Annotated in this window: 40 protein-coding genes and 1 other RNA gene; 18 read left to right on the plus strand and 23 right to left on the minus strand. The window is 62.8% G+C overall.

Features of this window, described 5'->3' with window-relative positions; all coding sequences use genetic code 11:
• Positions 1 to 295 precede the first annotated feature (295 nt).
• The 5 genes from OXI69_06655 to OXI69_06675 all read right to left on the minus strand — a co-directional run bounded on the left by OXI69_06655 (position 296) and on the right by OXI69_06675 (position 8,447).
• On the minus strand, positions 296 to 2,053 hold the full coding sequence (locus tag OXI69_06655) for a CRTAC1 family protein (protein MDE2665813.1): 1,758 nt from the start codon (positions 2,051 to 2,053) through the stop codon (positions 296 to 298).
• Between the two features lie 537 nt (positions 2,054 to 2,590).
• Positions 2,591 to 3,949, minus strand: coding sequence for an aminotransferase class III-fold pyridoxal phosphate-dependent enzyme (locus tag OXI69_06660; protein ID MDE2665814.1), 1,359 nt, complete (start codon positions 3,947 to 3,949; stop codon positions 2,591 to 2,593).
• 135 nt (positions 3,950 to 4,084) lie between these two features.
• Positions 4,085 to 5,368, minus strand: coding sequence for an ammonium transporter (locus OXI69_06665; GenBank protein ID MDE2665815.1), 1,284 nt, complete (start codon positions 5,366 to 5,368; stop codon positions 4,085 to 4,087).
• A 487-nt stretch (positions 5,369 to 5,855) separates the two neighbouring features.
• Positions 5,856 to 7,274: an aldehyde dehydrogenase family protein gene (locus OXI69_06670; protein ID MDE2665816.1), complete on the minus strand. Its 1,419-nt coding sequence runs from the start codon at positions 7,272 to 7,274 to the stop codon at positions 5,856 to 5,858.
• Positions 7,275 to 7,340: 66 nt separating this feature from the next.
• Positions 7,341 to 8,447: a hypothetical protein gene (locus OXI69_06675; GenBank protein MDE2665817.1), complete on the minus strand. Its 1,107-nt coding sequence runs from the start codon at positions 8,445 to 8,447 to the stop codon at positions 7,341 to 7,343.
• A 718-nt stretch (positions 8,448 to 9,165) separates the two neighbouring features.
• Between OXI69_06675 and OXI69_06680 the strand changes: the two genes are divergently transcribed.
• Positions 9,166 to 10,044 carry an SMP-30/gluconolactonase/LRE family protein gene (locus tag OXI69_06680; protein ID MDE2665818.1) on the plus strand — a complete coding sequence of 293 codons (879 nt, stop codon included), beginning with the start codon at positions 9,166 to 9,168 and terminating at the stop codon, positions 10,042 to 10,044.
• A 355-nt stretch (positions 10,045 to 10,399) separates the two neighbouring features.
• The gene (locus tag OXI69_06685; protein MDE2665819.1) at positions 10,400 to 10,834 is read left to right on the plus strand and encodes a prepilin-type N-terminal cleavage/methylation domain-containing protein; all 435 of its coding nucleotides are present in this window, start codon (positions 10,400 to 10,402) and stop codon (positions 10,832 to 10,834) included.
• A 67-nt stretch (positions 10,835 to 10,901) separates the two neighbouring features.
• Here OXI69_06685 and rnpB read toward each other — a convergent pair.
• Both rnpB and OXI69_06695 read right to left on the minus strand, forming a co-directional pair.
• Positions 10,902 to 11,273: RNase P RNA component class A (gene rnpB, locus OXI69_06690), an RNA gene on the minus strand.
• Positions 11,274 to 11,795: 522 nt separating this feature from the next.
• Positions 11,796 to 12,833, minus strand: a complete 1,038-nt coding sequence (locus OXI69_06695; protein ID MDE2665820.1) for a radical SAM protein — start codon at positions 12,831 to 12,833, stop codon at positions 11,796 to 11,798.
• A gap of 757 nt (positions 12,834 to 13,590) precedes the next feature.
• Here OXI69_06695 and thiD point away from each other — a divergent pair.
• Entirely contained in the window at positions 13,591 to 14,424 is an 834-nt protein-coding gene (gene thiD, locus OXI69_06700; protein MDE2665821.1) for a bifunctional hydroxymethylpyrimidine kinase/phosphomethylpyrimidine kinase, read from the plus strand.
• Between the two features lie 171 nt (positions 14,425 to 14,595).
• Here the strand turns inward: thiD and OXI69_06705 are convergent, their stop codons facing one another.
• Positions 14,596 to 15,213, minus strand: a complete 618-nt coding sequence (locus tag OXI69_06705; GenBank protein MDE2665822.1) for a nucleoside monophosphate kinase — start codon at positions 15,211 to 15,213, stop codon at positions 14,596 to 14,598.
• 336 nt (positions 15,214 to 15,549) lie between these two features.
• Between OXI69_06705 and OXI69_06710 the strand changes: the two genes are divergently transcribed.
• The 6 genes from OXI69_06710 to OXI69_06735 all read left to right on the plus strand — a co-directional run bounded on the left by OXI69_06710 (position 15,550) and on the right by OXI69_06735 (position 24,843).
• Positions 15,550 to 16,848 (plus strand): glycosyltransferase family 4 protein, encoded by a 1,299-nt coding sequence (locus OXI69_06710; protein MDE2665823.1) that lies wholly within the window; start codon positions 15,550 to 15,552, stop codon positions 16,846 to 16,848.
• 88 nt (positions 16,849 to 16,936) lie between these two features.
• On the plus strand, positions 16,937 to 17,647 hold the full coding sequence (locus tag OXI69_06715) for an ABC transporter ATP-binding protein (GenBank protein MDE2665824.1): 711 nt from the start codon (positions 16,937 to 16,939) through the stop codon (positions 17,645 to 17,647).
• Positions 17,648 to 17,808: 161 nt separating this feature from the next.
• Positions 17,809 to 21,300, plus strand: coding sequence for an ABC transporter permease (locus OXI69_06720; GenBank protein ID MDE2665825.1), 3,492 nt, complete (start codon positions 17,809 to 17,811; stop codon positions 21,298 to 21,300).
• 120 nt (positions 21,301 to 21,420) lie between these two features.
• Positions 21,421 to 22,194: a 3-oxoacyl-ACP reductase FabG gene (locus OXI69_06725; GenBank protein ID MDE2665826.1), complete on the plus strand. Its 774-nt coding sequence runs from the start codon at positions 21,421 to 21,423 to the stop codon at positions 22,192 to 22,194.
• A gap of 130 nt (positions 22,195 to 22,324) precedes the next feature.
• Positions 22,325 to 23,596: an aminotransferase class V-fold PLP-dependent enzyme gene (locus tag OXI69_06730; protein MDE2665827.1), complete on the plus strand. Its 1,272-nt coding sequence runs from the start codon at positions 22,325 to 22,327 to the stop codon at positions 23,594 to 23,596.
• Between the two features lie 449 nt (positions 23,597 to 24,045).
• Positions 24,046 to 24,843, plus strand: coding sequence for a cyclase family protein (locus OXI69_06735; protein ID MDE2665828.1), 798 nt, complete (start codon positions 24,046 to 24,048; stop codon positions 24,841 to 24,843).
• Between the two features lie 21 nt (positions 24,844 to 24,864).
• Here OXI69_06735 and OXI69_06740 read toward each other — a convergent pair whose 3' ends face one another.
• Complete coding sequence (locus OXI69_06740; GenBank protein ID MDE2665829.1) at positions 24,865 to 25,452, minus strand: class I SAM-dependent methyltransferase; 588 nt, start codon at positions 25,450 to 25,452, stop codon at positions 24,865 to 24,867.
• Between the two features lie 201 nt (positions 25,453 to 25,653).
• On the opposite strand from OXI69_06740, the gene OXI69_06745 reads away from it, so the two are divergent.
• Complete coding sequence (locus OXI69_06745; GenBank protein ID MDE2665830.1) at positions 25,654 to 25,959, plus strand: Arm DNA-binding domain-containing protein; 306 nt, start codon at positions 25,654 to 25,656, stop codon at positions 25,957 to 25,959.
• Positions 25,960 to 26,358: 399 nt separating this feature from the next.
• Complete coding sequence (locus tag OXI69_06750) at positions 26,359 to 27,801, plus strand: NAD(P)/FAD-dependent oxidoreductase (GenBank protein MDE2665831.1); 1,443 nt, start codon at positions 26,359 to 26,361, stop codon at positions 27,799 to 27,801.
• A gap of 595 nt (positions 27,802 to 28,396) precedes the next feature.
• Here the strand turns inward: OXI69_06750 and OXI69_06755 are convergent.
• The 4 genes from OXI69_06755 to OXI69_06770 all read right to left on the minus strand — a co-directional run bounded on the left by OXI69_06755 (position 28,397) and on the right by OXI69_06770 (position 32,731).
• On the minus strand, positions 28,397 to 29,191 hold the full coding sequence (locus tag OXI69_06755; GenBank protein ID MDE2665832.1) for a DUF151 domain-containing protein: 795 nt from the start codon (positions 29,189 to 29,191) through the stop codon (positions 28,397 to 28,399).
• A 120-nt stretch (positions 29,192 to 29,311) separates the two neighbouring features.
• Entirely contained in the window at positions 29,312 to 30,097 is a 786-nt protein-coding gene (locus tag OXI69_06760; protein ID MDE2665833.1) for a 3-oxoacyl-ACP reductase FabG, read from the minus strand.
• A gap of 264 nt (positions 30,098 to 30,361) precedes the next feature.
• On the minus strand, positions 30,362 to 31,894 hold the full coding sequence (locus OXI69_06765; protein ID MDE2665834.1) for a sodium/solute symporter: 1,533 nt from the start codon (positions 31,892 to 31,894) through the stop codon (positions 30,362 to 30,364).
• A 45-nt stretch (positions 31,895 to 31,939) separates the two neighbouring features.
• Positions 31,940 to 32,731 (minus strand): aldolase/citrate lyase family protein, encoded by a 792-nt coding sequence (locus OXI69_06770; protein ID MDE2665835.1) that lies wholly within the window; start codon positions 32,729 to 32,731, stop codon positions 31,940 to 31,942.
• Positions 32,732 to 32,980: 249 nt separating this feature from the next.
• Between OXI69_06770 and OXI69_06775 the strand changes: the two genes are divergently transcribed.
• Complete coding sequence (locus tag OXI69_06775; protein MDE2665836.1) at positions 32,981 to 33,763, plus strand: SDR family oxidoreductase; 783 nt, start codon at positions 32,981 to 32,983, stop codon at positions 33,761 to 33,763.
• Between the two features lie 29 nt (positions 33,764 to 33,792).
• On the plus strand, positions 33,793 to 35,109 hold the full coding sequence (locus OXI69_06780; GenBank protein ID MDE2665837.1) for an aspartate aminotransferase family protein: 1,317 nt from the start codon (positions 33,793 to 33,795) through the stop codon (positions 35,107 to 35,109).
• A 395-nt stretch (positions 35,110 to 35,504) separates the two neighbouring features.
• Here OXI69_06780 and solA read toward each other — a convergent pair whose 3' ends face one another.
• The 7 genes from solA to OXI69_06815 form a co-directional block, all read right to left on the minus strand.
• The gene (gene solA / locus OXI69_06785; GenBank protein ID MDE2665838.1) at positions 35,505 to 36,647 is read right to left on the minus strand and encodes an N-methyl-L-tryptophan oxidase; all 1,143 of its coding nucleotides are present in this window, start codon (positions 36,645 to 36,647) and stop codon (positions 35,505 to 35,507) included.
• Between the two features lie 221 nt (positions 36,648 to 36,868).
• Positions 36,869 to 37,849 (minus strand): ornithine cyclodeaminase family protein, encoded by a 981-nt coding sequence (locus tag OXI69_06790; GenBank protein MDE2665839.1) that lies wholly within the window; start codon positions 37,847 to 37,849, stop codon positions 36,869 to 36,871.
• Positions 37,825 to 38,994, minus strand: a complete 1,170-nt coding sequence (locus OXI69_06795) for a pyridoxal phosphate-dependent aminotransferase (GenBank protein MDE2665840.1) — start codon at positions 38,992 to 38,994, stop codon at positions 37,825 to 37,827. Before OXI69_06795 ends, OXI69_06790 begins: the two co-directional genes overlap by 25 nt.
• Before the next feature lie 328 nt (positions 38,995 to 39,322).
• Positions 39,323 to 41,068, minus strand: a complete 1,746-nt coding sequence (locus OXI69_06800; protein MDE2665841.1) for a hypothetical protein — start codon at positions 41,066 to 41,068, stop codon at positions 39,323 to 39,325.
• Positions 41,069 to 41,190: 122 nt separating this feature from the next.
• Positions 41,191 to 43,002, minus strand: coding sequence for a hypothetical protein (locus tag OXI69_06805; protein ID MDE2665842.1), 1,812 nt, complete (start codon positions 43,000 to 43,002; stop codon positions 41,191 to 41,193).
• A gap of 10 nt (positions 43,003 to 43,012) precedes the next feature.
• Positions 43,013 to 43,918 carry an ABC transporter ATP-binding protein gene (locus tag OXI69_06810; protein MDE2665843.1) on the minus strand — a complete coding sequence of 302 codons (906 nt, stop codon included), beginning with the start codon at positions 43,916 to 43,918 and terminating at the stop codon, positions 43,013 to 43,015.
• Positions 43,915 to 44,340: a GntR family transcriptional regulator gene (locus OXI69_06815; GenBank protein ID MDE2665844.1), complete on the minus strand. Its 426-nt coding sequence runs from the start codon at positions 44,338 to 44,340 to the stop codon at positions 43,915 to 43,917. The genes OXI69_06810 and OXI69_06815 overlap by 4 nt, the downstream gene beginning before the upstream one ends.
• A 351-nt stretch (positions 44,341 to 44,691) precedes the next feature.
• On the opposite strand from OXI69_06815, the gene OXI69_06820 reads away from it, so the two are divergent.
• Both OXI69_06820 and OXI69_06825 read left to right on the plus strand, forming a co-directional pair.
• Positions 44,692 to 45,921, plus strand: coding sequence for an ankyrin repeat domain-containing protein (locus OXI69_06820; protein MDE2665845.1), 1,230 nt, complete (start codon positions 44,692 to 44,694; stop codon positions 45,919 to 45,921).
• Positions 45,922 to 45,956: 35 nt separating this feature from the next.
• Positions 45,957 to 47,885 (plus strand): ankyrin repeat domain-containing protein, encoded by a 1,929-nt coding sequence (locus tag OXI69_06825; GenBank protein MDE2665846.1) that lies wholly within the window; start codon positions 45,957 to 45,959, stop codon positions 47,883 to 47,885.
• A 317-nt stretch (positions 47,886 to 48,202) separates the two neighbouring features.
• Here the strand turns inward: OXI69_06825 and OXI69_06830 are convergent, their stop codons facing one another.
• The 3 genes from OXI69_06830 to menC all read right to left on the minus strand — a co-directional run bounded on the left by OXI69_06830 (position 48,203) and on the right by menC (position 51,450).
• On the minus strand, positions 48,203 to 49,006 hold the full coding sequence (locus tag OXI69_06830) for an aldolase/citrate lyase family protein (protein MDE2665847.1): 804 nt from the start codon (positions 49,004 to 49,006) through the stop codon (positions 48,203 to 48,205).
• 354 nt (positions 49,007 to 49,360) lie between these two features.
• On the minus strand, positions 49,361 to 50,305 hold the full coding sequence (locus OXI69_06835; protein ID MDE2665848.1) for a phytanoyl-CoA dioxygenase family protein: 945 nt from the start codon (positions 50,303 to 50,305) through the stop codon (positions 49,361 to 49,363).
• 38 nt (positions 50,306 to 50,343) lie between these two features.
• Complete coding sequence (menC, locus tag OXI69_06840) at positions 50,344 to 51,450, minus strand: o-succinylbenzoate synthase (GenBank protein ID MDE2665849.1); 1,107 nt, start codon at positions 51,448 to 51,450, stop codon at positions 50,344 to 50,346.
• Positions 51,451 to 51,721: 271 nt separating this feature from the next.
• On the opposite strand from menC, the gene OXI69_06845 reads away from it, so the two are divergent.
• The 3 genes from OXI69_06845 to OXI69_06855 all read left to right on the plus strand — a co-directional run bounded on the left by OXI69_06845 (position 51,722) and on the right by OXI69_06855 (position 57,072).
• Positions 51,722 to 54,517, plus strand: coding sequence for a VCBS repeat-containing protein (locus OXI69_06845; GenBank protein MDE2665850.1), 2,796 nt, complete (start codon positions 51,722 to 51,724; stop codon positions 54,515 to 54,517).
• Between the two features lie 30 nt (positions 54,518 to 54,547).
• Positions 54,548 to 55,615: a hypothetical protein gene (locus OXI69_06850; GenBank protein ID MDE2665851.1), complete on the plus strand. Its 1,068-nt coding sequence runs from the start codon at positions 54,548 to 54,550 to the stop codon at positions 55,613 to 55,615.
• Positions 55,616 to 55,890: 275 nt separating this feature from the next.
• Entirely contained in the window at positions 55,891 to 57,072 is a 1,182-nt protein-coding gene (locus tag OXI69_06855; protein MDE2665852.1) for a M20/M25/M40 family metallo-hydrolase, read from the plus strand.
• Positions 57,073 to 57,322 lie beyond the last annotated feature (250 nt).

The following is a 57,322-nucleotide window of genomic DNA, read 5'->3' on the forward strand; positions in this document are numbered from 1 at the left end:
GGGAGTGAAGCCGGGAGTGCTCCTTCGGTCGGGCTCCGCCCTCCCTGCGGAGCACGCCCGCTCGTTGCCCATCGACCCCCTTGGAGATATGCTTAGCCCTACATAAAGAAGACTGGCCGTGTAAACCATGTATGCGGTTTATTGTGTAAACCATGAATGGATTGCACAAGGCCAGCACAAGGCTTCCAGTAGATCTCTATCACTCCCCCCTGGAAGGGGAGTCGCAGAAGCCGAGCCGCAGGCGAAGGCTGATGCGGTGGGGGGCGGCGCCGCGCCACCTGGCTGCGGCCCCGAGCTACCGTCCGGTAGAGTCCATCTCCTCCACGACAGCGTGGTAGCGATTGGTTCTCAGGCCAGCCAGGTGCTGCCGCCGGCCGCTGGGCCATTGGATGGTGGCTTCCACTCGATCGGGGCCGGCTTCCCCCAACCCGAAGATCAGGCGCTTGTCATGGGAGGCCAGGAAGCTCCCCCCTCCGGTCAGCCATCGGACGCTCTTGCGTTCCCCCCAGTCGATCTCCACCCGGGCGCCGATGGCGTCCCGGTTGCTTCGGGTTCCCTCCAGCCGGAAACCGATCCAGGTCGAGTCCTGGCCCCGGTTGTTGCGTAGCAGCAGCGGGCGCCGGTTGAGCCGGACCAGCAGCGCGTCGGAATCGCCGTCGTCGTCGAAGTCCCCGGTGGCCAGGCCGCGAGCCGCATGCCCGGTCCTGAAGACCGGACCCGCCCGCTCCGCCAGATCCTGGAGCTTCCCCCGGCCGTCATTGCCCAGCAGCAGGGGAAGCTGCAGGTAGGTGATGTCCCTGCGGGCCAGCTCGATCGTCCGGGTGACATGACCGTTGACGATGAACAGGTCCTGGTGACTGTCGTTGTCGTAGTCGATGAAGCGAACCCCCCATCCCACGTAGGGCACGGTGAACCGGGTGAGCCCCGAACTCCGTGAGAGCTCGCGGTAGGGAAATCTTCCGCCGTTGCGATAGAGGGCGTGAAACTCGTCGTGAAAATTGGTGACCACGAAATCGGGGTTCCCGTCCCCGTCGAAGTCTCCGGCGTCGATGCCCATGCCCGACCGGGCCACCCCTTCTGAGTTGAAGGCCATGTCGGCCTCGAATCCCACTTCCCGGAAAGTTCCGTTCTGCTTGTTGAGCAGCAGCAGGTTGGGGGTGGCGTCTCCCGCGACCAACAGGTCCTGCCACCCGTCGCCGTCGGCATCGATGCTCACCACTCCGAAGGCCCGGCTCTTGTGCCGGTCAATCCCCGAGGCCTCGCTGACGTCGTCAAAGGCGCCGTCGCCCCGGTTGCGGAACAGCCTGGACCGGCTGGGAGTGTAGGACTTCTGATCGCAATAGGCGGGGATTCCCTTGTGATCACAGGTGATGGGATTGGCGAACGACAGCTCGGCGTAGTTGCACACGAACAGGTCCAGCAGGCCGTCACGGTCATAGTCGATCCAGGCCGCACTGGCTCCCCAGCGTTCCGGATTTCCGACACCCGCACTTTCCGTTGCATTCTCGAAGGTGCCGTCGCCGTTGTTGCGAAACAGCGTCGAGGATGGAAACCCGGTGACGTAGAGATCCTGATCGCCGTCATTGTCGTAGTCGGCGGCCGCCGCGCCCATGCCGTAGAAGCCGACCTGTCCCACCCCCGCGCCTTCCGCCACCTCCTCGAACCTGCCCTCTCCCAGATTGCGATAGAGCGCATTGCGCACCGGGGCCGGGCTCTTGCCCCTCGGCGTCTCGCCTCCGTTGACCAGGTAGATGTCCAGCAGTCCGTCGCCGTCGAAATCCAGGAAGGCCGCTCCTCCGCAGGAGGTTTCAATCAGGAAGCGGTCCGGGGATTCGCCGTTGAAGTGCTTCCAGGCAATGCCGGCAAAACCGGTCACATCGGTGAAGACGGGGGTCTCGGCTGGTACACCGCCCGGCCCGGCCCGGCCCGGCGGAATCAGGGAAAGGGCTCCCAGGATCCCAAGCAGCAGCCCCATCCAGGGCAGACGGGACCGGGTAACGATGCGACTATGGCAAGACAGGGTCAAGGGAGTTTGCCCCCAGGTGGGTCCCATGTAGCAAAGCCGGAGGGCACGCTTTCACATAGGCCGGGCCCCCGCTCTGGCAGACGGTTTATTCAGAAGAAAAACAGCCAACCGCCAATTAAGACGAACCACGAATGAACACGAATAATCACGAATACAGATGGACTGCCTTCAACGACAAGCGATACTAAAATGCTTCTCCAATTTTGTTACTTTGGTATCCCTTGAGCACAAACGTCACAATTTGTGTTTTGTGCCTTTTGTGGCCATTCCCGATAAACGTCCCGCTGCCGGGTTTTGCAAATGGCTCAACTCATCAATCAGTCTATTGGTGCTCATTCGTGTCCATTCGTGGTTCGTCGTTCCCCTTCGTGGATTGCTCTTTTTGTCCGTCGTGGATAGCTCTTCAATCGCTTCACGCAAGAAGCGTTTGGCAGGAAGGACGCGCAACGACATGGCCTTGGCGCCATGACCGGAGGCTGGGCGTCGCAAGGGCACCAGAATTTAACAGGAAATTATACCAGCAAGGGAGGGAGCCCAATCCGAGGGCCGGTCGGGCCGGAGCTTTCAAGACGCAGGCAGGGGGGCCGGGCTCACGGGGACCGTCTGTTGTTCCCGTTCCTGCCTGACCTCGGCCTCCAGCCAGGAAAGGACGCGACTCAACTTCTCCATGCCCTCCCGAATCTGGCCGGCGGTGACAATCAGAGGCGGGGCGATCATCAGCAGATTGGCCCGAGCCAGCAGGTGCAACCCCTCCGCCCAGGCACGACGGCGAATGCGGATGGGCAGCTGGGCATCCACAACCGGCGGAGCCAGCGGCTGCTTCGTAGCCCGGTCGGTCACCAGCTCGAGGCAGGCCAGCAGCCCCTTGCCCCGGACGTCGCCGATAATGGAGTGCTTTCGCTTGAGGGCCTGCAATCCCTCCATCAGCACTCGACCCATCCCTTGGGCATTGTCCACGCAGCCTTCCTCTCGATAGGCTACCAGACAGGCTCGGGCGGCAGCGGTGGCCAGCGGGCTGCCCGCATAGGTGCTGCCGATGGGAAGCATCCGACTCTCGAAATGGCGGCTGATGTGGGGACGAACCACCACCGCCCCCATGGGGACATAGCCGGAGGTGATCCCCTTGGCCATGACCATGATGTCGGGAACCACCGAGTCGTGGTTGACGCCGAACCAGGCACCGGTGCGTCCGAAGCCGGTGATGACCTCGTCGGCGATCAGCAGGATCCCGTGGCGGTCGCAGAGATCCCGCAGACCGGCCAGGTAGCCCTCCGGAAGGGGAAATCCGCCGGCGGCCCCGGTGAACGGCTCCACGATCACCGCGGCCACGGTAGCGGGGTTTTCCAGCTCGATCTGGCTCTCCAGGGCCTTGAGACAGTGAATGCCGCAGTCGGGGTTGCTGAGCCCGAAATCACAGCGGTAGCAGTAGGGGTCGAAAAAGCGTACGGACCCTGGCGGCCCGGGCTCCACCGCCATGCGCCGGGGATCCCCGGCCGTGCCCAGGGTCGCGAAGGTCGTCCCGTGGTAGCTGCGGTACTTGGCAAAGATCTTGGGCCGGCCGGTCACCATGCGGGCCATGATGAAGGCCAGTTCGTTGGCCTCGCTGCCGCTATTGACGAACATGCACTTGTCGAGGTCGCCCGGAACCAGAGCGGTCAGTTCGTCCGACAGCAGCGACCTTTCGGCGGTCAGGAGCTGGGGGGAGATGCAGCAGGCCTGTTCGGCCTGCCTCTTGATGGCCTCGGTGACCCGGCGGTTACCGTGGCCCAGGTTGCAGTTGAACAACTGGGAGAGGAAGTCGAGGTAGCGCCGGCCCTGCCGGTCCCGGAAGTAGACTCCTTCGGCCCCGGCAAACTCCAGCACCGGATCCTCGCACTCCTGGACTGTCCAGGGAATAAAGATATGCTGGCGGTCGGCTGGCATTTTTTGATTCGGCGGCACTCCATCCGGGAACCGGCCGGGTCGCCGGCGGAGCCCCACTCCGCCGGCGACCGCAGCCGATGCCGCCCTTTCAGGTCACTGCAGCTCCACTCCTTAGCCGGCCGGAGCCCGGAGCCATCAGACCTCCAGGTTGTACCCCTGCTCCTCGTGGAGAGAGATATCCAATCCCTCGGTCTCCACCTCTTCGGAGGCTCGCAGGCCGATGATCCCATCCACCACCTTCAGGAGGATGAAGGAGATCACGCCGCTGTAGACCAGGGTAACCACCACGCCGATGACCTGGACTCCGAACTGGGAACCGATGGTCATGCCTTCGGCGAGACCCTGCCCGCCCAGACTTTCGGCGACAAAGACTCCGGTCAAGAGGGCTCCCACGATTCCGCCGACGCCGTGGACACCAAAGACGTCCAGGGAATCATCGTATCCCAGCTTGTACTTGAGGATGGTGGAGGCCCAGAAACAGCAGGCCCCGGCCGCGATCCCGATGACGATGGCTCCGAGAGGCCCCACGCTGCCGGAGGCGGGCGTGATCGCCACCAGGCCGGCCACGGCGGCGGTGACGATTCCCAGCACGCTGGGTTTGCCGTTCCTGACCCACTCGATCAACATCCAGGTGAGGGCAGCGGCTCCGGTGCACACCTGGGTGACCAGCATGGCCATGCCGGCGGCGCCGTCGGCGGCCAATGCGCTGCCGGCATTGAAGCCGAACCAGCCCACCCACAGCATGGAGGCCCCCACCACCGTCAGGGTCATGCTGTGCGGCGGCATGGGAGCCGTGGGATAACCGCGCCTCTTGCCGATCAGGATGGCTGCAACCAGTGCCGCGATGCCGGCATTGATATGGACCACGGTGCCCCCGGCGAAATCGAGAATGCCCAGCTCGCCGAAGAAGGAACCGTCACCGGCCCAGGTCATGTGGCAGATAGGGGCATAGACCAGCAGGGACCAGGCCGCCATGAAGACCACCATGGCCGAAAACTTCATGCGTTCGGCAAATGCCCCCACCATCAGGGCAGGCGTGATGATGGCAAAAGTCATCTGAAAGGTGAGAAACACCGTTTCCGGAATGGTGCCGCTCAGGCTGTCGGCGGTAATGCCACTGGCAAAGGCCTTGGAAAAACCTCCAACGAAGGAATGGATGTTGGTCACTCCCGCCTGCATGCCGGTGGTGTCGAAAGCCAGGCTGTAGCCGAACAAGACCCAGAGTATGGTGATCAGGGCTGTAAGCGCAAAGCACTGCATCAGCACGGAGAGGACGTTCTTGGCCCGGACCAGGCCGCCGTAGAACAAGGCAAGTCCGGGAATATTCATGAAAAGCACCAAAGCCGTCGCGGTCAGCAGCCAGGCGGTGTCTCCGGAGTCGAGTTGCGGGTGGGCGTCGGCAAGCGCCAAGGAAGGCATTCCGAAAACCAGCGCCAGCACCGACGCCAACGTAAACCGAAGCCGCCGCAGGCCTGGCCTGCAGCCAACCGATGATCTTTGAATAGGTAGCATGGTAGGTCTAACTCCTCAGTGGATTAGTTTGAAACCAAATTCTCGGCCCATGGGGCTTCGAATTCGAAAACTAAAGGGATGGATGGGGAGGCCGCTGTGAGGCGGTGAGTTCTTGCGAGTGGCCAGCGTTTGTATACTACAGAAACGCTCCTGCTTCAAACGAATTGTTGGCCAAAAACCCGGATTTGGCGGGGCAAACCCTTCTCTACCCGATTCTGCGGTTGGGCTACCTCATTGGGGACCTGATTTCAACCGGAAGCCCCTAAGGCAGGCGGGAAACCGGCTTGAAAGGGGAAGTTTGAAGGAGGAAGTTTGAAGGGGGAAGTTTGAAGGGGGCGGCGCAGGCGGGAAACCGGAGGAGGGCTACGACCAGTCTTGCCGGTTCGGACTTTCCCTAACCCATCTGGAAGGCGCGGGCCCGAAACAGGAAATCGACGATGTTGCCTTCATGGGGTTGATGCCAGTTGAGGCGAATGGTGGGAACCGGGCCCAGATTGAGACGGTCGATGTTGCGGGCATCCACCAGAGCCCGCCGAAAGGACTCGTCTCGGGTGATCCCGCTGGCCACCAGGGTGGGACCGATGGAGTCGATCATCTTGGCCTGTGGACAGCGCACCACCGAGACGAAGGGGTACATGTACTCCTTGCCGGCCAAGCCGGCTTCGGGCGACTGGCAGTGCACCACCGTGGGCCGAAGGTAGTCGCACCGCTGCCGGCGGACCAGGCGGTCCCCCTCCCTGAACCTGCGGGTCACTTCCTCGACCCCCTCCTGCTGCAGCCCGGCATCGATGTCGTTTGAGATGGCTTCCGCCTGCCCGGGTACCGTGAAGGCGGCCAGCGCGGCCCTGTCATCCTGGGGCGGCAGCGGTTCGATCGGCCCCAGCCGGCGAGCCAGGGCTTCCGCGATTTCCTCCGTGTGGCGGGAGGCCCAGATGCCCGAGCAATTGATGCAGCTCCGGCCGCTGTTGATCAGAACGCTGTCCACCAACAGGTCCAGGACCTCTTCCCAGTCGTCGACCTGGTCGTCGCCGATCAGGATCTTGCTGAATCCGGGACCGTGGACTTGTACCGCCGGATTGGCCTTGTACCGCTCCACCGTGGGTGTCCCGCCGAAAATCAGACTTCTGGGACAGTGGCCGACCACGGCGGCTCCCACCTCCCCGCCACCGGGATAGAGCGCGATGGCCTGTTTGGGGATCCCCGCCTGAAAGAAGGCCTGGGCCATGCGCCAGGGCGTCCAGGGCTCCTGGGGACCGGGCTTCAGAACCAGACCGATCTGAAGCGGGATGACCGGGAGCCAAAGGCTGTGGACACCGGGGGAATTGGAGGGCAGCACCATGCCCAGTACCGGAGTGTTGGCCTGGTAGCTGCGCATCAATCCATCTTCTTCTCCATATCCTCGACCCAGAAGATCCAGATCCAGGCCCCGCGTCAGTGAGCGCAGGATATTCCCGATCTCGTCCAGGACATACCTGAGCTTGGCCATGTTCATGCGGCACATGTGCTCCGGAAGGCCCGTGGTCGCCGACTGTTGGCGGACAAACTCCTCGGGAGTCTGAGTCCCTTCTCCCAGGGGCAGCTCGGCCGAGGAAAAGAGGCTGCCGGCCTTTTGGATCCGGGTCAGAAGCTCCTCGGATGGGATCTCGCGCAAGACCTGGCGCGCCCGCTCCGCACGCCGCATGTCCCTGGCCACCAGACCGGGATTGGCCTGGCTGACCTCGGCTACCGGCTCTCCGGTGGCGAAGTGGACCACCTTCTCGACTTCCAGGCTCTTGTATGGCTCTCCCCAGCGCAGGACCGGAAAGTGAATCACGTCATCCTCCATTCCATCCCCGGCGCCGCCCCACCCTTCCCTCCGGCGGTCCCGCGGGCGCCTGACTCAATAAACCCCCACCGTGGTGGCGGTGGCGAACCGGCTATAGGGCCGCAGCCCGCTCACCCCATCCCAGGAGTAGGCCTCGCAGGGCGGCTCGCGTTCTCCCTCGTCCCGTTCCAGAAACCGGGGCAGGAAGAACTCCCTGGTCAGTGTGGTCAGCATGACGCGGCCAGTCTCACCGTAGTCCACCTGCCGCGACGTGTCGTCGAAATCCACCAACTGGATCACCGCCCTGGGCTGAGGCGGGTAGTAGGTAATCTTGTAGCCGTTCTCGGGACCGCTGGGCCCACTGGCGGCCAACCCCATCAGCGTATTGCCGTAGGTGGGAGTCAGGTAGACGCTTCCCAGCAGCTCCTCTCTGGCGAAGCGGTGCCACTGGGGAGTGAACTCGGTGCCTCCCGAAAATATCCCCTTGATTCCGGACTCCTCCAGGCTGGAATTCTCCTCCTCCAGGCGGTTGGCCAAGGCCTCCAGAAGCTTGGGCGTGGTGAACAGGCACTGGATATCGTGCCCGGCCCCCAGGAGGTTTATGGCCTGGTCGATGACATGGTCCTGGTAGGCCTTGAGATGATCCATCCATCCCTTGTTGATCAGCTTGATCACCCAGCGCGGGTCCAGGTCCACGCAGAAACAGATGCCCCCGCGGTAGTGGGCCAGATGCTCGACGGCCAACCTCAGGCGGCGAGGGCCGCTGGGACCCAGCATCAGCCAGTTGGAGCCTCTGGGAAAATACTCCTCCGGAAGGGTCTCGGAAAAAAGCTCGTAGTCGATGCGAAAATCTTCGATGTTGATCCGGCTCTTGGGAATACCGGTGGTGCCGCCGGTTTCAAAGACATAGACGGGACGGTCGGCCAGGGCCTTGGGCACCCAGCGGCGCACCGGGCCCCCTCGTAGCCACTCGTCCTGAAAATGCCCGAACCGGACCAGGTCGGAAAAGCCGCGCACTTCCCGGCGGGGGTCCCAACCGGCTGAAGATGCCCACTCCAACCAGAACGGACAGCCGGTGGCGGGATCGAAGTGCCATTGCACCATCTCCACCACGTGGGCATCCAGTCGTCTCCGGGACTCCTCGATTTTTTCACGGTCGGATTCACCGGTGACCATGCTCATGAGCCTGTTCGGGGGTTCAACGAAACTGCTTCGGACCCTGGCAGTGCAGCCACTGGGTCTTCCAATGCGGGCGCCGTCCCTCTACCGATGCCGGCGGAAGGCGGATTATAGCCCAACTCGGACGAAAACGGCATCTTTCGGGATGGACGGGATGAATTTCCGGGAGATCCTGTTTATTCTGTCTGTCGAGCTTGATGCAAGATTCGCAGCGGCGCAGGTCATCTTGCCGGCAAACCCGAGCTTCTGCCTGTTTCAATATCAGGTGCGACCGGATGAACAATGATGCCTAACCACAAAACGCACAAAAGGCACCATTGGTGTTTTTGTGCCTTTTGTGGCTATTCCCGGTTAACGTCCCGCTGCCGAATTTTGCTAAAGGCCTTGTCTTGCCTTACCCGAAACAAACGCTGGCGCCTGGTGGCTGGAAACCAGTTCAAAGTCGGGCATGGGCAGATTCTTGATTCACATCGATGCACAGGATGCACAGGATTTTTTCAGCATTAGCTTCTTATTCCGGGAATCCGCAAAATCGCACCGGATCATCGCCTGAGCCGGCTTCTCGTGCAGGAAGCTCTCATCCTGTTAATCCTGTGCATCCTGTGCATCGATGTTCAATCATCTTGTTCCCGACAGGCCATGAACTTCTCTTGTTTCACTCTCGGATGATCCGCCCACCAGAGCGGGGGTGGCACTTGTTTCTATTTCATGGAGGACCTCAATGACCTCGTTCCCCTTGCCTCAACCCGATGCTGTCCAGCCGGTCAGGGCACTCACTCTCGAATACTACTCCGAAGGTCCGGTGATCGATTTGGAGGGCAACCTCTATTTTTCCCACGGAACTTCGATTTCCAGGATGGCCCCCGGCGGCGAGCCCATGGTCTGGGCCACCTGTGCGGCCCCCAACGGCCACAAGATCCTGGCCAATGGAGAACACCTGGTCTGTGACGGCACGGAGCACGGTGTGCTGCGGTTCGATCCGGAGGGAGGCCGGCTGGGTCGGGCCGCCGGGGGACGCTGCCAGGACCTGGAGATCGACGGCCCCAACGACATCTGCCTGCACCCCGGAGAGGGGTTCTACTTCACTGACTGCCTGCCCGGGAAGGGCGCCGTCATCTTCGTGGACCTGGAGGGAAGGCAGACCGTGGTGGCCCGGGACATGGACACCCCCAACGGCATTGCGCTGTCGGCCGACGCTCGAAGCCTGTTCGTCTCCGAAAGCCTCCCCAACCGGGTGATCCTCATTCCCCTTGCCGGGCCGGGCCGGGCCGCGGGACCTCCCCGGGTCTTCGCCGACCTTCCCCGCCATCCCGACGGCGAAGAGGGTGGCAAGAATCTGCCGGACGGCATGGCCCTGGACCGGGACAAGCGTCTCTGGGTCGCCCACTACGGAATGGCGACGGTGCAGGTGCTGTCTCCCGAGGGACGGCTGCTGGCCAGCTACGACACCGGCATGCGCTGCACCAGCAACATCTGCTTCGCCGGCCCCGACCTGGCCACCGCCTTCGTCACCGGCGGCGACGGGGAACCCAGCCCCGGCGGCCTGGTTCGTCTGGATGTGGGCGTTCCGGGATTGCCAATTCTTCCCGCCGGAAGGTAGAGGAATTCAGTCGAAACAACATCGGCGGACGGGTCAAGTATTGTGAGGTCAGGATTTTCGATTGTTGATTGCAGATTTGAGGCAGAATCGATCGTCCTTGCTCCCCAATCAGATATCAAGAATCATCAGAGCCTTTTGCAAATTTCGGCAGGGGGACGTTTGCCGGGAATGGCCACAAAAGACACAAATCCCAATTTATGACTTTTGTGCTTTTTGTGGCTAGACATCATTTTTCACCAGGTCGCACCCGATGCGGTATTGGACGAATCGACAATTGACAGCACCGGAGGCGATGGTAGTCTGTAAGACTCAGACGAAAAACAACGATTTCAGGAAGGCACGTCCAGAGGGCACGATGCGCAAGGGATTTTCTTTAATCGAGTTGCTGATCGTGGTGGCGATTATCCTGATCATCGCCGCCATAGCGGTCCCGAACCTCCTCAGGGCGAGGCGTTCGGCCAACGAAGCCTCCGCTACCGCTTCCATGAGAACGATCGGTACCGGCCAGCTCATGTACCGGTCCACCCACGGCACCTTCACCAACCTGGCGGGTCTGGCGGAGGACGGCGTGATCCCCTCCGATCTGGGATCGGGGACCAAGAGCGGCTACAAATTCACCAGCGAACCGGGCGACAACCCGGCTCAGCAGTTCACCGTAACCGGGGTTCCCGAAATCGCCGAAGGGGCCACCGCTACCGGAACCAGGACCTTCTTTACCGACGAAACGCAGGTGATCCGGTTCGCCATCGGATCCGAAGCCAACGCTGCCAGTACGCCTGTCGGGAATTAGCGAACAGCGGCCAGCGGCCCACGCATCAGCCTTCTACCCGCTTCTTGGACGCCGTCTCCATGGGGGAATGATGGGCAGGTCTGTAAGCCGAATTCTGTTCCCTCGTAGAGGGCAACGGTCATTCCTCTAGCCCGGGAGTTGCCTCCCGGATCCAGCATTCTACCCGGATGTCAAGCGGCGCGGGTCACGCCTCCATCCCTATTTGAACTTGCTCCATGTGGGGTTTGCCAGGCATGCCCGTTGCCGGGCACCCGGTGCGCTCTTACCGCACCATTTCACCCTTACCCCTTGCGGGGCGGTATCTTTTCTGTTGCACTTTCCGTACCCATGGAGAAACTCCATGAGCCCCCCGTATTACGGGGCACACTGCCCTGTGGAGTTCGGACTTTCCTCCCGCCCAATGCGCTGGCATTGAACCGGCGACCGTTCGACCTGCCCGACGGCATTTTAGCCCGCATTTCCCCCCAGGTCGCTACCGAAACCATCAGAGACTGTTTATTTTCAGCAGCATATTGGTCCTGTCTTGTGGTCAATCGGAAACAGACTGCGTTGGGCATGCCCCGGCGTGTCCTATTCCCTCCAGCGGGAACACGCTCTCCCGACCGAAGCGACCGCTTTGCTCTTCGCTCGCAAGCGCGCGCTGGAGAAAATCCGGTACCTTGATCATGTTCGCTTATCCGAAACAAACGAAAAAGAGTAATCCACTAAGTTACACGAAGGAATACCAAGGGCAACGAAGGGATTTTCAAATCGGGATTCAAGGAGACCATCCAGCCACTTCGGTTGCACTGACTCTTCCTTGAAGGGTAATCGTGACGAAAGCGGCTCCCACGACGTCGTGATATCAATGTCACGATATCGCAGCAGCGTTCGGGTGCCGTTGGTCATTGAATCAGGCCCATCCCAATCCCTGTTCAATCGTGTCCATTGGTGGTTCTTCTTCAAGAAGGCGCTGGCCGGATCAATCGAGCCCGGCAGCGGAATCAGGCCAGGGAGGCGAACCCTCTCCGCTCCAGTCCAGCGGCAGCAGGGACTGTCGCCACAGTCCCGGCTCCAGCAGCGGCCCGGCCGAGGGAGGCTTTCTCCCGAGTTGGTGCCGGTCGCACAACCGGCGGATGAGATCGGAAATCCGCTTGCGATAGATCTTCAGTCTGCCCTGTGGCGGCCCGTAGAGATCCCGGTAGACCGGCACCAGCTCCGGAAATTGCTCCCGCAGAAAGGGCACCCAGACTTTCTCGATGGAGGAGGTGACAAACAGGACCCTGGCAGCCAGATAGACTGCGCCCCGGCGCTTGACGCCGCGTACCAGGGCTTCCAGGTCTGCCGGTCGGTCGGTAATCCGGGGAAGCACCGGCATGACCAGCACCCCTGTGCTCATACCCACCCTTGACAGCTCCTCGAGGGCGAGTAGCCTCCGCCGGGGTGTAGCCGCCCGTGGTTCCAAGGCTCTGGCCAATTGGGTGGAGAGGGTTGTGAGAGTGATATTGAGGTGCACCTCATTGCGGGAGGCAATTTCCTTCCACAATTCCAGGTCCCGCAGGACCAGGTCGGACTTGGTGGTCAGTGATATCCGGAGCCCGCGCCACTCGGCCAGCCTCTCCAGAATCGCCCGGGTCAGCTTGAAGCGCCTTTCAGCCGGCTGATAGGGATCGGTGGCGGTGCCAATGGCAATGGGCCGGTCTCGCAGCCGGGCCGACAACAGGTCCTTCTCCAGAACGGCATCCCCGTTACGCTTGGCATAGATCTCGGACTCGAACTGGCCTGCCTCCTCCCGGCCCATGTATTCGTGAGTATAGCGAGCGTAACAGTACTTGCAGCCGAACTCGCAGCCCCGGTAGGGATTGATGGTCCAGTAGAACGGCATTTCCGGATTCGAGCAACGGTTCAGCACCGATTTGACCTCGATGGACATATAGCGTGCACGCCGCTTGCGCACCAATTGGGTGCTCTCCGCCGCCAGCCGGGCGATCCCCACCAGTTTTCCGGGCTCCTTGAGCATAGCTATATATTCGCTTTTTATTCGCCCTTTGTCAAGTTTTGTTGAATCCTGCAGCCAAGAAGAAATGAGTGATCCACCCAGGAACACGAAGGACTACCAGGGGGCACTAGGGAGTTGGTGGAGGCTGGGGAGGGAAACGCCAAGGATCGGGAAGGGGATCCAAGAAGAGCACAAAGGAGTCAAGAGAGTTATTCACGAGGGGTAAAGACGAACCACGAATGGACACGAATGAACACCAATGAACGGATTGATGGGTTGAGCCTCTTGCAAAATTCGGGAGCGGGACGTTTATCGGGAATGGCCACAAAAGGCACAAAAACACCATTTGTGCCTTTTGTGCTTTTTGTGGTTAGGCAGCATTCTCACCAGGTCGCACCCGATATCGAAAAAGGCAGAACCTCGAGTTTGCCGGCAAGACGACCTGTCCCGCTACGAATTTTGCAAGAAGCTTGAATTGTCAATTGGAGGGGAAACCGATATCTAGGAGGTTCCCCACGAAGGACACGAAGGGATACCGAAGTAACAAAGTTGAAGAAGCATTTTGGTGTCTCTTGTGGTTGAAGGCAGTCCATCTGTATTGGTGTCTATTCGTGTTCATTTGTGGTTCTTTATTGCGGGTTTCTCCTAACGAATAGTCCAGTGTTTCGCCTCGAATGGCCCCCGCGGCGAGGCGGAGGCCCGACCAGTCCCATTTCGGACATGGCCTGGGACGAGCCCGGTTTACAGTATTGGCGATCTGGGCTAATCTGTCCGGGCCATGCCCTTCCTGAAAGCCCTGACCATTGCCGGCTCGGACTCGAGCGGCGGAGCCGGGATCCAGGCGGACCTGAAAACCTTTGCCGCGCTGGGGATTTACGGCACGTCTGCCATTACCGCGGTGACGGCTCAGAACGCCCTGCGGATCGATGCCCTGACCTGTCTTCCGGTGAGCCTGGTGGTCTCGCAAATCCGGTCAGTGCTATCCCATATCGGAGCCGAGGCCATCAAGACCGGGATGCTGGGCGGTCCCGAGATCATTCAGGGCATAGCCTCGTCTCTGAGCCGCTACCCCTCCATTCCGCTGGTAGTGGACCCGGTCATGGCAGCCACCAGCGGCAGCGCACTTCTTCAGAAGAGCTCGCTGGAGGTCCTGCGCCACAGGATGTTGCCCCTGGCACGGATTGTCACTCCCAATCTGCCGGAAGCCGAGGCGCTGGTCGGAAGCCGATTGCGGGATGAATCCGACTGCATCCGCGCCGCCCGGGAAATCCATGGGATGGGTCCGGGTTGGGTCGTCCTGAAAGGCGGCCATCGGCGGGATGTCGGATCCGGTCATGCCGGCGCCCGGGAGGTGGTCGACCTGGTCTACGACGGCAGCGAGATACACAGAGTCGCCGGACCTTATCTCCACGGAGGCCCCAAGCAGGGCACCGGATGCACCTATTCGGCGGCCATCGCGGCCTTCCTGGCCAAGGGGCACCCGGAACTGGAAGCGGTGCACGCGGCCCGGGAGTATTTGAGCGGGACCTGGCGGTCTTCCGGCGAGTCCGGTCAAGCCGGAGGCCCACTGCACCATTTCCACGAATTCTGGCTGAAGTCCGGCGATGGTTAGGGGTTAGTTGTTAGTGGAGAGTGGAGGGTGAAGAGTGGAGAGTTGTCCGTGAAGAGCTTCGGGACCAAGCAAGCGGCGGTGAGCTGATTGCAACCTATTGGGGAGTGCGCCGAGATCTACAACAGCCTTATACGATTCGATTCAAATAACTATCCACTAGTCACTGATCACTCAGACGGCTTCCGCCGTCTGCCCCAGGCTGCCCAGCAGTTGATCCAGGACCGAGCCGATGCTGCCGGAGGCATTGACCGTTATCAGCATCCCCCGCTGGCGGTAGTGGCTGAGAATGGGTTCGATCTCCAGGAGATATCCCCGAAAACGGCCCTGGACGACCTCAGGGCGGTCGTCGTCGCGGCGCTTCGTTTGGACCCCGGCGGGAGGGCGATTGCTGTTCAGGTTGTAGGTCCGTCCCTCGGCGTCCACCACCCGGCCGGCCACACGTGACAACACGCCTTCCTCGGTGATCTCGAAGAGAACCACTGCCGACAAGCTCAGGAGGGCGTCCAATGCCTTGGCCTGAATCAGGGTGCGGGGATAGCCGTCCAGAATATGTCCTTGATCGCCGTTTCGGCTGACGTAGGCCCTGAACAGGTCCAGGACGATGGGTTCGGGGACCAGCTTGCCCGCTTTCAGATGGGTTTCGGTCTTCTTTCCCAGTTCCGTTCCCTTGCCCACTTCCATTCTGAGCATTTCCCCGAGAGAAAAGTGCTTGAGACCGAAATGGGCGGCCAGGAGCTTGGACTGGGTTCCCTTGCCGCATCCCGGCGGGCCGAGTACAGCTACATTCATCGTCGGTGACCTCTAACGTTCAGCCGAGTGGCGGACTGGATGTGGCCAGGCACAGACCCCCAAGGCCGCTCGACCAAGCGCTCAGTTTATCCCAAGCGGCCTCTATTCCGGAACCCTTTTCCCTGCGCCGGACCGCTCGCACCTCAGGGGGTGAGTTGCTCTGCTGAGCGGAGCGATTCTTCCGGCGTGAGTGCGCAGACGGAGGGGGCCGACCGTCATTCCCGTATTGAACTTGACAGCCGTTCAGGCGACAGCCACAATCGCCTCGTCTTCAGTGAAGACCGATGTGCACCGAGTGCTTGACGGCAACTCCCCGGCATCGGACCAATTGAATTCGTGAAGATCCTCTCGATCACCGCAGGTGCAGCCGGCATGTATTGCGGCAGCTGCCTGAGAGACAATTCCCTGGCCGCGGAATTGACGCAGCTGGGGCACGATGTAACCCTCCTGCCCATCTATACCCCTACCCTGACCGATGAACCCAACGTGAGTCAGAGCCGGGTGTTCTTCGGTGGACTGAGCGTCTATCTCCAGCAGCTCTACCCCCTTTTTCGGAAAACTCCGTGGCTCCTCGACAGGGTCTGGGATTCCCGACCCGTGTTGAATTTCTTCTCGGGACTGGGGGTCAAGACCGATCCCCGCCAACTGGGAGCCCTGACCCTTTCCATGCTGCAGGGGGAGTCCGGCTATCAAAAAAAGGAGCTGCTCAAGCTGATCTCCTGGCTGCGGCAGCAGCCTCCGCCCGATGTCATCGTTCTGCCCAACTCCCTTCTGATCGGACTGGCCGAACCTCTTCGGGCGGCGCTTCGACGACCGGTGTGCTGCACCCTCCAGGGAGAAGACCTGTTTCTCAAGGAACTACCGGAACCCTACCGCAGCCAGGCCCTGGAATCGATACGGCGACAGGTCCGATGGGTGGACGGATTCGCCCCGGTGAGCCGGTACTGCGCCGGCATCATGCAGGAGCTGTTGGGGATCGAACCGGACCGAATGCACCTGATACCGCTGGGAGTCCGGTCCGGGGATTATGGAAACCGGCGCTCGCCACGGTCAGAGACCTTCCGTGTCGGCTACCTTTCCAGAATCGCTCCGGAGAAGGGTTTGCACGAGCTGTGCCGGGCCTACCGGCGCCTGAAGCAGCTAGAGGATGTCGGTCCGACCCGGCTGGACGTGGCCGGTTACCTGGGGCCCGAACACCGCACCTATCTGCAACAGATCCGCAAGCAGTTCCGCCAATGGGGGCTGGAACGGGAATTCTGCTATCATGGCTCTCTGGATCGCCCGGCCAAATTGCGTTTCCTGGAAAACCTGGACGTGCTCTCGGTGCCGGCCACCCACGACGAGCACAAGGGGATACCCATCCTGGAAGCCATGGCCAGCGGCATTCCGGTGGTGCAACCCCGGCGTGGCGCCTTCACCGAGATGATCGAGAAGACTTCGGGGGGACTGCTCACCGACCCGGACCAGGAACACAGCCTGGCGGAAGGGCTCCATGCCGTCTACCGGGATCCAGGTCTGGCCGAGCGCCTGGCCCAAAACGGCCGGCAGGGAGTGCAGGATCACTACAGCCTGCCCCGCATGGCTGTAGCGGCGGTGGAGGCCTACCGCGCCATCGTGCAGAGAGCTTCCTCGTAGGCATCGGGGACAATCCACCGACCCACTGCCTTCCTGCCTCTTCTCATGTCGGCGGCCTGCTCTCGTGCGAGCCCTGTCTACCTGACCCATGCTCGAAATCAGCCGGCTCTCCAAGGACTATCCGACACCGCGGGGCCCGCTCCATCTGCTCGAGAACGTCTCGCTATCCCTGGCCCGGGGCGAAGCCGCCGCCATCATGGGACCCTCCGGCAGCGGCAAGAGCACCCTGCTCTACATCCTCGGCACACTGGAGCCTCCGACAGCCGGTGAGGTGGTGCTGGAGGGATGCCATCCCTTCCAACTGGCGGAGCGGGATCTGGCCAGGTTCAGAAACCGCCACATCGGGTTCATTTTCCAGGACCACTGCCTGCTGCCCCAGTGTTCGGTGCTGGAGAACGTGCTGGCTCCGACCCTGATCGAGAAAGCAACCGAAGACTACCGGCAGCGAGCACTGGAACTGCTGGACCAGGTGGGCCTCAGGGATCGGATGGACCACCGTCCCGCCGAACTCTCGGGCGGCGAGAAACAGCGGGTAGCCATGGCTCGCGCCATGGTTCGAAAACCCTCGCTGCTGCTTTGCGACGAGCCGACCGGCAATCTGGACAGCCGCTCGGCAGCCTCGGTGGCCGACCTGCTGGTGGAGCAACACCGGCAGCATGGCTCCATTCTGCTGGTGGTAACCCACAGCCCGACTCTGGCCGCTCGCTTCCCGGTGCAATACCGGTTGACGGATCGGCAATTGGAGAAAGTGATTAGCCGCCCCACCGTCCCCGACGACGGGACGGATCATACGGAGTGAAACAGGGATGCTTCAGACGAGTGGAGAGTGAAAAGTGGTCGGTGGAACGCTTCGGGTGTGGCCAAGCGCTTGACGAAATGGTTGCACTACTTGAAGGACTGAACCGAGACCGCCCAGTTGCTTGACGTGTCGATCCCATTAACTAGCCACTAATCACCAAAATGGCCTCCCTCCCCCTGACGCGACGCAGCCTGGCCCACTACTGGCGCACGCACCTGGCGGTGGTGGCCGGCGTGGCCGTGGCGGTAGCGGTCCTGACCGGATCGCTGCTGGTCGGAGACTCCGTGCGCGGCAGCCTCAGGCAGCTGGCCCTGCAAAGGCTGGGCGCCGCCCACTGGGTGATTGCCTCGAGCATTTTCTTCCGGGAGTCCCTGGCCGGGGATATGACCGCCCATCCGGACTTTTCCGGGTCCTTCGGCACCGTCTGCCCCCTTCTGGTTCAGGAGGGCCGGCTCACCCAGCCCGAGACCGGGCGCCGCGCCGCCGGCGTTTCGGTCTATGGAGTGGATGAACGATTCTGGGGATTTCAGGGCGTGGAGCCCGATCCGGACTTCGGTTCCGGCCCGCGGTCGGGCCGTCGGGTCCTGCTCAGCCCGGAGGCCGCCAGAGACCTGGGGGTCGAGCCAGGCAGCCCGGTTCTGCTGCGTCTGGAGCAACCCTCCAACGTGCCCCGCGATTCCTTGCACGGCCGCCGGGACCGGGTGGGACGAACCCTGCGCCTTTCGGTCAGCGGCATCCTCGAGCCCTCCCGCATGGGCGAGTTTTCGCTGAGCCCCGGGCAGGGTCCGGTACGGGCCGTCTTCGTCCCCTTGCGTCGCCTGCAGCGGGATCTGGATGTCCCCAACCGAATCAACACCCTGCTGGTCAGCCGAGCCGACCCGGGCCGGCAGCCGACCTCCGACCCGGTGCAACCGGACCAGTTGGCGGGAATCCTCCGGGACGTCTATTCACTGGAAGACACCGATCTGAAGCTGCGGGTACTGGACCGACAGCAGTGCCTGTCGGTCGAAACCGAGGGCACTCTCATCGGCGAGGGACTGGCCGACCACGTTCGCAATGCCGCAAATGCCCTGGGACTTCGCACCCGCTTCCTGTTCACCTACCTGGCCAATACCATCCGAGCCGGCGGCCGCGAGATCCCCTATTCGCTGGTGACCGGCCTCGACTTCCCATCCTTCGGCCTGCCGCCGACAAGTCCCGGCCGCGAACTGCCTCCGGTGGTGCTGAACCGATGGGCCGCGCAGGACCTGGAGGCGCGCCCCGGAGATCTGCTGGAGCTGGAATACTACCTCTGGGCCGAGCAGGGCCGGCTGCTGACCCGGTCCGCCAGGTTTCGTCTGAGCGACGTGGTCCCCATGGGAGGCTCGCTGGCAGACAGGGACCTGGCGCCTGCCTACCCCGGCATCACCGAATCCAGGACCCTGGTGGATTGGGATCCTCCCTTCCCCATGGAGTTGGGACGCATTCGTCCTCGGGACGAGGACTACTGGGAGGAATACCGCACCACTCCCAAGGCCTTCATCCCCCTGACGGTCGGACAGCAGCTGTGGCGGTCCCGCCATGGCCAATTGTCCTCGATCCGGGTCTACCCTCCCCCCGGGGCCCCGGCCGCTGGGCCGGAGGCGCTCCGGAGTCTTCGCTTACGCCTGGAATCCGAACTCAAGCGCACCACCGATCCCGCCCAATTCGGATTCTCGTTGCGGTCGGTCGGAACTCAAGCCGAGCAGGCCTCGCGGGGAGTCACCGACTTCGGACAGTATTTCGTCTACTTCAGCTTCTTCCTGGTGGTATCGGCCCTGCTGCTCACCAGCCTCTTTTTCAGGCTGGGGCTGGAGCAGCGTGTCCAGGAGATCGGATTGCTTCGAGCCCTGGGGTTCGACCCTGCCGGGATCCGCCGCCTGTTTCTCAAGGAAGGAGTTCTGCTGGCCGGGCTGGGCACGTTGTTGGGCCTGGCGGGGGCTCTGGGCTACACCTCCCTCATCATGCTGGGACTGCGCACCTGGTGGGTGGATGCCGTGGGCACCACCCAGTTGAGACTCCATGTCTCGGGCTTCTCCCTGTTGGCCGGCGGTTTGGGCGGGATCCTGACCGCCCTGATCTGCATCGCCTGGAGCCTGAGGAGGATGGTGTCCATCAGCCCGCGCAGTCTGCTGACGGGCTCCTGGCTCTACCAGGAGGCCGGGCCGGTGGCTGCCTCGCCGGCTTCCGGCAAGAAGAGTGGGAAGAGCGGCGGCGTGGCGGAACGCTGGAGATCCCGAAGCCGCCGGCGCAGCCCGGGCCGGAGCCGAACCGCCCTCCTGCTGGCCGCTGCGGCCGTGGGGTTCCTGCTGGCCAGCCTGGCCGGCGGGCTCAGCCGGGAGCTGGGCTTCTTTGCCTCCGGCAGCCTCTGCCTGCTGGCCCTGCTTGCCTGGCAGTCGGGATGGCTGCGACGGACGCGCCGTCCGATCCTGCAGTCCCAGGGCGGCTGGGGCGTATCCCGGCTGGGATTCCGAAACGCCACCATCCGTCCGGGCCGCAGCCTGCTGTGCATCGCGCTGATCGCTTCGGCCACCTTCATCATCGTCACGGTTGAAGCCTTTCGCCGCACCGACCGCTCCAGCCCTCGGGACCGCCAGTCGGGAACCGGAGGATTCGCCCTGGTGGCGGAATCCCTGCTTCCAGTCCACGACGACCCCAACTCCCCTTCCGGCCGGGAGGCGCTGAACCTGTCTTCAGACGACAAGGACGCCCTGGCCAAGGTCACCTTCAGCGCCTTTCGGCTGAGGCCGGGCGACGATGCCAGCTGTCTCAATCTCTATCGACCGTCCAGTCCCAGAATCCTGGGAGCTCCCGACTCCTTTCTCTCCCAGTCCCGCTTCCGGTTCCAGGCCACCCTGTCGGGTTCGCGCGAGCCCGAGAACCCCTGGCAGCTCCTGCACCAGGAGTTGCCGGACGGCGTCATTCCCGTCATCGCCGACGCCAACTCGATGCAGTATGTCCTCCACCGGCAACTGGGGGAAGAACTGGTCCTCAACGCCCAGGGAGAGGCGCCCCTGCGCCTTCGCCTGGTGGCAGCCCTGCAGGACAGCCTGTTCCAATCGGAGCTGATCATGTCGGAGAAGCACTTCCTCAGAGCGTTTCCGCGAATCGACGGCTTCCGTTTCTTTCTGGTGGATACGCCCCCCGGAACCGGTAAGGAAATTACGGCGACGCTGGAGGACCGGCTCTCCGACTACGGATTCGACGCGGTTCCCACGGCCGTGAGGCTGGCCGCCTTTCATCGCGTGAACAACACCTATCTCTCCACCTTCCAGGCCCTGGGCGGCATGGGGCTCCTGCTGGGCACCTTCGGTCTGGGTGTGGTGCTGTTGAGAAACGTGCTGGAACGCCGCAGGGAATTCGCGCTGATGACGGCCGTCGGTTACCACTCCGGCCACCTGGCCCGACTGGTGATCTCGGAGAATTTCCTGCTGTTGGGTTGGGGCCTGCTGTTCGGGATCTTCTCGGCGGTGGTGGCCATCCTCCCGGCCTGGCGGTCCACCGGAGGACACCTCAGTCCGACGGCCCTGGCATGGCTGTTGCTGGCGGTCCTGGCCGCCGGCCTCATCTCCTCGCTGGCCGCCGTCCGGGCGGTGACACGGTCACCGGTGGCGCCGGCCCTGCGCGCGGACTGATTGCCCCCCGCCGGGACAAGGGCCCGGCGCCGCTGCAAGCGCACGCCTGTGATACCATGCGGGCGGCAAACGGTCCGGCCGCGGCAGTCCGACCGACCACGCAACGGAAAGGAACCAAGCATGAGCAATCAGTCGTTGTTCGATCTCTCGGGACGGGTGGCCCTGGTGACCGGAGGCAGCAAGGGTCTGGGCAAGGCCATGGCGCTGGGATTCGCCCGAGCCGGAGCCGACGTGGTCATCAGCAGCCGTCACCAGGACGAGCTGGACAGGGCCCTGGTCGAGATCCTGGAGGGAACCGACAGCAAGGGCCTGGCGCTGGTGGCGGACCTGACCCGGCGGGAGGAGGCCGAGGACCTGGCCCGCCGCACCCTGGAGGAAATGGGCCGGGTGGATATCCTGGTCAACAATGCCGGTTCCAACACTCCCTCGCTCATCGACGAGATCCGGGACGAGGACTGGGACCGGATCGTGGAACTGAACCTCAGCTCCTGCATGGTGCTGACACGCGCCCTGGTCCCCCAGATGAAGGAACGCCGCTGGGGCCGGGTCATTCACATCTCCTCCATCATGGGGCTGGGAGGCAAGTCCACCCGCAACGTCTACAATGCCACCAAGCACGGATTGATCGGCCTGTCCAAGGCCAATGCGCTGGACCTGGGTCCCTACAACGTTACCGTCAACTGCATCGCACCCGGTCCCTTCTGGACCGATCTGCCGGCGTCGCTGCTCAACGAGGACCAGAAGGCCGTCTTCGCCCGTCGAACGGCTCTGGGGCGCTGGGGCGAGTCCGAAGAACTCATCGGTCCGGCCCTGTTGCTGGCCAGCGAGGCCGGCAGCTACATCACCGGGGAAACCCTGGTGGTCGACGGCGGCGTGATGATCAATACGCTGTGACCGGACTGCATGGCGGACGCCCTCGGGACCGGCTGACCGGGTGATCCGCCAAAGCCGTCCCGTTTGCCGGCAGCGGGCTTGCGCCGCCCCTTTTCCGGAATGATCGGCTCCATGCCGGGGTGAACCCATCATGACCGATTTGTCCCGACGCTCGGTCCTGCACAGGCTGGCCCAGGGAACCGCTTTCCTCTCGGCCGGCCTCCCCTCCCTTTCCGCCCTGACTTCCAGCCTGGGCGCCGCTCCCGACCATGAAGCCTTTTGGGAGATGGTGCGGCGACAGTTCCCCTTTCGCGAAGCCAGCGTCCCCATGAACGCCGCCAACCTATGCCCGGCTCCGCGGGTGGTCGCGGAAGCGGTAGTGGAACTCACCCAGGACATTGACGTCGACTGCTCCTTCAACAATCGCCGGAAGTTCACGACCATGCTGGAACTCTCCCGCAAGCAGGTCGCCGATCAACTGGGGGTGGACAGCGACGAGGTGGCCCTGGTCCGCAACACCAGCGAGGCCAACAACATCATCAACAACGGCCTTCCGCTCAAGGAGGGAGACGAGGTCCTGCTTTGGGGCCAGAACCATCCCACCAACAACGTGGCCTGGCAGGTGCGGGCCGCCCGCTTCCACTCAAGCGTCAAACGAGTCGAGACTCCCACCGAGCCCACCCGGATCGATCAACTGGTGGAGCCCTTCCAGGCGGCTCTGGGCCCCCGAACCAAAGTCCTGGCCCTGACTCATGTTTCCAACGTCAGCGGGGTGCGGCTTCCCATCCGCGAACTCTGCGAACTGGCCCACCGCCGAAATATCCATGTTCATGTCGACGGCGCCCAGACCTGGGGCGCTTTCAACCTCAATCTGAGGGAGCTTCAATGCGACTCCTTTGCGGCCAGCAGCCACAAGTGGTTTTGCGGCCCCAAGGAAGTCGGACTGCTCTACGTCAAGAGGAGCCGCATCGAGGAGATCTGGCCCAACCTGGTCTCGCCCGGCTGGGGGAGCGACGTGGATCCGGACGTGAAAGGCGCCAGGAAGTTCGAATCCTTCGGCCAGAGGGACGACGCTCGACTGGCCGCGATCGCCACCACCGTCGATTTCCACCGCCGCCTCGGCTTCGATCGAGTGGAGTCCCGGATCTTCGAGCTGGCCGGGGCGCTCAAAGCAGGGTTGAAGGCCGAGGGCTGCCGACTGGTCACTCCCGAGGACCCGGAACTGAGCGGAGGGGTCTGTATCATCCAGGTGCCGCCGGAAAAGCGCGGGGAGGTCTTAAACCGACTCTACACCCGCTACGGCATCGCCGGGTCTACCGCGGGGGGCTTGCGCCTGTGCCCCCACGTCTACAACACCATGGCCCACATCGACCGGGCCATTGGCGCCGTTCGGGAGATGCGCTCGATGATGGGCCAGGCGTGATTTTTTGCGACGGGGTGTTGAAGGGTTGAGAGGAACGGCCCGTTTGGAGGTGTTGGGAAGGAGCAGCGCGGTTCGGAGCGAAGTTGTTAATCCGTTGCTGCGGGGTATTGTTGTTTTGGAAGGGCTGTGGGTACCGGGACGGGTGCTGCCTATTCGCCGCATTCGCGGCTAGGTTGACGCAGAACCCATACGACCCCGGGCTGCCGCCCGGGGCTACACGAGGGCGCTGCTTCGCAGCTCTATAAGGATGGCTTGTAGTCAGCGTTTCCTTGCCTACCCACTCCAACCGCAGCTTCGCAGCTCTCCCTAAACCCACGACACTGCCGGGGTATAGGATTTTTTTGAGTGTTCCTCTGACCCTAGCCGCAGGGATCCGGTTAGGCGTGTTTGCCGGTTCCGCACCTTGCCATTGGTGTAAGCCGGGCCCAAGCCAATCGAAACCGCATATCATGAAGATCCCGGCAATAGTCTTCCCAACGCTGGTTCTGCTCGTGGGACTGGGTGGTTGTGCGGATTCGCCTTCGGTCGGGCAGCCCACCTATGTCGATCTGACCCATCCTTTTGACGAGCACACCATCTTCTGGCCCACCGAAGAGGGATTCTCCCTGGAGCGGGCCTTCCACGGCATCACCCCGGGAGGCTACTTCTACTCGGCCAACCGTTTCCGCACGGCTGAACATGGCGGCACCCACCTGGACGCTCCCATCCATTTCTTCAAGGACAGGGAGACAGTGGACGAGATCCCGCTGGAGCGGCTGATCGCTCCCGGAGTCGTCATCGACGTCCGCGCCCAGTGCCGCCAAGACCCGGACTACCAGGTTGGCATCGACGATTTTGGAGAGTGGGAAGAGCGCTTCGGCTCCCGCCTGGAGGAAGTGATCGTCCTGCTGCAAACGGGCTTTGGCGACTACTGGCCCGATCGGGCACGCTATCTGGGAACCGAGGAGACCGGGCCGGCGGCGCTACCCAAGCTTCACTTCCCGGGCCTGCACCCCGAGGCCGCCCGATGGCTAGTGGACCACCGCCGCATCAGGGCCATCGGGCTCGATACCGCCAGCATCGACTATGGCCAATCCAAGGACTTCAAGACTCACGTCATCCTGGCGGAACACAGCATCCCCATTTTCGAGAACGTGGCCCGAATCGACGAGCTGCCTCCCAGGGGTTTCACCATCCTGGCCCTTCCCATGAAAATCAAGGGCGGCAGCGGTGGCCCCCTGCGCATCCTGGCCCGCCTCGATCCCTGACCGAGCCGCTGCACCGTCCCATCAACGTTCTTTCCGGGCCACCATCAGGTAGAGCTTGGGTTCGTCCCGATAGGTGATCACCTCCAGCCCCAGCGGCTGGAGCAGCGACTGGAACTGGGTGCGCTGGGGGAACGACTCAATGGCCAGGGGGCTGGTGCGGCGAAGCTCTTCCACGAATGCCCTGCCCTCGGGATGGCTCACCACCATGCGGCCTCCCGGCCGTAACATGCGGCTTAGATTCCTGCAGGCTCGGGGTTTGTCGGCGATGTTCCCGAACATGGCGTTCAGAAAGGCGACATCCACCGAGTCGTCTTCCAGTGGAAGATCGGCCACGTCCGAGTGAATGGTCTGAACCAGGGGATGTTTCTGCTGCAGCCGCTGCAACATTTTCTCGGCGATGTCGCAGGCGACGATACGGGAGGGATTGAAGGACTGGATTAGGGGGACGAGAACGCCCACACCGGTTCCGATATCCAGCACCACTTCGCCGGGGTGCAACCCGGCCGCGCCGACCACCTCCGCCAGGCGTTCGATCACAGGCGCCGGCTGGGGCACATCGAAGTCGCCCACCCGCTCATTGAAGTATTCACGTTGAGAGGGAGCAGCCATGACAGGAGAGCATGTCTCACCGAGGGGGAGCAACATTAATGGGAGAAACGTGTTCGGCTTCTTGTGTTGTCTCTGATTGCCAGTAACTCCATCCGCTCGAATCATCCCTTATAACCCACTGCCATCCCCCATACAACGTGGGAATGGTTGATGTAGACGACTCCGCCCGACTGCTAACCAAAAGCAAGCCCGCCAGCCCCCATCCCCAAATGGCCCTTTCGTCCTCTTTCCTCCGCTCCGCCCGGAAGAAACGCCGCCGGCAACGACCTCAATCTCTTCGTCCAACCTACCGGAACCCGGAGTTGGATTCAACGCCTCGTGATCCGTGACCGCCACCGTGAGTTCGGACTCGGCAGCCTCGCCCTGGTCTCCCTGGCAGAGGCTCGAGAGAAGGCGCTCGCCAACCGCAAGCTCGCCGGCCAGGGCGGGGATCCACTGGCGCAGAAGCGTCGCGCGGAGTGCATCCCCACCTTCGCCGAAGCTGCCACCCGTCTGCCGGAACAGTAGCAGGCCGGATGGCGCAACCGGGAACACGCCCGCGAGTGGCTGTAGAACTGAGGCGGACCAGACTGCCTCCCTTCCTCATGGTGTTCAAGACGCCGGCGGTGGCGCCGTATTGGACCTCGATGGGCTGCTCGGCACATCCGCAGCAGAGGCCGCCCACTCCATAAAAGAGTCGGTCTCCAGCCACATTGAACGGCACTCGTCTCAGTTTGGGATATCCAGTCGAACATTCACGTAACAGGCACGTTATTAGACCGTTAATTCACTTTAAGTGCACCTTCTATTGTTAGCCTCCAGGTTCGATTTCTTTGAGAACAACTCTGCCAGGCAATCGGATCCAACACTGTCAAAGTTGGACAAAGTAGCAGCCTCATTTCTTCGGTGCATTGCGAGAGCCATGCCATGAGCGGTTCTGAGATTAATGTGAGTCACAACCGATCTCGGTTTCCGAACGGATCAGAGATCGTAGTGGTGGGCGCGGGTGCGGCCGGTCTCGCCGCAGCCTGGACACTCGCTGGCCGCCGCAAGGATAGCAAATGCCGCGTTAGAGTGCTGGAGGCCTCGGACAAGATCGGCGGGCGCATGTTCTGCGAGAAGGTCGACGGCTTTCACGTGTATAGCGGTGCCAGCGTCATCCATGAATCCTTCGCAACAACAAGAGAATTGGCGCGCGAACTGGATGTGGAACTGCGGCAAAGTCCGAAAAAGAAAGGTGGCCAAAGCTACGTTGGCGACCGATTCTGGGGCCTGTACATCGGTGGTTCGCTGAAGCAGACCCTGCAGACCCTGCAGACCCTGTTCTTTTCGCCGCAACACACGCTGTCTGGAAATCTGGAATTCATGCGCCTGTTCGCGATGCTCAGGAAACGCGCCAAGGATCTCGATTTCGAAGACCATACCCGCATGTTGGACCTGGACACAGGGGAAAGCTTCGCTGAATTCGCTCGCGCCAACTCGCTTACCCGCTACTTGAAACAGGCGGGGGAGTTGGACCTCAACTGCTTCACCGCAGGCAGTTCCGAGCAAGTGGGGGCCGCATATGGAATGGCGTTACTGTGGCTGTGGACCATCAATCCAGCGACGCGCAACTATTTGCCCAAACAGGGAATCAGTGCCTTCGCCAATGCCCTTTCGGATTCCTGCGCGAGTTTCACCCAAGTTTCCACGAGAGTCGCACGGATCACAATCGAAGATGGGAGGGTAAGAGGCATCGTTACGACGAGTGGAGAAAAGATCGAGGCCGATGCGGTCATATGCGCCACCACGGCTTCGACTGCCGCACGAATCATTCCGGAATCACTAGGCGAACTTCGCGCTGTCCTTGAGCAGGTTAGCTACAGCTCATGCTGCAATGTAGCGTTCGGGCTGAACGCGAACATTCTGGCCGATGGATCACATGCTGCGCTGTTTCCTTCTGAATCTCCGTCCTTCCTGACCATGGTCACCAATTTGGCAGCCATGACTCCGGACGCAGCGCCTTCAGGCAAGACGCTAGTTCACGCATTGATCATCGGCAAACATGCAAGAGCGTTCTTCGCGTTGGACGATGGCGAAATCGTGCGTCGGGTGATCGAAGAAATGCGCCGGTTCTTTCCGGCCATGCCGGAACGCCCCCTGTTCGCGAGGGTCTACCGCTGGCCGGAAGCCTTATGTCTGTCGCCTGGCGGCATGCTTAGCGATATGCATGACATGCGTACGCGACCACACAAATACATGGGTGGCCTTTTCCTCGCCGGCGACTACACTCGCTTGCCGTCGCTGAATGGAGCCATAAAAAGTGGCGTCGAGGCAGCCGAGGCGAGCCTATCCTATATCGCCGAGGCGGAAGCGGCGAAATTGAGGTGACCTGCCGCCTGAAATCGCAGGCACTGCGGCATAGTGCTACATCTGGAAATCAGGCAGGCTTCGAAAATCTCCGGCCCATGCAGTACCCCCAAGACCGAAGATACCCTTCGATCACAGGCGCCGGCTGGGGCACATCGAAGTCCCCTACCCGCTCATTGAAGTATTCACGCTGAGAAGGGACGGCCATGGCAGGAGAGCGTATGTCACCGAGAGGACGCAACACTAATGGGAGAAACCTGTTCGGCGTTTTTGCGGAGCGCGACGCCCTCCACCGAGGTAACGGCTAAGCTCGAATTCCGGGCTGGTGCCCGGGGAAAATCCATTAGAAAATCCTGTCCCCCGGCAGTGTTGTGGGTTAGGGGAGAGCTGCGAAGCTGCGGTTGGAGTGGATAGGCAAGGGAACGCTTACTACAGGCCATCCTTATAGAGCTGCGAAGCTGCGGCTTAGGGTAGCCCCGGGTGGCAGCCCGGGGTTGTGGGAATTCAGCACCCGCGCAGCCGCGTATGCGGCGAATCAGTAGCATCCGTCGGAAACGCACCGCCTCTCCAAGAGGGCGCCAAACGACATGGGAGACCCGTTCACGCCAACCCGCCCTCACTGCGCGGGCGGCAGCTCCACCACCTGCTCCTTGCCGTCCCGGCTCACCCGCAAGCGGACGGTCTGCCCCTCCATACCGGCCAGCATGGATTGGAATATGCCGACGCCGGTGACGGGGCTCGAATCGACGGCCAGGATGACGTCCCCCCGCTTCAGACCGGCATTCTCATTCCCGCTGACGTCGGAGACCAGAACCCCATCCGTGCTGGACAGGCCAAGGGATGCGGCCAATCCCCGGCTGATCTCCTGCACGGTGATTCCCCGAACGCTCTTGACCAAGGGCTCGCTCCGACCTTCGGACTCGCTCCGGTCTTCCAGATCCATGGCGGTGTTCCCCTCCATCAGCGACCGGGCCACCAGGATGGGTTTGCGAAAGCGAAGGGCCAGGGCAATGGCGTCGCTGGGCCGGCTGTCCACTTCGAAATCCTTTCCGGACGAGGTCAGGAAGATGCGGGCGTAGTAGGTTCCCTCCTTGAGCTCGCTGACCAGCACTTTCTCGAAGACCACCCCGGCTCCCTGCAGGATCGACTTCAGCAGGTCATGGGTCAGAGGACGGGGCGCAGCCGCACCCTCGAGCTCCATGGCGATGGCCCGTGCCTCGAAGGGACCGATCCAAATGGGAATCGCCCGGGAATCTCCCTTGTCCCGCAGGATGACCACCGGCATGTCGGTAGTGCGGTCGAAGCCCACCCTCATGACTTCCACGGCCACCGGTCCCTGGTCAGCCTCTTCGGCCTGGCAGCCCATGATGGTCTGGCTCAAAAGCACCAGCAGGAGCAAGATCCGCCACAACGCCCGTCTCCCCGTCCACCCTCGGTGCCTGCCGTTGACAATCCCGTTCATGTTCAACCCCAGTCTGGTTGGCAATTCCCACCGCAGCGACGCAAAAGGATCCGGCTGGGCCGGTCTTGGTTAAATCGCCGTCCAGCCGCCGTCCACCAGCAATGTATGCCCCGTGATCAGATCCGCTGCCGGGCTGGACAGAAATACCACGGCGCCGGCAACGTCCTCCGGCTTCCCCAGGCGTCCGAGCGGAATGCGGCTCAGGATCTCACGGCTGAAGCTTTCGTCCTGAAACAGCTTCTCGGTCAACGGCGTCCGCACGAAAGTGGGTCCCACGGCGTTGACGTTGATGTTCTGCCCGGCCCATTCGATCGCCAGCACACGAGTAAGGTTGACCACCCCGGCCTTGCTGGAGCAGTAGGCCGCACGGTTGAAATAGCCGATGACCCCGTTCTGGGAGGCGATGTTGACGATCTTGCCGGACTTTCTCCGAATCATCCCACGAGCCACCGCCTGGGAGCAAAAGAAAACCCCCTTGAGGTTGACGTCCAACACCCGGTCCCAGTCCTGCTCCGTCACCTCCAGGGCGGGCTTGGAGATATTGATGCCCGCGTTGTTGATCAGAATATCGATCCCTCCGAACCGCTCGGTGGCTTTCTCGACCATGCGTTCGATGCTCTTGAGCGAGGTCACGTCCAGGGACACCGCCATGCACTTCCTGCCCAGTTTCCGGATCCCCTTTCCGGTCTGACGCGCATTTCCAATCCTGCCCGGCAAATCGGTCACCACCAGGTTGGCTCCGGCTTGAGCCAGGGCCAATGCGATGCTGCGTCCGAGGCCCGATCCCGCACCGGTCACCAGGGCCACCCGGCCGTCAACACGCATCGAGGGCAGCGGTGCGTCGTGAGAATCCATCGGCCTATCTCCAGTCTGTCCGGAACTCCGCTGTTTCGTCCCCTATGAGCCGCCCCGTCGAATGGGACGGCTGCGCGCCTGGGTGAAGGGGGAAGTTTGAAGTTTGAAGTGTGAAGTGTGAAGAGCTGTACGGTCGACACGCGTAGCATCTTGTCGGTTTCGGCGCAGTCCTTCCAATAAGCGCGGTCAGTTCGTCAGGTGCTTGCCCGTTCCCGAAACGCTCGGCTGACGACTCTTCCCTCTGTACTCTCCACTCTTCACTCTTCACTCTCCACTCTTCGCTAAAGTCAGCCCCTGCACGGATGACTTCGGCGGTCGGGGGAAGCAGTAGGCCAGCAGCCCCGCCAGGGCCAACCCGACCAGAAACGGCAGGGGAACCACCCAGACGAAGGAGAGGCTCTTTTCCATGCCGAACCACTCCTTCCCGAAACAGATGAAGAGACTGGCCAGCGTCCCGGCCAGGAACCCAAGCAGGGCGGCCTGTTTGCCCGCGCGGCGAAACAGGATTCCGGCAAAGAACAGCACTCCCAGGGGGCCCACGAAAATGTGGTTCAGGCGTCCGGTGAGCTCGACCAGGTTCCAGTCGGTGCGGGTAGCCATCACAGCGGTGCCGGTCGCGGTGGCGATTCCCACCAGGCCCGCCAGCAGAGACACCGCCCGGTCGGCCCACAGGGTCCGCACCTGGGCCTTGAAGAGCCCGAATCTCTGAAAGAAGTCGGAGACCACCACTCCCGAGATGGAGTTGATGCCGGAACTCAGGCTGGACATGGCGGCGGCCAGCAGGGCAGCCAGCAGCAGCCCCGACACCCCGGCCGGCAGCTCTTCCACGATGAAAATCGGCATCACCCGATCGGCCCTGGCAGCGATCTCCTCCTGAAAGGCCTGCACCGGCGCGGCCGACTGGCTGGCATAGAAGGCAAACAACGACAACCCGCAGAAGAGCAGCGCCAGCATCACTGCAAAATTGAAGCCGGCGAACATCCAGACACTCTTGCGTGCGGCCGACAGATCGGGGCAGCTCAGATAGCGCTGAACCGCCACCTGGTCGCCTCCCAGGGTGCAGATGTTCCAGAAGAAGTTGCCCATGACGATTCCGACCACGGTGATGCGAACGGTCAGGTCCCAGCTGAAGGTCTGAATCTCGGTCCTGCCCGCTTCGGAGAAGGTCTGCCACCAGGTTGCCGGGCCGCTCCCCAGCGAGAATCCGATCAGCACCGGAATGGCCAGGGCGCCGCCCAGCAGAATCATCAACTGCAGGTTGTCCGTCCAGACCACCGTTCGCAGCCCACCGGCAGTGGTATAGAAAGTGGTCACCAGGCCTGTGGCGATGATGGTGAAGTAGAGGTCCCAACCGGTGATCTCGGCCACGGCGAAACTGCAGGTGTAGATGATCAGTCCCATCCAGATGATGGTCCGCAGCACGAAGAGAAAGGAGGCCAGGCTGCGAAAGCTCACGTCGAAGCGCTTCTCCAGGTACTCGTAGACGCTGGTGATGGGAAGGCGCCGCAGCACCGGAATCAGAATGCGATTGGCCACCGGCACGAACAGGGGCATGGCGATGATGCCGGACAGGTAGGCGATGCCGTAACGCATCATCTCGCCCGGCACCGACAGGAAGGTGATGGTGGAGAGCAGGGTGGCCATCATGCTGCCGCCCAGCAGCATCCAGTGCATGCTGCGGCCGCCCAGCAGATATTCCTCCCTGGAAGTCTGGCGGCGGGAGAAATAGATGCCGATCCCCGACAGCGCCGCCATGTAGACGACGACCACCACCAGGTCCAGCGTCGTCAGTTGCATTCTTTGCCCCTTCGGTCGCGGCTCAACCGCGCATCGCCCAACCCGCTAGGTCTGCCTGGCCTGGGCTTCGGCATGGACCTCCCGAATCTGACCAACCAGCTCTCGGGCGCGGTGCCGCACCATGCCCGAGATCTCGGAGCAGATCAGGAAGGAAAACCCTCGATCGATCCAGAAGCCGGCCTGCTCCAGGGTTCCCACCACCATGCCGCAGTTCTTGCCCATGTCCCGGGCCTGGCGCCACACCCGCTCGATGGCCGCCACTACCTCGGGGTGATCGGTATGGCTCCAGCGGCCCATGTTCAGGGAAAGATCGTAGGGACCCAGCATGGCCGCATCGATCCAGTCGTGGGGGATCAGCGAGGCCATGTCCTCGATCCCGGCGGGGCTTTCGAACTGGGTCGTGATGAACAGGCCGGACTCCACTTCGTCCCAACCCTGGCGGTCCAGGCCTCGATTGGCAAAAATGGCGGGTCCGCCGGGGCCTCGGCGGCCCTTGGGAGGAATGAAGGCTCCCTCGCGAATGGCCCGGACCTGGTCCTGACTCTCCGTCCAGGGGACCATCAGGCCGGCCGCTCCCATGTCCAGGTACCTCCGAATCAGGTGATAGAGGGCGGCTTCCGGACGAATCAATAGGGGAAAGTCGAGCAGTCGTGCCGTGCGGCAGAGCTCCTCGGCGGTGTGCAGGTCGGCCGAGCTGTGCTCCATGTCCAGCACGGCGAAGTCCAGGCCTTCGGACTTGAAGATCTCCAGGTATCCCGCCCAGTGATCGAAGGTCATAAGGATTCCCAGGGTCAGCTCTCTTTGGTGGACTTTGGATTTCAAGCGGGTGGCCAGCAAGGGTCCTCCTTGGCTTTTCGGGACTTTGAGGCAGGCTGAGGTGAGGCGGCGCCAGCCGGGGGCGATTCCAGGGGCCGCCGGAGCGGTGCCGTCCCGGCGGCCCCCAGCGAGGGCCGGCCGGACACCACAACCGGGGCGGGCTGAAAAGGCCGTATTCTACCCAGTTTGCCCGTCGACATTCCAGTGAAATAGAATGTTGGGGACGACTGAGAGATCCTGTACACTGAGGAACCTTTCCGAGAGGTAACCATGGCCGTGCTGGAACAATTTTCCCTCAAGGGCCGGATCGCTCTGGTGACCGCCGGAGCCGGGCCCCAGTTCGGCAGCAGCCTGTCGGAAGGCCTGGCCGAAGCCGGAGCCACGGTGATCGTGGCCTCCCGCTCCCTGCAACGAAACCTGGATTTCGCCCGGGGGTTGAAGGAGCGGGGCTACGACGCCCACGGCATGCAGGTCGACATCTGCGAGACCGACTCCATTCAGCGACTGCACGACCGCATCCTGGAGCAGTTCGGCCGCCTGGACATCCTGGTCAACAGCGCCCTGGCCCGGGTCGGAGGCGGTTTCGAAACCCAGACCTCCGAGGACTGGCTGGAGAGCGCCAAGGGAGACATGGTGGGTCTGTTCACCATCTGCAGGGCCTTCGTTCCCGACATGGTGCGGCAGAAGCGGGGATCGATCATCAACATCTCCAGCATCTACGGCGTGGTGGCCAACGACCCCTCCCTCTACGAAGGCACCGACATGCTGCAGGCCCCGACCTACAACTTCGTCAAGGCGGGCATGATCAACTTCACCCGGCACATCGCCAACTACTATGGGAAAAGGGGCGTGCGGGCCAACTGCATCTCCCCCGGAGGCTACTTCAACCACCAGCCCAAGCCCTTTCTGGACAACTACTGCAAGCGGGTCCCCATCGGGCGCCTGCTCGACAACGAGGACATCAAGGGGGCGGTGGTCTTCCTGGCCTCCGACGCTTCGGCCTACGTCACCGGAATCAACCTCATGCTGGACGGAGGCTGGACCACCCTGTAACCCATCCGTCAATCTCCACGGAAAACCCCATGACCCTGGAAAAATCCGCCCGCTGGTTTGAAGACAACAAAGAGTTTCTGGCCGGAGGTGTCAGCAGCGACGTGCGCAAGGCCGAGCTCCCCCACCCCCTCTACTTCGAGTCGGGCTCGGGGAGCCGCATTCGCGACGTGGACGGCAACGAGTACATCGACTACGTCCTGGGACAAGGACCGCTGCTGCTGGGCCACAGCCCCCGACCGGTGCTGGAGGCCGTCCACCGGCAGTTGGACCGGGGCCTGGTCTTTGCCGGTCAACACCAGGCCGAGGCCGAACTGGCCCGGCTGCTGACCCGGGCGATCCCCTGCGCCGAGAGGGTCAGGTTCAACAGCACCGGCTCCGAGGCCGTGATCACGGCCCTTCGGGCGGCCAGGGCCTACCGGGGGCGCAACCTGGTGGTCAAGTTCGAGGGGCAATGGCACGGCTGGTACGACAGCCTCTTCGTCTCGACGGCTCCCGGACCCGATCAGCAAGGTGACCGCGGCAGCCCCAACCCCGTCTTGCCCAGCAAGGGCCAGGTGGCCAACGCCGCCGACAACCTGATCATCATGCCCTGGAACGACCTGGAGCTTCTGGAAGACCTGTTTGCCCGGCGCGGCAGCGAGATCGCGGCCATCCTGACCGAGCCGGTCATGTGCAACTCGGGAAGCCTCATGCCCCGTCCCGGCTTTTTGGAGGGATTGCGCAGCCTCTGTGACCGCTACGAGTCCGTCCTGATCTTCGATGAGGTGATTACGGGCTTTCGCCTGGCCCTCGGAGGGGCCCAGGAGATCTTCGGCGTCACCCCCGATCTGGCCACCTACGCCAAGGGTATCGCCAGCGGGTTCACCTTGAGCGCCGTGGTGGGCAAAGCCGAAGTCATGGACCTGATTTCCAGCGGACAGGTGGTGCACGCCGGAACCTACAACAGCAACCCGGTGGTCATCGCCGCCGGCCTGGCCACGCTTCAAACCCTCAGCGGCGACCGGGAAGCCGTCTACTCACACCTCAACCGCCTGGGCGACCGCTTGCGCCAAGGGCTGGAGGAGCGGCTGCGGCGGGCTGAAGTCCCTGCCCTGGTGGGCGGTCTGGGACCGGTGGTGCAGGTCAGCCTCACCGAGCGGGAGGCCCTCCACGACTACCGCGAATGGGCCACCCGGGACGACCGCACCTACCAGCAACTGGTCACCGACCTGGTCTACAGGGGGGTCCGCACCACCGGCCGGGGCACCTGGTACGTCTCCACCGCCCACACCGACGCCGAGGTGGACCAAACGCTGGATGCCTTTGACAAAGTCCTGGAGGGGCCGGGCATTGGGGCCGCCTTTTGATTCGCCGCCCGGTTGTCGCTAATGGGGCGCCGCGTTTGCCCCCCTCCGGTTCGACCGCGGGCTGAATCTCCTGAGTCGCGATCCAGCGGATTCCGTCCCCCCCTCCGGTTCGACTGCGGGCGGAGCCCTTGTCTCACCGATTCCCCCTCCAGGGGGGAGTGATAGAGTTCTACTGGGAGCCTTGTGTTGGCCTCAAGAATCACTCCCCCCTTGAGGGGGAGTCGCAGAAGCCGAGCCGATAGGCGAAGGCTGATGCGGAGGGGGGCCAACGCCGAGGTCCCAGCCAGGGGGCACCCGCAGCCCAAGGCCGTCAGGAGTCGCAGAATCCAAGCCGCAGGCGAAGACTGATGCGGAGGGGGGCAGACGCCAAGCAGGCAAATAACCCCCACCCCCATTCAGAATCGCCCTTCAAGCCTCAGGAAATCGGCGGGCTGGGCGGTCTTGCCCTCCAGGGCCAGGTCGGCCAGGACTTCTCCCATCACGGGCGCGAACTTAAACCCGTGGCCGGAAAAACCGGCACCGAACAGGACCTGCTCGTAGTGAGGATGGCGATCGACGATGAAGTGGCCGTCGGGCGTCATGGTGTAGAGGCACGTCCTGGCGGCCAGCATCTGGTCCAGCCAGGGACGGTCGGGGTCCAGCAGACCCGGGACAAACCGGGCGATATCCCGCACCAGGGGGGCCAGGTCGGCTTCTGACGGCGGCGCAATTCGGACAGGAAATTCCGGCAGGGGATCCCCCTTCTCGTGATAGGCGATCTTGACCCCGGCGCCGGCGATCTCGGGAAAGCCATAGAAGCCGCCGGGGGCGAAGACGAAGATGGGGCTCGCTCCGGGCTGAAACCATTGCGGCCGGCGGGGTCTGAACCAGGTCAGCACCTGGCGCCGCACTACCAGCGGCAGCTTCAATGCCGTCAGGATGGCGCCGCTCCAGGCGCCGGCGGCAACCACCAGCCGCTTGGCCCGGATGCGTTCTCCGCGGGTGCTTACCTGGACCTCCCGGCCCTCAACCGACCACTCCAGCACCTCTTGGTTCAGCCGAAGCTCAGCCCCCGAGCGGCGGGCTCCCCGTAGAGCGCAGCCCAGGGCGGCCGCCACGTCGATCAGACCGGCCCGGTCGTCCAGCAGCCCCGCAAAGTTCTCCAGGGGATTCAAGGCGGGGAAACGGCTCCGGACCTCATCCGCCGACAGGACCTGAACCGGCAGACCGTGAACGTCGGCGCTTTGCTGGACGCCGTCGAGCAGAGGGCTGTCGGACTCTCCCAGACTCAGCACCCCCGTCCAGGTCAACAACTCGGGGCGGTCTTCCGCAGCCAGGTGCTCCCAGAGCTCCAAGGCCCGCTTCATCAGCGGCACGTAATCGGGATGTTCCGTGTAGATGGTGCGAAAGGCCCGGGTCTCGCCTCCGTGGCTCCCCTGCTCATGGGGTGGCGAGAACCGGTCGAAGCCGATCACCGAGGCTCCCCGGCGGGCCAGCTCCAGGGCGGTGAAGCTTCCCATGGCTCCCAAGCCGATTATGGCCACGTCGTAACCTGGCATGCTCGCTGCCTTGTCGGTTCCCGGATTTCTCTATGTTAGATGCTTGAGTGGAAGCTGCGTTGACGAATGAGGCAGGAACTGTGGATTTAGGAATGTAGACTCTTGATTTGATCCGAGGCCAAACCGGTTGTCCTTACCCCCCAATCTACAATCAGAAATCAACAACAATTCCCTTCGTGGAGATTTCCATTGCCTGCTTGTGGGCCCGAGGCACGGCCTCCCTAGCTGAAGGCCACTCTCCGGCCCAAACCCTTGGCCAGCGCCTGCTCGTAGATGCTGGCGGCCACGGTGGTGTCCTGGACCCCCAGCCCGATCCCGTCAAAGAGGGTGATCTCGTCCCGGCTGCGGCGGCCCTCCACCTGGCCCAGGATGACCTGCCCCAGGCTGCCGGCGTAGCAATCCTTGCCCAGGATGCCCTGCTCCACCGCCTGGCTGGCCTCGCCCCGCTGCAAGCAGTGCTCCACCTTGTCGGCAAAGAGCCGGCAGCGCGGCAACAGCTCCGGCTCACATTCGATCTTGGTGTGCAGGTCGGACCCCATGCAGGAGAGGTGGGTCCCCTTCCTCACCCACTCGCTCCGCACGATGGGTTCGGTGCTGTTGGTGGCGGTGCAGATCACGTCGGCTTCCCGGCAGGCGCTTTCGGCATCGGTCACCTCGATAGGCGCCGGCGCCTCCTCGGCCAGGTCAGCCGCCAGTCGCTCGGCCTGATCTCGCCGGATATCGAAGAGCAGGATGCTCTGGAAGGGCCGAACCCGGCTCAGGGCCCGCACGCACTGGCGCCCCAGTTGGCCCGAGCCGATGACCGCCAGCACGGCCGCCTCCCGGCGGGCCAGATGTTTGGCGGCCACGGCCGCGGCCGCGGCCGTGCGATACATGGTCGCCAGCACCGATTCCACGATGAGCAGCAGCTCGCCGGTGTCCGGATCGTAGAGATTCATGGTGCTGAAGATGGTGGGCAGCCCCCGCTCGACGTTGCCCTTGCGCTCCTGTCCCATCTTCATGGAGAACATGTGGGTCGCCTTGGTGTAACCGGTCAGGCAGGCGGCGATGCCTCCGGGCAGATCCACGATGCACTTGGGGGGTAGCAGGTCCTCTCCCTTTTCGAACGCGGACAGGCACTTCTCGATGGCCGGCACGATTTCCTGCAGGTCGATCTGCGCCGCCACTTCCCCGCGAGTCAGAACGATTGTTTCTCTAGCCATGGAATCATCCTTTCAAAGGCAGCCTCGATCCGTTCCAGCGAGGTGGCGTAGCTCAACCGCAGGCCGTTGCGGCAGGATTCCCCGAAGGTATCCCCCGGGATGGCGCAGACCCGGATCTCCCGCAGCATCCTGAGCGTGAACTCCGACCCGTCCTCCCCGACGGGCAGCGAAGGCATGATGTAGAAGGCGCCCTGAGGACGGTAGCCCTGCAGGTGGCGGCACTCCTCCAGCAGCTCCACGATGCGGTCCCGGCGCTTCCGGTACTCGCCGACCATTTGATCGACGCAGCCCTGGTCACCCTGCAGGGCCGCCACCGAGGCCCACTGTCCCGGCGTGTTTCCCACCGTGGTTGTATAGGTGTGATAGCGCCTCAAGGTCTGGAGGTTCCTGCGGCTGGAGATAAGCCAGCCCACCCGCATGCCAGGCATGCTGTAGGTCTTGGAAACACTGCTGGCCACGATCAGGTGGTCCAGATCCACATCGCAGTTCAACACGCTGGAAGACTCCATCTCGTCCAGGACCAGGCGGTCGTAGACCTCGTCGCTGATCACGGTGATCCTCCGCCTGGCGGCGGCCTGACAGATAGTCTCCAGGGTCGAGGCGGGATAGACGGTACCGGTGGGGTTGCCGGGGGAGTTGAGGATGACGGCGCAGGTCCGGGGACCCATGGCGTCGATCACCTCCTGGGGATCCACCTGGTAGCCCTGCTCGGCAGTGGTGACGATGCGCCGCACGCTGCCGCCCGCCAGACCCACCAGGGGCTGGAAGAGCACGAAGCTGGGCTCGATGACGATCACCTCCCGCCCCGGCGCGGCCAGGCTGGTGACCGCCAGGAAGATGGCCTCCCCGGCTCCGGTGGTTTCCAGCAGGTTCTCCTCCACCAGTTTCCGGCCGCTGAGTTTCCCATAGATTTGCGCCAGGACGGAAAGCAGCTCCGGCAGGCCGGCATCCAGGGTGTAGTGGGTCTTGTCCTGGCGCAAGGCCTCCACGTGAGCCTCGACGATGTGCGGGGGCGTGGGAAAATCGGGCTGCCCGATGGAGAGGTGGATGACCTCCTCCATGGTGGACGCCAGGTTGAACATCCGGCGAATTCCCGAAACCGGCAGCGCCGAAAGCGCGGGATTCCACTGAAGGGATGGAGTCATGGATGGAATGAAGTGTCCCGGTAATGGATGGGCCGGTGGGCCGACTATTGCGGCTCTCCCGGTGGCTGGGCGTTTGCCACCCTCCGCATCAGCCTTCGCCTCCGGCTCGGCTTCTGCGACTCCCCCTCAAGGGGGGAGTGATAGTTGAGCGGCCTGAGGGGGCTTGCCGTAACCAACCGCCCCAGAATGCCCCAAGCCGTCCCCCAAGTCGAGCCTTTTTGGATTGGGGCTGTTGCTCCAGCTTTGGACGGGGGCATGGTTGGTCTGCTTGGGGAGATGCGTGTCTGGCCAGGGGAGGCCGGTAAAAGTCAGGAGGGGTTCTTCCCCGTTAGGGTCTCGGGATGCGATCCATGACGAAGTCCTCGATGCGGATCGTCTTCGCGAACCATCCCAGGTTCCTGGTCTCGACGCGAACCAGCTCGGCTCCTTGCAGCCAGGTTGCATCGATGGGGGAAGTCCCTGAAGGCAAATCGAACGAGAGAGTTGGCCGTCTGATTTCCAGCATCTGGTAGATATCCGAGAACAGCAGCAAACTGGAAAGAGAATCGGGGCCGAAGCTTCTTTGCCCGAAGAGCGCTTCTTTCCTCGAAAAGTTGACCAGGAAGTACCGTACGGCCTCCCAGTCATCCAGCGTTAGTTTGTGGGAGGTCTCGCGGAGGTGGACGATCCAGGCGTCATTCTGAGAGGTGACCGCAAGGATAGCTGCATGGTCGGAGCCTCGATCATAGCGAACACCGGGTTCCAGCCGCATCCTTGTAATCGCGTCTCTCTGGACCAGAAAGTGCATCTCTGCCTCATAGGCCATTTCGTCACCGGAATAACATTTGTGAACCTCTTGGCTGATCCGTAGCAATTCCAGATGAGGCTTCCACCTAAATTGCTCAGAGTTCAGGAAATCCAGGCCTCCAAGGGCCTGCGACAGCAAGGCGGCTTTCTTCGTGTGCAAATCCATCTCACGGTAACGCTGAAATCGCGGCGACGGATTACGGAAGGCGTACGAAGTACTCCCTCGATACTGGTCCAGGGTTTCGCCGGATGTCGAGAAGAGGTTCGCGGTGAAACGTCCTGGCAATACCACGAGGCCCGCAGGTAGATTGTCCACCGTGACATCCCCTTGCAGTAGCCACCCTTCTTCACGTCCCTGCTTGTGCCATCGATGCAACTCGAGACTCTTTTCATGGATGCGGGCCGTGACTTGCTCCGGGTCCAGGATTCCCTCGGCCAGAGGATACTCGTCCGGCCAGAAGTCCCACCTCCAGAAGGTCATGAACAGCAATACCCCGGGAAACACCGACGAGGCCAGGATCATGCTCTTCTTCGTCCGCTGGGTCAGATACTGATGGCAAACAACAACCACGGCCACTACGAGAAGGAACAGCAAGAACCCGATCAAGCCTGAAAAATAGAGGGAGTCGTCCCATCTGATCCGCCTGACCACTTTGACCGCTTCGGCGATGGCCTGCATCACTGCATTTTTTGGGGGTTGAAAGACATAGGGGTCCAGCCAGCGCAGGAACTGCAAAAACGTGTATTGAACCAGCAGCAGGCCAATAGCCCCGAGGATGCCGAGAAAAATCATACGAGCAAGGTCACGGGTCAAAGCTGCCAGCATCATGAGCAATGCCAGCACCAGGCACTGGAATAGCAAAATCTGTGGAATGGAGCGGACGGTGTCGTACAGCGTGACTCCATGGAGAAGGAGGAGCAGAACTTCGGTCAGAAAAGCGGGAAGAATCACCGTTAATGTCAGGAAGAGAGACTTGCCGGCCAGGAGCCGCTTCCCGGAAATGGGACGGCTCAACCAGAAGGCGGTGCTGCCTACCGTCGAGTCCTGCTGCACCAATTGGGAGGCGATCAAGACCAACAGGGCAATCTTCAGCAATGCCACCAGCCATGCCAGCAGGGTGATGGAGACTTCGAGCATCATATCGGCCGGAGGTGGATGGTGAGGAAGACGCGCAAAGGTTGAGATCAAGAATCCTTGCAGGATGACCAGTCCCCACCAGCCGATGAGCGGGAAAAGGAGGTGCGAACGACGAAAGTCGTTGGCCATGAGGTGAAGAGTCAGGTTCATTGGCGTTCCCCACCGTCCTGCAACCGTCGGATCAGGGCTAAAGACCGCAAGATGGCGATACCAATATTGGATTCACGCTCCAGGCCTTCATCCCGAGCGCGTCCTGCCTCCCGATCTCCTGTTCAGCTGTCTTTCCCGGGCTGTGATAGTGCAGCAGCGGGTCGGGCGATACGTTCCATGACGAGGTCCTCCAGGCGGATGGACTTGGAGAACCAACCCAGATCCCTGGTTTCAACCCGAATCAGCTCGGCACCGTCCATCCAGGCCGGGTCGAGGGGAGATCCCTCAAACCTCGGACCGAAATTCAGTCGCCCCTGTTCAACCTTCAGCATCGGGAAGACCATTGACATCAAGGGAGGAATCCGAAGGGAACTCCCTCCACGACGGCCTTTCAGGCCGAATATCCCTTCCCGCCGGGACGGGTTGATCAAGAGATAGGTAAAGGTGTTCCGGTCGTCCACAGGGAGCCAATGGGTAAACTCCCTGAAGCGGATGATCAAGCCGTTCGGATCGAGTCGTTCACTCGGGGGGATCTTGAATCGGAAGGTGTTTGACCCGTCCGAATAGTATCGGTCAATCGATAGGATCTCCACCTGGTCCGAGCCTCGATGGTAACGAGCCCCCTTTTCCAACCGTATGTTGGCGATTTCGTCCCTTTGCACCAGATAATCCACCTGGGCCGAATATTGCAATCTGTCTTCTCCATAGCGCTCATAGAGATCCTTGCTGATCTCAAACAGTTCCGGAGGTCCTTCTCCCAATAAATGCTCACCGTCCAGGAATTTGACGTCGTCCAACGCCTGACTGAGCAACTCGGCTCTATCCCCGCCAAGCGGTCGACCGGAAAAATGAATGGGACTCATGGCCTGGAATGCATAGGCGCTACGACTGACATGGTGGGCCAGGGATTCTCCGGAGGGCAGGAGGAGGCTGGCGGAGATCTGAGCCGGGAGCACAACCACGCCCGGAGGTAGATTGTCCAGCGCTATGCTGCCTTTGAGGAGCAGCCTCTTTTTTCCTGCCGGGTCAAAGTGCGTACGGGAAGTTGTGACTGGAGCGATGATCAGACTCTTTTCCTCGATCCAGGCCGTGACCCGGGTCGGATCCAGAATCCCTGTGTCGAGTTTGGGTGCCGTTCCCCGCCAATGCGGGTTCCAGAACCCTATAGAGATCAGCGCAAGGGAGAGGGCCGAGAAGAGAAGGATCCTGCTGCGCAACCTCCGTCGCGTCAGATACTGATGGACAACGACCATCGCGGCTATTCCCAGAAGGACCGGAAGCATGCCCATCAGGTGCAGACTGAAACTGGGAGGGGGAACAGGCATCACAACGGGAACGTCTTGGCTCGGAAATTGCAGAGTGCTCAGGACCAGGGAGAAAGAAGTGGAAAATAGCAGAAACAAGATGAACCAAAGCGGCGGCACGGCGACCAGCGCAGCGATCCCAAAGAAGATCTGTCGGGGAAGGCTGGTGGTTAAAACCGTCAGCATCGTTAGAACGACGATCGTGAACAGGGTCAGAAGGACGATCTGTGGAATAGAGCGGACGGTATCCTCCGGGGCGACTCCACGGACCAGGAGCAAAACGACCTGCACCAGAAGGTCTGGAAGCAAGACAACCAAAGCCAGGAAGAGGGACTTGCTCGCCAGCAGCCGACCCTTTGAAATGGGGCGGCTCAACCAGAAGGCGGTGGTACCTGTGGTGGCATCCTTCCGTACCGCCTCCGATACGATCAGCGTCAACAGGCAGAGCTTGAGTATTGCGACCAGCAACCCCAGGAAAGACGGGCTGAATAGCCACATCCGTTCGCCGGAAAACAATTGGGCGTAAGATCCCATCAAAACGGCCTGCAAGATCAACAGAGCCCACCACACGCTCAGATAAGGCCGCAGGTAGCGAAAGTCGTTGGCAATGAGGTGTCGCGTCAGGTTCATTTCCCGCTTCTCATTCGTACAGCCGATAGGTTCGGGCCAGCGCCATGAAGATGGCTTTAAGGGACATGGGACGCACCGTCAAGTCCTTGAGACCCGGCAGAGAGCTCCGAATGGCCTGGTCGCCGGCTTCCTCCCGGTAGCGGCTGTCCACGAACCGAACCACCTGCCCCGCCCTCTCCGCCAGCAGCCAGGAATCGGGGAGGGTCTCCGGCATTTCCCCACCCGGCTCCAGGGTGGCCTCGCATTGACGGAAGCGGGCCTGCAGCGCGGCGGTGGGCTCCGCCAGCCGCTTCTCGCCCCTGTCGATCACGCCCACCCAGTCGGCCAGGCGCTCCACCTCGTCGATGTCGTGGGAGGCCACCAGAATGGTCCATTGGCTGCGACCGCTCAACTCCAGCAGGCCCCGAATGAACTCGTCCCGGACCAGCGCGTCCAGGCCGGTAAAGGGCTCGTCCAGGATGACCAGCTCGGGCCGGTAGGAGAGCGAGGAAAGCAGGGAGGCCTTGACCTGCATGCCCCGGGAAAAGGTCTTGATCTTCCGGTTCAGGGGCAGCTCGAACTGGCGGATCAACTGCCCCGCCAAGTCCGGGTCCCAGGTGGGATACATGGGGCGGCAGTAGTCGATCAACTGCTGGACCGTCATCCATTCCAGTACTTGCTGGTTCTCGGAAACGTAGCCGATCCGGGACAGTTGGGCCGGACCCAGCCGCAGCGAATCGACACCCATCATCCGCGCCCCGCCGCTGGTCGGGCGGATCATGTTCATCAGCATCTTGATCACGGTGGTCTTGCCGGCGCCGTTGGGTCCCAGAAGGGCGAAGACGCTTCCCTCGGGGACCTGCAGCGACAGGTTGCGCACGGCCATTGTCTTGCCGAATCGGCGCGTCAGCTCGTGGGTCTCAATGATGGCGTTCATTTCGAGCCTTCCTTGCCGGGGTTCTCCCGGGCGTTGACCAAAACTTCCGACAGGCCGTTCCAGTGGTCCTGAACGGCTTCCAGGACCTGATCCAGAGTTAGCGAGAGCCTTCTGGCCTCTACGACCAGTGCTTCCGCTTCCTGCTCCAGCAGCGCCGAGCGCTCCCGCGGGGAGGCTTCCGGCAGGCGGGCCACCATGGTGCCGACTCCCGGCTTGACCTCCAGCAGTCCCTGGTCCACCAACCGCGTCACCACCTTCTGGGCCGTGTTGGGATTGATCCGCAGCTCCTGGCTCAGCTTGCGGACCGAAGGGAAACGGTCTCCCGGGAGCAACTGGCCCGAGATGATGGCCTTCTGGACGGCGTAGACCAGTTGCTGGTAGATCGACAGGCCCGTTCGGAACTGTACGGTGAATGGCAACATATGTGTACTATGGATGCTAGTACACATAATGTCAAGGAATATTTTGAAATATTCCCTGATGGTCGGACCGGCGACAACAGCGAGCTCGGGTTCGCGGCGCTCGGCACCGTCGGCCGCCCCGGGGAGTTGCGATCCTCGGGAATTCCGGCAGTCTCTGACTGCCGCTGCGCTGGCCCGGCGTCGATTTTCCTCCGGGGTGCAACCTGGAGACCGGCTATAATCGATATATAGAACGTCCTCTTCATGAAGCTCAACGACCGTTCCGACAGCGGCAAGCAGCCAGCCGCCGGAGATCCGGCAAGCAAACAGGGGACGGATCCGTTACCGCGGGCTCGGCCGTCCGGAGGCGTGATGAAACCAATGGCGATAGCGATTCGGCAGGTCGCTTTGCTCCTCATGCTGGCGATGGGCGCACTATCAGCACCGGCTGCTACGGCCGCCCAGGCGGCTGCCGAGGGAAGCGCAAGCTGCGACCAGTGGAACACCAAGGAGTTTTTCCAGGTCGCTACTGTCGAGGAGGTGGCCATATGCATGAAGCAGGGCGCAGACCTCCGGGAATTCAACCAGTATGGACAGACGGCCCTGCATACCGCGGCCGGCTACAGCCCAGACCCGGGCGTCATCACCGCTCTGGTAACCGCCGGCGCCGATCCCACGGCGTTGGACAAGCGGGAAGTGGCCCCGCTGGAGGTGGCGGCAGCCTTCAACGTCAATCCTGAAATCATTGCCGTTTTGGTCGACGCCGGAGCCGATCCCACGGCCCGGGGAGGCGGCCCCTATGGTCGAGTGCCCTTGGAAAGGGCGGCCAGGTCCAACGTCAATCCCGACATCCTCACCGTCCTGCTCAAGGCCGGCGCCGACCCCAACGAGAGAGGCAACCACGGTTCCACGCCCCTGCATTGGGCCGCCCAGCGCAATCCCAACCTCGAAGTTCTGACCCTGTTGCTCAAGGCCGGGGCCGACCCCAACGCTCAGGATGAAGGCGGCCGGACTCCCCTGTACATGGTAGGCAGTTACGGAAACGACTATTCTCAGGTCATAGCCACCTTGGTGAAGGCGGGAGCCGATCCCAACGCACGGGATGAAGACGGGCAGACTCCCCTGCACCAGGTAGCCCCGACCCGCACTCATCCTAAAACGGTGACCGCCCTGATCGAGGCGGGCGCCGACCCAAATGCGCGCGACGAGGATGGCGATACTCCGCTGCACAGGGCCGCTTTGCACAGCACCAATCCCCAAATCCTGGCAGCCCTGTTGGAGAAGGGGGCCGATCCCAATGCACGGGATGAAAATGGATCAACCCCCCTGCACACGGCGTCCGGATACAACTACGATCCCGCCATCATCTCTGTTCTGCTCGAGGCGGGTGCTGACCCAAAGGCCAGGAACGAGCGGGGCCAGACACCCCTGCACGAGGCCGCGCAGTCCAACGGTAATCCCGAGGTGATCACCCTGTTGCTGGAGGCGGGCGCCGATCCGCGGGCGCAAGACGAGCTGGGCCGTACGCCGGTGAGCCTCTTGGAAGAAAACGACCAGCTCAAGGACACCGACATTTACGGCCGCTTGACCCAAGGGCCGTGATGGCTGCAGGACTCAACTTTGAATCGGGAGGAACCATGAAGTGTAGAGGGAGTGGACCTCGATGGATCGCTCGGATGCTCATTGGTATCCTGGGGGGATTTACGGGCATTGCGGCAATTCCAGTAGCTGCCTCGGGCGAAGAAATCGGCGATAGCTGCACTCATTGGAACACGCACAAATTCTTCGAATCGGCCTCGCTCGAGGACGTCACCACCTGTCTCCAAAACGGCGCCGATCCCGAGGCCCGGGATGTAGACGGCCGGACTCCCTTGCACCATATCGCCCGGGCAAACGCCAATCCCTCCCTGGTTGCCGTGCTGGTCCGGGCAGGTGCCGACCCCAATGCTCGGGCAGAACTCGGTTGGACCCCCTTGCATGGAGCCGCCCTGTCTGCCGCCGCCAGCATGGAAACCGGCAGTCCTGAAATCATCTCGGCATTGATCGATGCAGGCGCCGATCCCAACGCTCGGGATTCAAGTGGAAAGACTCCCCTGTTCAATGCAGCCTGGTTCGGCGCCGAGAATCCCGCTGTCATCGCCGCACTGGTGGAGGCCGGCGCCGACCCCGGGGTTCGGGATGAAGACGGGCAGACGCCCCTGCACACGGCGGCCTCGGCCGCCAGCAGGGTTGACGTCGTCACAGCCCTGTTGAAGGCCGGAGTAGACCCCAAGGCTCAGGATGAGGACGGCTCTACCCCCCTGCACCAGGCGGCCATGCACAACGAAAATGTCGAATTCACCTCCGTCCTGGCAAAGGCGGGCGCCGATCCCGATGCGCGGGATGAAACCGGCGCGGCTCCCCTGCACAAAGCGGCCGGGTACAACGACAATCCCCAGGTCATCGCCGCACTGATCCGGGCCGGTGCCGACCCCAATGCCAAGAACCAATATGGGCACGCTCCCCTGCATGAGGCGGCCAGGGCTTATTCCCATAGACCTGACAGGATCGACGAGGCGGCCGAGATGCAGGCCAAGCACATGCTGCGCGTCTTCAGGGACCGTCCCGAAGAGATCGCTGAAACAATCGAGATGTTGGAGGACCCATCGGCCCTCGCCCAGTTGACGGATCCTTCCTACTGGTTCGCACTGGCCAAGGTGTTCTCCGAGCCTGACATCGCCAAATCCAGCAACGATCCCGAGATCGTCGCCAAGTTGACCCAGGCCGGCAGGAATGCGGCCAAGACCAAGGCTGCCGCCAATCTTGCCAACATCGCCGAACTGCTCAAGGGGGGCGCCGACCCCAATGCCGGGACGGATGGGGGCGGGACTCCACTCCATTCGGCAGCCGCGTCCAACACCAATCCCGCCGTAATCGCCGCCCTGGTCAAGGCGGGCGCCGATCCCGAGGCCAGGGACAGATACGGCTCCACCCCCTTGCAAGCGGCAGCCGCGTCCAACACCAATCCGGACATCATGGCTGCTTTGGTCAAGGAGGGGATGACGCTCAACGTACACGAACGGGATCGCCGTGGACGAACCCTGCTGCATCGGGCTGCCAGGTCCAACACCAATCCTGACTTTTTTGCTTTCCTGCTAGAGCAAGGCGCCGACCTGAACCTGGAGGATGAGCACGGTTGGACCCCCCTGCACTGGGCGGCCGGATCCAACAGCAATCCCGAGGTCATCAATGTCCTGATCGAGCGGGGCGCAGATCCGATAGCTCCGGATAAACATGGCAACACCCCCCTCCACATGGCGGCCCAACTCAACCAGAACCCCGAGATCATCGGCGCCCTGCTGGAGGCCGGCGCCGACCTCAACGCACGCGAGCCCGCTCGCGGCCGAACCCCCCTTCACCTCGCCGCCGATTCCAATTTCGACCCGTCAATTGTGTCGTTTCTGCTGGAGGCGGGAGCGGATCCCAAGGCTCAGGACAAGGAAGGCAAGACGCCTGTGGACCTCGCCGAGGGCAACCGCGGGCTCAAGGGGACTGCGGCCTACCGAAAGTTGAAGGCGGCGCGGTGAACATTGGCAGGCCTTGCCATGGCACGGAGGGTTGCCCGAACAGCGGGCGTCCCGACTGAGGAGGAGTTACCTGAAACCAGTGAAAAAGGGGTGATCCACGAAGGGACACGAAGGACAAAGAAGGGTCACCAAGCGTGACGGATCTGCCGCATCAGCACGGGCGCGGCCCGGTAGGCCGGCGTGTGCCCCTTGAGGCGCAAGAGTGATGGGCGGAGGCGCCACCCGCGCTCGCGGGTGGACTTCATCCCCTGACGTCATCGCAGCCAAGGAGGTCCATCGGTGATCGTGTTTATTCGTGCGAGCCGGGGACATCCCCTTCAGGGCAGGAACCGGTCGAGCCCGTCTGAGCAGCGCTTCATGCGCTTGAAGGCCTCGATCATGTCGGTGATGTCGTGGCCGGGGCAGACCATGCGGAATCCCTCGGCGGCCCGCTCTTCCGCTTCGCTCGGGCTGTTGGTGACGTATCCCGCGGCCACACCGGTCTCTCCGGAAGCCTTCAACACCTCCCGCACCAGCGCCTCGGCCTCCTCCGAGGGCCTGAACTCCCGCGTCGGCTGCCCGCCCAGGGATTCGGCCCCCACCGCCCGCTCCAGGTCGTAGGGACCGATCAGCACGCAGTCCACGTCGGGCACCGCCATCATCTCCCTCACGTTCCGGACCCCGGTGGGCGTCTCCACCATCACCACCGTCAGGATCTGGTCGTTGGCGTTCTCGGTGTAGTCGAAATAGCTGTGGCCGGCGTGGTAGGCGGTCCGCAGACCGGTGGCCGAGCGGTTTCCCCTGGGAGGGAACTTGGCCGCCCGCACGATGCTCTCGCACTGCTCGGCCGTCTCTACCATGGGAATGATGACCCCCAGGGCCCCCAGGTCCAGCACCTTCCCGATCCAGGCCGGATCGGGCCCCAGCGGCCGCACCAGCGGAACGGTGTCCCGGTGGACGAAGGGCGCCATGGAGGCGTTGATGCTCGACTCCGACCAAGCCCCGTGCTGCCAGTCGATCCACACGAAGTCGAATCCGTGCTGAACGGCTTCCTCGGCGATCTCGGGCGAGGGATAGTAGAGGGAGGGGCCGGAAATGATGCCCCCTTCAAGCAGCTTCTTGCGAGCCAGATTGACTTTCATCGACGTTGCCTTTCCTTGATATCCATTTCTTGTTGGTGTCGTTCTTCGTGCCCCTTCAGGTTCCCCTTCTCCAATCTTTTCCAACCGCTTGGAATCCCTTCGCAGATTAATCTGTTACTCCCTTGAGCCCGTTGCAAATTCGGCAGCGGGACGTTTGCCTGGAATGACCACAAAAGGCACAAAAACACAAATTGTGCCTTTTGTGCTTATTGTGGTTAGACAGCATTTTTCGCCAGGTCGCACCCGATTTTGAAAAGGCAGAACCTCAGGTTTGCCGGCAAAACCACGCTGCCCCGCTACGAATTTTGCAAAAAGCTCAATTCATCAATCCGTTTATTGGTGTTCATTCGTGGATCAGCAGGTCACACCCTTGCCCTCGGATCCGAACACGGACAGGCGATCCTCGTCACCGGTCTCCCGGCTGTCCGGCGCCACGTAGTGGTACTGCACGGCCCAGCGCTGCCGGTCGGTGCGGTTGGCGGGAGTCCCGTGAGGCAGGAGCGCATCGAACAACAGGCACCCGCCGGCCCCCATGGGAATCGCCACCCGGGGGAGCCGCGCCACCTCGCTGTCGCAGATCTGCCAGTCACGCCTCATGAAGTGCACCCGGGGGCCTTGTCGATGCCCCCCCTCGACCACCTGCATGCAGCCGTTTTCGGGAGTAGCCTCGTCCAGGGCGATCCAGACGCCCAGGATGCGGGTGGTCTGCGTGAGGTTGAAGTAGGCGCGATCCTGGTGCCACGGTTTCTCCCTGCCGCCGGGAGGCTTGATCAGCGCCATATCCTGGTAGAGTCCCGGCTTCCCTCCCAGAATCCGGCCTGCCACCCGGATGAGAGAGGGATCCTCCGCCAGGGCCTTGAGGGCCGGGTTCTCCTCCCGGGTGAATCCCATGAACTTGCGGACAAAGCGCATCCGGGTTGCCGGATCGAGCGGCGGCAGCCGTCTCCCGGTGTGCCCCAGGGCCAGATCGACGAATCGACGGCCTTTGGGCGCGGCGACGGACTTCCCCTTCAGAGCCGGCAACTGCTGCCTGACCGCACCCTCGAAATAGACCGACTCGCAATCCGGCCGCGGGCTGGTCCCCAATCGATAGAGCTCCTGCCTGGCCGCCTCAATCCGGGCCGTCGAAAAAGCCCCGTGTACGACCAGGTACCCGCGTTGCCCAAAGAGGACCATCTCCTCCTGACTGACGGATTCGAAACCGGTGATTCCCTCGGCCACCCTCTGGTATCGGTACAGTTCGGGATCGTAATCGGGTATTTCGGGCTCCAGAACCACTCGGAGATCGGGACTGTTCATGAAACTCTTCCTTCGTTTGCCGGCGACCGGGCTGACACTCAACCCAGCCGACAGGACTCCACCACCAACCTCTCCAGCTCGCCCCGGTCGGGAACGCACCCGATCCCCGGCCCCGGCAGGGCTCGGATTTGCCCGGGCGCGGAAAGCTCGATTTCCGGAACCGAAAGGTCTTTGCGGTAGAACCGGCTGGAGGGGAAGATGTCGGCGGGATAGCCGATGTTGGGAAGGGTGGCCAGGGCAATGCAGTGACAGGACCCCACCGCCGATTCCAGCATCCCCCCGACCCAACAGGGAATACCGCCCTTCTCGGCTTCTCGCAGTATTTGAATCGCCGGGGTCAATCCACCCACGCGCGCGGGCTTCAGGTTGATCCAGCCGCAGGAGCCAAGATCGATGGCCTGGCGGGTGCGTTCCAGCGAAACGATGCTCTCATCCAGACACAGCGGGGTATTCAGGCGCCGCTGCAACTCGGCATGATCCAGCAGATCGTCGTGTCTCAGCGGCTGCTCGATCATTGCCAGCCCCAGCGAGTCCAGAGCCTCGAAAACGGGCAGGTCCTGGAGGCGATAGCCGCTGTTGCAGTCCACATGCATCACCAACCCCGGAAAAGTCTCGCGCACGCTTCTAACCATCTCCACGTCCCAGCCGGGCCTGAACTTGAGCTTGACCCTGGGAAAGCCGGCCTCGACCGCGCCGCCGATGGTGTCCAACAGCTCGGGGATGGTGTCCATCACCCCGAAGTCGGCCCCCACCTCGATGGTGTCGCCCCGTCCGCCCAACACTTTCCAGAGCGGCATTTCCCGCCTCCTGGCTTCCAGGTCCCACCAGGCCATATCCAGGCCGGCCTTGGCAAAGGGGTTGGCCTTGAAGGGCGCCAGTTGCTGCTGCAGGGCCTCTCCCGAATCGATCTCCTGCCCCAGAAGCCGGGGCGCCAGCCAGTCCCGAATCAGGGCGAAGACCCCTCCGGCCCACTCCGGGGAATAGAGGGGCGATTCCCAGGGAGTCGTCTCCCCCCAGCCCTCCACCCCCTCGGCCGACATCCTGACCAGCACGCTTTCGATCACGTGCCCGTCGCCATAGGCCGTGCGGAAGGGGTAGATCACCGGCATGGCTACCCGGTGGAGTTCGATGGCCTCGATTTTCATGGATCTCCAGGAAAAGAGGGACTGGGGCACAGGCTGAACGGCCCCGAATAAGGTCTCTGGAGGGGCTGGCAACCCTCACCGCGAAAAGGGGCAAATCCCTTGACTCGAGGTCAAAATACAGTATTCTGTGCGCGATTTACAACCTGCATCTGACCCCCATTCGATCCTCCCAAGGGGAATCCGTGCAACGGCCCCTCCGGAACGTCCCGGTGGCCGCTCTCGAAGGACCATCCCCTACGGAGGACCCGTTCTCACTGGAGGCCCAGGACCCATGAAATTCGCCACGCGAGCCGCTGCGGCCGCCGCCATTTTGACTCTGGCCCTCACTTCAGTCGCCCTGCGGGCCGGAGAACCCATCCTCTGGGTGGAGGATTCCTTCGAGGACTTTGCCGACGGGAAGTTGGACGCGGCCGGACAGAACCTCTACGTCAGCCGGGACGGCGCCCTGCGTACCATCCACCGCTTCGATCTCAACCGGGACGGGTATCTGGACCTGATCTTCAACAGTACCCACGACAACTCCACCTACATTCCGGCCACGCTGGGCCTGTTGGAACCCTCACGCCGGGTTCGGCGGGCCGAACTGGCGGTGGAGGGCAGCCTCCGGGTGGTGCTGGAGGATCTGAACCGCGACGGCCACCTGGACGCTGTCTTCTGCCCCAACCGCAGTGGCCTCCAGAATCCGAGACGACTGCTCACCATCCTGTGGGGGGCTAAGGACGGCTGGTCCAACCGGCGAAGCCACGGCCAACTGCCGGTCTACGGCGCGCTGGCGGTGGCAGCGGCCGACCTGGACCGGGACGGTTGGCCCGACATCGTCACCCTCAACCAGGCCGCCTGGCTTCCCGGTCAGCCCGAGGGGAACATCCTGAGAATCTTCTGGGGCAGCCCGGAAGGATTCCTCCTCACCGACACCAGCGAACTCGGCATCCCCCAGGCCCTGGACCTGGCTGCCGGCGACTTCGACGGCGACGGATTCAAGGAAGCGGCCCTGCTGAGCGGACGCGGGGTGGTGGAGGTGGTCCGTGGAGGGGCCCCGGGGGCGACCCGGGAACTGATCCGACAGGAGGTGGTGCTCCCGGGCGATGAGGGCCTGTGCCTCACGGCCGCCGACGCCGACGGCGATTCCCGAATCGACCTGCTGGTGGGGACCGATCGGGGCAAAGTCTACTTCGTGGGCGGAAGAGCCGGAACCGGCTGGGGAGAGCCCGGCGCCTGGGCCGCTCCCAACGCCTCCCACATTGCCGTGGGCTATCTCAACGGCGACGGGCATCCGGACCTGGTGCTGACCGACTTTACCCTGGCCCGCGCCGGAGGGGGTGAAGCCGCCGGAGCTTCCGAAAGCGTGGCCGAGCCCATCCAAATTCTCTGGGGATCGACGGACGGGTTCGACTCCGGCCGCTCCACCGGCCTGGCCATTGCCTACGCCCGGTCCAGCGCGGTGGGAGACCTGGACGGAGACGGCCACCAGGACCTGTCTGTGGCGGTCCATCAGAGCTCGAAACAGTTCGAGACAGATTCACTGGTGTTCCTTGGGACCGGCAGCAGCGTGCTGGACCAGCATCCCCTGACCCTTCGGACCGTCGGCGCCACCGACACGGCCATCGTTCCTCCGCGCGGCTCCCTGCCGGGCCGGGTTCTCTTCTGCAACAGCCTGGGAGGCAGCGTGGCCGAGCGGGTGCCGCTGTACGTCTACTGGGGCGGCTCCGGGGGCTTTTCCGCTTCCAACCGTTGGGAAATTCCCTTCCAGAGCGGTTATGAAGCCAGCGCCGCCGACCTCAACCGCGACGGCTACCCGGACCTGATCGTCCTGAACTCCCAGCATGCGGGCGAGGCCGCCGCAATGGATCCCACCGCTGGAGCCAATATCCTGTGGGGCGGCCCCGGCGGCTTCGACCTGGAAGAACGCCGAACCGTGGTGCGGGAGCGCAACCTGGGTTCCAGCAACGTGGCCGACCTCAACCGTGACGGCTACCTGGACCTGGTCCTGGGCGCTTTCGAAGCCAAGAAGGGAAAGAATTTCCTGGTGATCCGCTACGGATCCAAAGACGGTTTTCTCCCGGCCGACCGGCTGGCGCTGCCCTTCGACTATCGCACCGTCGGCAGCCTGGTCGCCGATCTGAACGGGGACGACTGGCTGGACACCGCCTTCGTCTCCTCCCAGCAGAACCGCCTCCACATCCTGTGGGGCGGCCCCGAAGGGTTTTCGCCGGAGCGCCGCAGCCAGCTCCGCATTCCCTTTCCCATCAGCCTGGAAACCGCCGATTTCAACGGGGACGGGCAACTGGATTTGGCTGTGGGCAGCTACAGTGACCCGGTGTCCCACCACCACGACATGGGACTCTCCATCTTCTGGGGAGACCGTGGGGAATTCCGACCCTCCAACGCCCAGTGGCTTCCCGGCTTCACTCCCATCGGCATAGCAGCGGCCGATTTCGACGGCGACGGCTACCTGGACCTGTTCTCGCCTCACTACCTGGGGGAGCTGACCCGTGAATCGGTGGCCTCCTACCTCTACTGGGGAGGCCCCCAGGGGTTTGAAACCCGCAACCGCACCATCCTCATCACCGATTCGGCCCACGACTCCATGGCCGGCGACTTCGACCAGGACGGACGCCTGGACCTGGCTGTCTCCTGCCACACCCGGGACGGGAACCACCACACTGACTCCAAGGTCTTCTACAACGACGGAAACCGCTTCCGTAATCCGCGGGTGGAGCACTTGCCCACCATCGGCACCCACTGGATGTGGATTCAGGACGTGGGCCACATCCACCACCGCCAGTGGAAACAGGTCTACGGCTCCTCGGTTTTCGCCTGGGACCGGGAGGTCTCGGCGGGCCGGCTGACCTTCCTGGCCGAGCAGCCCAAGGGAACCGGACTGAGCTTCCAGGTCCGCTCCTCCGCCGACTCAAAGGGTCTGGCCGACCAGGCCTGGCGCTCGCTGAGGGATGGAGTCTTCGATCTAAGTCCCGCGGACCGGCGCCTGCAGTACCGGGCGGTGCTGGAATCTGGCAACGGAGACCTCTTTCCGGTCCTGGACCGGGTCGAGATCCAACTGAAGTAACCGCGACTGCGCGGCTGAAAGGGTGTCACCATGAACGAAAGCAGGCGATTGGGCGGAGCGATCCCGTTTCTGGTCGGGCTGGCGGTCCTCTGCTCCGCTACGGGGTGCGCTCCCGCCTCGGACCCGACGGCTCCCGGGGCCAAGCTCCACTGGAGGAAATCCACGCCCCTTCCCGAGCCGCGGGCCGGCCATGCCGCCGGCCTGCTGGACGGCAGGTTCGTCATTGCGGGCGGCACCTGGTGGGAGGGAGAGAAGGGCAACTGGACCCAAAAGATCTTCTCGGCCAGCACCCACGCCTTCGATCCCGAAACCGAGAGCTGGGAGAGGCTGCCGGATGCCCCCTTCCCCTTCGGCTACTCGGCCTACGCCGTGGTGGAAAACCGACTCTACGTTCTGGGCGGCTTCGACGGCAAGCAGGAGATCCGAAAGATCCTGAGGCTGTCCAGGCAGGGTGACGAATATCAGTGGGAGGTCTTCGGCGAGCTGCCCCGGACCCGCCTGTTCGGATGGGCCGGCAGTTCCGGGTCTTCCCTCTATCTGCTGGGCGGCGTGGAGCGCTTCGAACCCACCGACGAGGCAGGCACCTGCTGCACCTCCAAGACGGCCACCAACAGCTTGAGCGTCCTGGACACGGCCGCGCCCGACAAGGGCTGGCGGGAGCTGTCGCCCTATCCCGGGGGCAAGCGGTGGCTGTTCGCGGCCGAGGGTGACGGGGAGAGCTTCTGGTTGTTCGGCGGCGTCGACACCCCCGAGGCCGGGGCGCCGCCCCTCCGGTTCAACCAGGCCCTTCACTACGACCTCAAGCAGGACCTCTGGGAGGAACTCCCTCCCCTGCCCGACGAAACCCTGGAGGCCAGGCCGCTGGTTCCGCTTCACATTCCGGGGAGAATCCTCTTCATGAGCTTTGCCAAAACGGTGTGGCAGCTCGACCTGCAGAGCCTGGAGTACAGCCGGCTGACACCCCTGCCCGAAGAAGCCTTCGTGGACAAGTTTGCCCTGCTCGACGGCCGCATCATCGGCGCCGGAGGAGAAAACAAGATCGAATCTTTCCGGCGGCGGTCGGAATGGACCTTCATCGGGGAGTTCCGGCCGGAATAGCCGCTGGGGGCCGTCAATCCACCAAACGGAATGAAATACGAGCCTCTTGCAATATTCGCCAGCGGAACGTTTGCCCGGAATGGCCACAAAAGGCACAAAAACACAATTTGTGCCTTTTGTGCTTTTTGTGGTTAGACAGCCTTTTTCACCAGGACGCACCCGATATTGACAAACGCAGAACCTCAGGACTGCCGGCAAGATGACCTGTCCCGCTACAAATTATGCCGAAAGTTCATACAAACAAGATTTCCACGAAGGGACACGAAGAAAAGAATATGGCCCCTAACACCCTGCCCTCCTCAATAACCGAGACGCTACTGGCGTCCGTCAATCCGGAGCGCCTCCTGCAGACGGCCACGGCCCTGGTGGAGGTGCCCAGCCGCACCCGGAGCGCCGGCGCCGCGGCCGACCGACTTGCCGCCATTCTTGGGGAGGAGGGATTCAAGGTGGAACGCCCGGTCGCCGATTGGCCCGATTCCCCGGCGGTGGTCACGCGTCTCGACAGCGGCAAGCCCGGCCGCACCCTGCAGTTCGACGGACACCTGGATACGGTCCACCTGCCCTTTGTGCCTCCCCGCTTCGAGCAGGGCGTGCTGCACGGCTCCGGCGCCTCCGATATGAAAGGGGGCATTGCCGCCTTCGTGGAGGCTCTGCGGGTCCTCCGGGAAACCGGAGCCCTGTCGGGCGGAGGCATCCTGCTGACCGCCCACGACCACCACGAGGGCCCCTGGGGGGACGGCCGCCAGGTGCGAGCCCTGATCGATGCCGGCTACACGGGAGACGGAGTACTGCTTCCGGAGTACCTGGGGGATCGGCTGCCCCTGGCAGGACGGGGGTCGGGCATCTTCGAAATCACCGTCAGCCGGGAGGAACCGCCGGTGCACGAGGTGCTGCGCCCGGAGGGATTGCCCGACGTGCTGGGGACCGGGGTGGAGCTGGCCGCCCGCTTTGCCCGCTGGCATCAGGAGCTGGAGCAACAGCGGGATCTCTACGCCGGGAACGACTCGGTCTTCATCGGCAAGATCCAGGCGGGCGAGATCTATAACCAGTCCCCCCGGGAATGCCGCCTCAACGGCATCCGGCGCTGGGTGACTCCGGGCTCGGGCGAGCAGGTGGAGGCCGACTTTCACCGGCGATTGCAGGACTTGGCGCGTGAAACCCGGACCCGAATCTCGGCCAACTACCTCTTCATGGCCGAAGCCTTTCGCATCGACCCCGCCGATCCCCTGGTTTCGGCGCTTCAGTCGGCCCACACGGCCGCCGCCGGAAAGCCCCTGCCCCTCGGAGGCAAGCCCTTTGTGGACGACGGCAACGCCTTCTGCAACCGGGCCGGCATTCCCGCCTTGACCCACGGCCCCCTGGCTCACGGCGCCCACACCGTCAGCGAGACGGTCACGCTCGACGAACTTGTCCGCGTGGCCCGGGTCTATGCCCTGACGGCCGCGGCCTATTGTTAGGGGTTGGTGGTTGGCCCCTGCCCCCGCCCCAGACGACGGGGCGGATCATACAGGATGAAACCGGGTGGTTTCAGACAAGCCTGCGTTTCTCTGTGTGAGGTCGGCGTTGGCCCCCTCTGGTTCGACTGCGAGCGGGGCGTCCTATCTGACGACCTTGCTCATTCCGTCCCCCCCACCGGTTCGACTGCGGGCGGAGCCCTTGTCTCACCGACTCCTGTACCGTTCTGAGAAGGACCTTTGGCGGATAATC

Source organism: Acidobacteriota bacterium (assembly GCA_028875575.1).
Taxonomy (GTDB): Bacteria; Acidobacteriota; Terriglobia; order Versatilivoradales; family Versatilivoraceae; genus Versatilivorator.

Bases quoted from the DNA above. Each gene is read 5' to 3' on its own strand.
- OXI69_06660 (MDE2665814.1), bottom strand. From the start codon at position 3,949: ATGCCAGCCGACCGCCAGCATATCTTTATTCCCTGGACAGTCCAGGAG.
- OXI69_06725 (MDE2665826.1), top strand. From the start codon at position 21,421: ATGAGCAATCAGTCGTTGTTCGATCTCTCGGGACGGGTGGCCCTGGTG.
- OXI69_06780 (MDE2665837.1), top strand. From the start codon at position 33,793: ATGACCCTGGAAAAATCCGCCCGCTGGTTTGAAGACAACAAAGAGTTT.
- OXI69_06750 (MDE2665831.1), top strand. From the start codon at position 26,359: ATGAGCGGTTCTGAGATTAATGTGAGTCACAACCGATCTCGGTTTCCG.
- OXI69_06795 (MDE2665840.1), bottom strand. From the start codon at position 38,994: ATGACTCCATCCCTTCAGTGGAATCCCGCGCTTTCGGCGCTGCCGGTT.
- OXI69_06655 (MDE2665813.1), bottom strand. From the start codon at position 2,053: ATGGGACCCACCTGGGGGCAAACTCCCTTGACCCTGTCTTGCCATAGT.
- OXI69_06810 (MDE2665843.1), bottom strand. From the start codon at position 43,918: ATGAACGCCATCATTGAGACCCACGAGCTGACGCGCCGATTCGGCAAG.
- OXI69_06740 (MDE2665829.1), bottom strand. From the start codon at position 25,452: ATGGCTGCTCCCTCTCAACGTGAATACTTCAATGAGCGGGTGGGCGAC.
- OXI69_06820 (MDE2665845.1), top strand. From the start codon at position 44,692: ATGAAACCAATGGCGATAGCGATTCGGCAGGTCGCTTTGCTCCTCATG.
- OXI69_06685 (MDE2665819.1), top strand. From the start codon at position 10,400: ATGCGCAAGGGATTTTCTTTAATCGAGTTGCTGATCGTGGTGGCGATT.
- OXI69_06735 (MDE2665828.1), top strand. From the start codon at position 24,046: ATGAAGATCCCGGCAATAGTCTTCCCAACGCTGGTTCTGCTCGTGGGA.
- OXI69_06665 (MDE2665815.1), bottom strand. From the start codon at position 5,368: ATGCCTTCCTTGGCGCTTGCCGACGCCCACCCGCAACTCGACTCCGGA.
- thiD (MDE2665821.1), top strand. From the start codon at position 13,591: ATGCCCTTCCTGAAAGCCCTGACCATTGCCGGCTCGGACTCGAGCGGC.
- OXI69_06850 (MDE2665851.1), top strand. From the start codon at position 54,548: ATGAACGAAAGCAGGCGATTGGGCGGAGCGATCCCGTTTCTGGTCGGG.
- OXI69_06845 (MDE2665850.1), top strand. From the start codon at position 51,722: ATGAAATTCGCCACGCGAGCCGCTGCGGCCGCCGCCATTTTGACTCTG.
- OXI69_06680 (MDE2665818.1), top strand. From the start codon at position 9,166: ATGACCTCGTTCCCCTTGCCTCAACCCGATGCTGTCCAGCCGGTCAGG.
- OXI69_06855 (MDE2665852.1), top strand. From the start codon at position 55,891: ATGGCCCCTAACACCCTGCCCTCCTCAATAACCGAGACGCTACTGGCG.
- OXI69_06730 (MDE2665827.1), top strand. From the start codon at position 22,325: ATGACCGATTTGTCCCGACGCTCGGTCCTGCACAGGCTGGCCCAGGGA.
- OXI69_06830 (MDE2665847.1), bottom strand. From the start codon at position 49,006: ATGAAAGTCAATCTGGCTCGCAAGAAGCTGCTTGAAGGGGGCATCATT.
- OXI69_06715 (MDE2665824.1), top strand. From the start codon at position 16,937: ATGCTCGAAATCAGCCGGCTCTCCAAGGACTATCCGACACCGCGGGGC.
- OXI69_06835 (MDE2665848.1), bottom strand. From the start codon at position 50,305: ATGAACAGTCCCGATCTCCGAGTGGTTCTGGAGCCCGAAATACCCGAT.
- OXI69_06675 (MDE2665817.1), bottom strand. From the start codon at position 8,447: ATGAGCATGGTCACCGGTGAATCCGACCGTGAAAAAATCGAGGAGTCC.
- OXI69_06815 (MDE2665844.1), bottom strand. From the start codon at position 44,340: ATGTTGCCATTCACCGTACAGTTCCGAACGGGCCTGTCGATCTACCAG.
- OXI69_06695 (MDE2665820.1), bottom strand. From the start codon at position 12,833: ATGCTCAAGGAGCCCGGAAAACTGGTGGGGATCGCCCGGCTGGCGGCG.
- OXI69_06760 (MDE2665833.1), bottom strand. From the start codon at position 30,097: ATGGATTCTCACGACGCACCGCTGCCCTCGATGCGTGTTGACGGCCGG.
- solA (MDE2665838.1), bottom strand. From the start codon at position 36,647: ATGCCAGGTTACGACGTGGCCATAATCGGCTTGGGAGCCATGGGAAGC.
- OXI69_06775 (MDE2665836.1), top strand. From the start codon at position 32,981: ATGGCCGTGCTGGAACAATTTTCCCTCAAGGGCCGGATCGCTCTGGTG.
- OXI69_06800 (MDE2665841.1), bottom strand. From the start codon at position 41,068: ATGAACCTGACTCTTCACCTCATGGCCAACGACTTTCGTCGTTCGCAC.
- OXI69_06825 (MDE2665846.1), top strand. From the start codon at position 45,957: ATGAAGTGTAGAGGGAGTGGACCTCGATGGATCGCTCGGATGCTCATT.
- OXI69_06805 (MDE2665842.1), bottom strand. From the start codon at position 43,002: ATGAACCTGACGCGACACCTCATTGCCAACGACTTTCGCTACCTGCGG.
- OXI69_06705 (MDE2665822.1), bottom strand. From the start codon at position 15,213: ATGAATGTAGCTGTACTCGGCCCGCCGGGATGCGGCAAGGGAACCCAG.
- OXI69_06790 (MDE2665839.1), bottom strand. From the start codon at position 37,849: ATGGCTAGAGAAACAATCGTTCTGACTCGCGGGGAAGTGGCGGCGCAG.
- menC (MDE2665849.1), bottom strand. From the start codon at position 51,450: ATGAAAATCGAGGCCATCGAACTCCACCGGGTAGCCATGCCGGTGATC.
- OXI69_06720 (MDE2665825.1), top strand. From the start codon at position 17,809: ATGGCCTCCCTCCCCCTGACGCGACGCAGCCTGGCCCACTACTGGCGC.
- OXI69_06765 (MDE2665834.1), bottom strand. From the start codon at position 31,894: ATGCAACTGACGACGCTGGACCTGGTGGTGGTCGTCGTCTACATGGCG.